35 protein-coding genes, 2 tRNA genes and 1 riboswitch are annotated in these 42,019 nt (G+C 29.8%); of the genes, 14 read left to right on the forward strand and 23 right to left on the reverse strand.

The window, feature by feature from the left end; translation table 11 throughout:
- The coding region (locus tag M3Z80_RS01880) for a 3-phosphoshikimate 1-carboxyvinyltransferase (protein ID WP_459251435.1) at positions 1 to 630 on the reverse strand (630 nt) is incomplete at its 3' end.
- The gene (locus tag M3Z80_RS01885; RefSeq protein ID WP_293916997.1) at positions 630 to 956 is read right to left on the reverse strand and encodes a nucleotide pyrophosphohydrolase; all 327 of its coding nucleotides are present in this window, start codon (positions 954 to 956) and stop codon (positions 630 to 632) included. The genes M3Z80_RS01880 and M3Z80_RS01885, both read right to left, overlap by 1 nt.
- Before the next feature lie 301 nt (positions 957 to 1,257).
- On the opposite strand from M3Z80_RS01885, the gene xerD reads away from it, so the two are divergent.
- Together xerD and M3Z80_RS01895 are read left to right on the forward strand one after the other, a co-directional pair.
- On the forward strand, positions 1,258 to 2,169 hold the full coding sequence (gene xerD, locus M3Z80_RS01890) for a site-specific tyrosine recombinase XerD (protein WP_293916999.1): 912 nt from the start codon (positions 1,258 to 1,260) through the stop codon (positions 2,167 to 2,169).
- A 26-nt stretch (positions 2,170 to 2,195) separates the two neighbouring features.
- A complete protein-coding gene (locus M3Z80_RS01895; protein ID WP_293917002.1) occupies positions 2,196 to 2,684 on the forward strand; it encodes a YkgJ family cysteine cluster protein in 489 nt (162 codons plus the stop codon).
- Positions 2,685 to 2,688: 4 nt separating this feature from the next.
- Here M3Z80_RS01895 and M3Z80_RS01900 read toward each other — a convergent pair whose 3' ends face one another.
- Genes M3Z80_RS01900 through M3Z80_RS01910 form a run of 3 tightly spaced genes read right to left on the reverse strand, consistent with a single transcriptional unit; the run spans position 2,689 to position 6,134 of the window.
- Positions 2,689 to 3,114 (reverse strand): hypothetical protein, encoded by a 426-nt coding sequence (locus tag M3Z80_RS01900; protein ID WP_293917004.1) that lies wholly within the window; start codon positions 3,112 to 3,114, stop codon positions 2,689 to 2,691.
- Positions 3,115 to 3,123: 9 nt separating this feature from the next.
- A complete protein-coding gene (locus M3Z80_RS01905) occupies positions 3,124 to 3,498 on the reverse strand; it encodes a RidA family protein (protein ID WP_293917064.1) in 375 nt (124 codons plus the stop codon).
- Positions 3,499 to 3,521: 23 nt separating this feature from the next.
- Positions 3,522 to 6,134: a putative LPS assembly protein LptD gene (locus M3Z80_RS01910; RefSeq protein ID WP_293917006.1), complete on the reverse strand. Its 2,613-nt coding sequence runs from the start codon at positions 6,132 to 6,134 to the stop codon at positions 3,522 to 3,524.
- A 22-nt stretch (positions 6,135 to 6,156) separates the two neighbouring features.
- Between M3Z80_RS01910 and M3Z80_RS01915 the strand changes: the two genes are divergently transcribed.
- Positions 6,157 to 7,440, forward strand: coding sequence for an N-acetylmuramoyl-L-alanine amidase family protein (locus M3Z80_RS01915; RefSeq protein ID WP_293917008.1), 1,284 nt, complete (start codon positions 6,157 to 6,159; stop codon positions 7,438 to 7,440).
- 14 nt (positions 7,441 to 7,454) lie between these two features.
- Here the strand turns inward: M3Z80_RS01915 and M3Z80_RS01920 are convergent, their stop codons facing one another.
- A complete protein-coding gene (locus tag M3Z80_RS01920; protein WP_293917010.1) occupies positions 7,455 to 8,225 on the reverse strand; it encodes a GNAT family N-acetyltransferase in 771 nt (256 codons plus the stop codon).
- A 153-nt stretch (positions 8,226 to 8,378) separates the two neighbouring features.
- Between M3Z80_RS01920 and M3Z80_RS01925 the strand changes: the two genes are divergently transcribed.
- Entirely contained in the window at positions 8,379 to 9,221 is an 843-nt protein-coding gene (locus M3Z80_RS01925) for a glycosyltransferase (RefSeq protein WP_293917012.1), read from the forward strand.
- Positions 9,222 to 9,262: 41 nt separating this feature from the next.
- Here M3Z80_RS01925 and asnB read toward each other — a convergent pair whose 3' ends face one another.
- The 5 genes from asnB to rlmH form a co-directional block, all read right to left on the reverse strand.
- Positions 9,263 to 10,927, reverse strand: a complete 1,665-nt coding sequence (gene asnB, locus M3Z80_RS01930; RefSeq protein WP_293917014.1) for an asparagine synthase B — start codon at positions 10,925 to 10,927, stop codon at positions 9,263 to 9,265.
- 336 nt (positions 10,928 to 11,263) lie between these two features.
- Complete coding sequence (locus tag M3Z80_RS01935) at positions 11,264 to 12,208, reverse strand: MBL fold metallo-hydrolase (protein ID WP_293917016.1); 945 nt, start codon at positions 12,206 to 12,208, stop codon at positions 11,264 to 11,266.
- 504 nt (positions 12,209 to 12,712) lie between these two features.
- Positions 12,713 to 13,294 (reverse strand): RdgB/HAM1 family non-canonical purine NTP pyrophosphatase, encoded by a 582-nt coding sequence (gene rdgB, locus M3Z80_RS01940; protein WP_293917018.1) that lies wholly within the window; start codon positions 13,292 to 13,294, stop codon positions 12,713 to 12,715.
- Complete coding sequence (locus M3Z80_RS01945) at positions 13,266 to 14,105, reverse strand: CPBP family intramembrane glutamic endopeptidase (protein WP_293917020.1); 840 nt, start codon at positions 14,103 to 14,105, stop codon at positions 13,266 to 13,268. The genes rdgB and M3Z80_RS01945 overlap by 29 nt, the downstream gene beginning before the upstream one ends.
- Positions 14,098 to 14,571: a 23S rRNA (pseudouridine(1915)-N(3))-methyltransferase RlmH gene (gene rlmH, locus M3Z80_RS01950; protein WP_293917022.1), complete on the reverse strand. Its 474-nt coding sequence runs from the start codon at positions 14,569 to 14,571 to the stop codon at positions 14,098 to 14,100. Before rlmH ends, M3Z80_RS01945 begins: the two co-directional genes overlap by 8 nt.
- A 282-nt stretch (positions 14,572 to 14,853) precedes the next feature.
- On the opposite strand from rlmH, the gene M3Z80_RS01955 reads away from it, so the two are divergent.
- Positions 14,854 to 16,884, forward strand: coding sequence for a dipeptidyl-peptidase 3 family protein (locus tag M3Z80_RS01955; protein WP_293917024.1), 2,031 nt, complete (start codon positions 14,854 to 14,856; stop codon positions 16,882 to 16,884).
- A 340-nt stretch (positions 16,885 to 17,224) separates the two neighbouring features.
- On the opposite strand, the gene M3Z80_RS01960 is transcribed toward M3Z80_RS01955, so the two are convergent.
- From M3Z80_RS01960 to M3Z80_RS01975, 4 genes are all read right to left on the reverse strand, one after another.
- Positions 17,225 to 17,298, reverse strand: a tRNA-Asp gene (locus tag M3Z80_RS01960).
- A 50-nt stretch (positions 17,299 to 17,348) separates the two neighbouring features.
- Positions 17,349 to 17,422, reverse strand: a tRNA-Asp gene (locus tag M3Z80_RS01965).
- Between the two features lie 414 nt (positions 17,423 to 17,836).
- Positions 17,837 to 18,475: a YceI family protein gene (locus M3Z80_RS01970; RefSeq protein WP_293917026.1), complete on the reverse strand. Its 639-nt coding sequence runs from the start codon at positions 18,473 to 18,475 to the stop codon at positions 17,837 to 17,839.
- 72 nt (positions 18,476 to 18,547) lie between these two features.
- The gene (locus M3Z80_RS01975) at positions 18,548 to 18,784 is read right to left on the reverse strand and encodes a hypothetical protein (protein WP_293917028.1); all 237 of its coding nucleotides are present in this window, start codon (positions 18,782 to 18,784) and stop codon (positions 18,548 to 18,550) included.
- Between the two features lie 216 nt (positions 18,785 to 19,000).
- Between M3Z80_RS01975 and M3Z80_RS01980 the strand changes: the two genes are divergently transcribed.
- From M3Z80_RS01980 to M3Z80_RS01995, 4 genes are all read left to right on the forward strand, one after another.
- Positions 19,001 to 19,522, forward strand: a complete 522-nt coding sequence (locus M3Z80_RS01980) for a TlpA family protein disulfide reductase (RefSeq protein ID WP_293917030.1) — start codon at positions 19,001 to 19,003, stop codon at positions 19,520 to 19,522.
- Positions 19,523 to 19,548: 26 nt separating this feature from the next.
- Complete coding sequence (gene glmM, locus M3Z80_RS01985; protein ID WP_293917032.1) at positions 19,549 to 20,931, forward strand: phosphoglucosamine mutase; 1,383 nt, start codon at positions 19,549 to 19,551, stop codon at positions 20,929 to 20,931.
- A gap of 279 nt (positions 20,932 to 21,210) precedes the next feature.
- Positions 21,211 to 22,230, forward strand: a complete 1,020-nt coding sequence (locus M3Z80_RS01990; RefSeq protein ID WP_293917034.1) for a metallophosphoesterase — start codon at positions 21,211 to 21,213, stop codon at positions 22,228 to 22,230.
- A 127-nt stretch (positions 22,231 to 22,357) separates the two neighbouring features.
- A complete protein-coding gene (locus M3Z80_RS01995) occupies positions 22,358 to 23,053 on the forward strand; it encodes a formyltransferase family protein (RefSeq protein ID WP_293917036.1) in 696 nt (231 codons plus the stop codon).
- 813 nt (positions 23,054 to 23,866) lie between these two features.
- On the opposite strand, the gene rpsJ is transcribed toward M3Z80_RS01995, so the two are convergent.
- Genes rpsJ through rpsL form a run of 4 tightly spaced genes read right to left on the reverse strand, consistent with a single transcriptional unit; the run spans position 23,867 to position 27,202 of the window.
- Positions 23,867 to 24,172: a 30S ribosomal protein S10 gene (gene rpsJ / locus M3Z80_RS02000; RefSeq protein WP_055425679.1), complete on the reverse strand. Its 306-nt coding sequence runs from the start codon at positions 24,170 to 24,172 to the stop codon at positions 23,867 to 23,869.
- A gap of 11 nt (positions 24,173 to 24,183) precedes the next feature.
- Positions 24,184 to 26,313 (reverse strand): elongation factor G, encoded by a 2,130-nt coding sequence (gene fusA / locus M3Z80_RS02005; protein ID WP_293917044.1) that lies wholly within the window; start codon positions 26,311 to 26,313, stop codon positions 24,184 to 24,186.
- Positions 26,314 to 26,320: 7 nt separating this feature from the next.
- Positions 26,321 to 26,797 (reverse strand): 30S ribosomal protein S7, encoded by a 477-nt coding sequence (gene rpsG, locus M3Z80_RS02010; protein ID WP_293917046.1) that lies wholly within the window; start codon positions 26,795 to 26,797, stop codon positions 26,321 to 26,323.
- A gap of 24 nt (positions 26,798 to 26,821) precedes the next feature.
- The gene (gene rpsL, locus M3Z80_RS02015) at positions 26,822 to 27,202 is read right to left on the reverse strand and encodes a 30S ribosomal protein S12 (protein ID WP_055425682.1); all 381 of its coding nucleotides are present in this window, start codon (positions 27,200 to 27,202) and stop codon (positions 26,822 to 26,824) included.
- A 236-nt stretch (positions 27,203 to 27,438) separates the two neighbouring features.
- Here rpsL and M3Z80_RS02020 point away from each other — a divergent pair, with 236 nt between their 5' ends.
- The 4 genes from M3Z80_RS02020 to bshA all read left to right on the forward strand — a co-directional run bounded on the left by M3Z80_RS02020 (position 27,439) and on the right by bshA (position 31,148).
- On the forward strand, positions 27,439 to 28,353 hold the full coding sequence (locus tag M3Z80_RS02020) for an EamA family transporter (RefSeq protein ID WP_293917049.1): 915 nt from the start codon (positions 27,439 to 27,441) through the stop codon (positions 28,351 to 28,353).
- Positions 28,354 to 28,494: 141 nt separating this feature from the next.
- Positions 28,495 to 29,145, forward strand: a complete 651-nt coding sequence (locus M3Z80_RS02025; protein WP_293917051.1) for a protein-L-isoaspartate(D-aspartate) O-methyltransferase — start codon at positions 28,495 to 28,497, stop codon at positions 29,143 to 29,145.
- Between the two features lie 242 nt (positions 29,146 to 29,387).
- Positions 29,388 to 30,017, forward strand: a complete 630-nt coding sequence (locus tag M3Z80_RS02030) for an alpha/beta hydrolase (protein WP_293917053.1) — start codon at positions 29,388 to 29,390, stop codon at positions 30,015 to 30,017.
- A gap of 9 nt (positions 30,018 to 30,026) precedes the next feature.
- Positions 30,027 to 31,148, forward strand: a complete 1,122-nt coding sequence (gene bshA, locus M3Z80_RS02035; protein ID WP_293917054.1) for an N-acetyl-alpha-D-glucosaminyl L-malate synthase BshA — start codon at positions 30,027 to 30,029, stop codon at positions 31,146 to 31,148.
- A gap of 43 nt (positions 31,149 to 31,191) precedes the next feature.
- Here the strand turns inward: bshA and M3Z80_RS02040 are convergent, their stop codons facing one another.
- From M3Z80_RS02040 to M3Z80_RS02055, 4 genes are all read right to left on the reverse strand, one after another.
- Positions 31,192 to 32,373, reverse strand: coding sequence for a homoserine dehydrogenase (locus M3Z80_RS02040; RefSeq protein ID WP_293917056.1), 1,182 nt, complete (start codon positions 32,371 to 32,373; stop codon positions 31,192 to 31,194).
- Positions 32,374 to 32,395: 22 nt separating this feature from the next.
- Entirely contained in the window at positions 32,396 to 33,532 is a 1,137-nt protein-coding gene (locus M3Z80_RS02045; protein WP_293917058.1) for a trans-sulfuration enzyme family protein, read from the reverse strand.
- 164 nt (positions 33,533 to 33,696) lie between these two features.
- A riboswitch (SAM riboswitch) is annotated at positions 33,697 to 33,794 on the reverse strand.
- Between the two features lie 1,057 nt (positions 33,795 to 34,851).
- A complete protein-coding gene (gene leuS, locus M3Z80_RS02050) occupies positions 34,852 to 37,707 on the reverse strand; it encodes a leucine--tRNA ligase (protein ID WP_293917059.1) in 2,856 nt (951 codons plus the stop codon).
- A 229-nt stretch (positions 37,708 to 37,936) separates the two neighbouring features.
- Complete coding sequence (locus tag M3Z80_RS02055; protein WP_293917060.1) at positions 37,937 to 38,572, reverse strand: DUF6348 family protein; 636 nt, start codon at positions 38,570 to 38,572, stop codon at positions 37,937 to 37,939.
- 298 nt (positions 38,573 to 38,870) lie between these two features.
- On the opposite strand from M3Z80_RS02055, the gene M3Z80_RS02060 reads away from it, so the two are divergent.
- The gene (locus tag M3Z80_RS02060; protein ID WP_293917062.1) at positions 38,871 to 41,930 is read left to right on the forward strand and encodes a T9SS type A sorting domain-containing protein; all 3,060 of its coding nucleotides are present in this window, start codon (positions 38,871 to 38,873) and stop codon (positions 41,928 to 41,930) included.
- Positions 41,931 to 42,019: the final 89 nt, after the last annotated feature.

Genomic DNA, 42,019 nt, shown 5'->3' on the forward strand with positions numbered 1-42,019 from the left:
AGAAGCAGACGACCAATCACTTTCAATAATAAAATCTTGCTTTTTTATTTCAGTTATTGGTAATATTAAAATTTTATTTTGATGAATAGATGCTGCGATGCCTATCTCGGTTAAAATTTTAAGTGTCATGGTAATATAAGGCAGTGAAGTAACTTTTCCTTCTAAGTTGATATGCAATCCATTTTCAAGCTTTGCGCCTATTAAGCATAATGCGGTAATATATTGACTACTAATATTAGCAGGTAAATTAATAGTATTACCCTTTATTTTCTTTCCTTTAAGTTCTAAGGGAGGGTATCCTTCATTTTCAAGATAAGAGATATTAGCACCTAGATGTTTTAATGAATCAACCAAAATCTTTATCGGGCGTTCTTTCATTCGGTGTGAGCCAGTAATTATAGTTTTTCTACCTTCCTGAATGGAAAAGAAAGCGGTTAAAAATCTCATAGCAGTACCTGCGTGATGGATATCTATTAATTCCTCTTTTGATTTTAAGGCTTCTTGCATTACATGACTATCTTGGCTTTTCGATAAGTTTTGTAAAGAAAGTGAATTATCAAATAAAGAATTTAATAACAATAACCGGTTAGTTATGCTTTTTGAGCCTGAAAGATTGATTGTTATACCCATTACTTTAGTTTTGTATTATTAATATGCCTATCACTATCCCGTTTTGATGTTGCATTTAATTTTTTTTGAAAAGCTGTTTCCAGATCAATTCCTGTTTGATTAGCTAAACAGGTTACCACAAAGATTACATCTGCTAATTCTTCACCTAAATCTTTATTTTTATCGGATTCTTTTTCTGATTGTTCGCCGTATCTTCTGGCTATAATTCTGGCAACTTCTCCTACCTCTTCAGTTAATTGTGCCATGTTAGTGAGTTCATTAAAATACCTAACGCCATACTGTTTTATCCATTGATCTACTTGAAGTTGAGTTTCTTTTAAGCTCATTTTTGTAAAAATATAATAATTTATAGCTAATATATTAATAATATACATAAAAACTTTAATTGTTATATATTATGTTTAAATACTTTTTACTTTTTCCTTAGTAAAAAATTAAGTATCAGCAGAATTTATGATATTATCTAGCTTGTTTCCTGATAATTTTTGTATAATTATTTATAAATAGTTTAGAAAAAATAAAATATAATAATATAAGATAAGGAAATAAATTTTCTCATGTGAAAAAAATATATGATTAGTATTTTCCTAATCATTCCTTTTTGAATAAAATCATACCTTTGCTGGTATGAGATGGGATTTAGTTATAAGTAATTTCCAAGAATACTTATGGTTGGAAAAAGGCCTTTCTGAGAACACACAAATGGCATATATAAGAGATGTAAAGAAACTTCAAAAATTTGTTTCAAATAATGAGTCTATAACACCCTATAATATTGATCGATTTTTGGTACAAGATTTTATTTATAATTTTGCTAAACAATCGACTTCAGTAAAATCTCAAGCAAGGTTAATATCCTCAATAAAATCTTTTTTCAAATTTTTACAGATAGACGAAAAAAGAGAAGATAATCCAGCAGAATTACTGGAAAGTCCTAAAATTGGCTTATATCTTCCCGATGTTTTAAGTCATGAAGAAGTCGTAACGTTAATAAAGTCTATAGATTTATCTAAACAGGAAGGAGAAAGAAATCGTTCCATAATAGAAACCTTATACGGTTGCGGTTTACGTGTATCAGAGTTAATTAATTTGAAATTATCTGATTTATATTTAAATGAAAATTTTATTAGAGTGACAGGTAAGGGAGATAAACAAAGACTAGTACCTGTTTCTGAACGTACTATTAATTTTATTACTATTTATAGAGATTCTATTCGAGTGCATCAAATACCTAAACCTAACTGTGAAGATATACTTTTTTTAAATAGGAGAGGAGGAAAGCTTACTCGAGAGATGATTTTTATTATAATTAAAAACATAGCAGAAAAAGCAGGGATTAAAAAGAAAGTTTCACCTCACACGTTTAGACATTCTTTTGCGACAATATTATTAAAAAATGGGGCAGATCTTCGTTCTATTCAACAGATGCTTGGACATGAAAGTATTACAACAACAGAAATTTATACACACCTAGACAATCAACAGCTTAGAGATACTATCGAAAAATATCACCCTTTTTCCATTTATAAGCCCGATTAAATGGAGTATACATAAATCAAAACGTAATGAATTTAGATAAATATAAAAATGAAGCAATAAAAAAAGCTTCGGAGCACAAAAAATATTTAGAAAAGTTAAAACAAAAAAAGCCCAAGAAATTAGATGAAGAAATGGAAGAAATACATCAAAATGTATTTTCTAAAATTGATTGCTTACAATGTGCCAATTGCTGTAAGACTACCGGTCCTTTAGTTTTAGATAAAGATATAGAAAGGATATCAAAGCATTTGCGAATGAAACCAATAGAATTTATAGATCAATATTTATATAAAGACGAAGACAATGATTGGGTTTTTAAACAATTGCCCTGTCCTTTTTTAGATCATTCTAACTATTGTATTATTTACGAAGTTCGTCCGAAAGCTTGCAAAGAGTATCCGCATACGAATCGAAAAAAATTTTATCAAATTAATAATTTAACTTTAAAGAATACGGTCATATGTCCAGCTGCCTTTGAAGTTGTAGAATTATTGATGAAAAGTAAAAGATTATGATTAGTTATCTTTTTGAATCAATAATTTTTTTATTTTGCAACCATTCAACAATTTTAGCACCCAACCATGAAAACGGGAAAAAAATAAAAAACATACTAATAATATACCAAGTAGGATGTCCTTTAATTGTTAAAACAGAAATTATAGCAGTTATTAAAAGGATAAATCCGATTAGCATGGCATAAGCTGTTTTTGCAGTCTTTACGATCAAAGCACAAACTATTCCTCCTAATAGAGAACCAACACCTGAAGAAATCAATAAAGCTATAAAAAATTCACCTTTAGCAGTATGAACTACAGATCTCCAATATTCAATAGGAAGTCCTTTATAATTGTACGGAATCCAATATGAATTGATCATAACTGATAGCGTAATAATTGTTAAAGCTACAAAAAGCCCAAATATAACCGCAATAGTGTTTCTAATCATATTGTTTATTTATTCTGTTGCTATAATTGAAATTTCTATTAAAACATTTTTAGGCAAGGCTGATACCTGTACACATTCTCTGGCAGGATAAACATCTGAAAAATAAGAGGCATAAATTTCATTAACTGTTGAAAAGTTATCTAAATTTTGAAGAAAGATTGAAGTTTTTACCAAATTATTCCAGTTTAAATTTGCTTCAGTAAGGATTGCTTCTATGTTTTTCATAACCTGATGCGTTTGTTCCTCAATAGTTGCAGGAATTTCAGCATTTAACGGATTAACAGGTATTTGTCCGGATACGAATAAAAGGTTACCAACCTTAATCGCTTGTGAATAAGGACCTATGGCTGCTGGAGCTTTATCGGTAGTAATAATTTTCTTAATCATGATTTAAATATACAAATTTTTTAAAAACTTGATTGGTCATTAAAATTTTTAGCTTCGTATTTGACAGCATCTTTCAATATTGCTGCTTTTACTCCAATATAAAAACTCCATGTCTTATTATAGCTAGATGAAATAGGAACCCAGTTAAAGTTGATATTGAAACTTCTTAAGTCTCTCATAAAGCCTAATCGTGTATATCCAAACTCTTTAGTCTCCATATCATAATTTGTTGAAGCTGTAATTTTCCAATATGGGGAAGGGGAAATTTCTCCGGTCAGATTTATAGTGGCAGATATATTGGTGTTTCTATTATACTCTTTTGTTGAAGCATAATTTAAACCTACATCCAATTTCCAAGGCATATCGAAATGGGCATAATTCTCGTCATCAAAATAGTATTTTTCATATCGTACAGTTCCTTGTTTCTTATATTTGGTAACTTTTTTCTCACCGAATAAAGACTCATCCAAAGAAAAATTTAGTCCCATTGTATAGCTGGCAATAGTCAAATGCCCAAACTTATCAATGGCATGGCCCACTGTAGATTCGGGAGTATCGAAGACTATTTTATAAGGATTTACTCTCATGGCATAGTTAACTCGTAATTTTGAATTAAATAAAGAAGAGGATCCAGAAGCATTTATTGGACTCCATTTTAAGGAATCAGCTGCAAAATTATAAGAGGTATTAATATTTAAGGATTCAAATATTTTTATCTTTTTAACGCCACTAGCTTCTTTCTTACTTCTTACTTTCATCTCAAGGTTATTTGCTAATGATATATTAAGAGAGCTATTTTCATAATTAGAAGGAGTTCCCATGATATTTCCTTCATAATAAGAATACTTTACTTTTTTTCCATCTTTATCTATATATGTCCCATAATATCCCCATGAATCTCTAGAAAAATCGGGCATAAAACCATAACTAACGGTCGGCGAAATCATATGACGAATAGCTTGTATCATGCTACCTTTTTTAAAGTTGGCGATACCATATAATGTTGTTGTCAGATTTAAAGAGCCGTCAAAAGTTCGAAAAGTTTTAAAGCCGTCTTTGTTTAGCGTTTCAATTTTATCTGTTAAAGGATTATACTCTTTTCTTATGCTTTTTGTAGTCCAAATTTCTCTGTAATTACCATTTATTCCGAATTGAAAATAATTAAAGAGAGTAGAAGTAGTTCCAAAACTGGTTGAATTTTTCATACCGTTCTTGGAATTTTTAAACATTTTAGACGTAAACATATCATCAGTGGTCGTATTTAATGAATTTTGAAGATTCATTTTATAATCCATATAGATGTTATGCAAAATTGTTTTTTTAGGTCCAGACTTAGGTTTGAAAGGATAAATTTGTGGCATGGTAACCGTTAAATTGGGAAGGACCATTGAAACTTCTCCGGTAGAGATATTTTGTGAGGCAGAAGTATTTAGAGAAATAGTCAACGGGTTATTATCAAATCTTTTAACTAATGATATGGATGAAGAAGTTTGGTTATTATTTACATTACCATGTAGAGCATTTTGATTGTAAATACTATTATTATAATAATTTTGACTCATATAATTAACCGAAGCATTGAATGATAAATTTGGATTAGCTTTCGAGTCCTGTAAATGAGACCAGGTAATTCTATAATTTTCAATTTCAGAATAATCATCTAAACCTTTAGTGCTATTTATATTTTTTTCATAAATAAAATTTAAATTTCCGGAATATCTATAACGATTTAAATATCTCAAGCGATTGTCGATCATCCAACTTCCTTTTGTATAGAAACCAAAACGGCTTTCTAAATCAAGATATTCTCCAATAGGTACATAAATACCCCATCGTTCTAAATAAAATCCTTTAGCCTGACGTTCGCCAAACGTACCAATTAAAATTCCAGCTTGACGATTACTACCTGTAGAAGGAAGATATAAAAACGGTAATATAAATGGAGTAGGAACTTGCTCAATATACATGGTAGTAGGCCCAGCAATAATTGTTTTTTGGTTTTTATCAGTTATTAATTTCAATTTATTCGTAGATAATCCATAATCGGGGATAGAATCTTTTTTTGCTTTAAAATATTCATCCGTTGTTAAAAAACCACGCCGCATGTAGTATTCACGATCATTCATTCTTTTGGCTTTTTGAGCTATAATAGCCATTTCGTCTTCTTCTGTTCGAATATTAAAAGCTGTACCTTGCTTGGTATTCATATTGAATTGAGCTTCTGTATATTCGTAACTTTTTCCTCCTTGAGTAAATGTTATGTTATCAATGATTCTTCCAAGACTATCTACTTTTCCACGAGCTAAAATATCCCCCGTATTCCAATCCATCACGATATAATCCGCCTTGATAGTCATATCTTGATAACTAACTTGAGCATTATGAATAAGATAAGTAAGTTTTTTCGAGAAAACGTTTCGAATTTCATCACCTTTAGTATCTACTATATTTTCAAGTCTTTCTTTAGTAGAGGATATAGAGTCGTTAGGAGTTTTTACTGTGTCAGCAAGGTTTTTAACACCTTTTTCCTGTGCTAAGATAATGTTAAAAATTAGAAAAAATAAATAAAGTATATTATATTTGAAACTTGAATTGATCAAAGCATATAAATTCAGAAAAATTTTTGCTGTCAAAATTAATCAAAAAAAAGAATTAATGAGAGTTTTAACAATATTTAACTTAAAAAATATACTACTATTAACCTTACTTTTCTTTATTAACTCTTTATATTCCCAAAAAAAAGATTTTATTTTAGTATTAGATGCCGGTCATGGTGGACATGATAATGGGGCCAAGGGATTATCTGCAAATGAAAAAGACGTGAATCTCTCATTGGTTTTAAAAGTAGGAGCATTGATAGAAAAAAAAAATAAAGATGTTAAAGTCATTTATACTCGTAAGACAGATGAATTTATTCCCTTAATGACACGTGCAGACATTGCAAATAAGGGTAAAGCTAATTTATTTATATCCATACATTGTAATTCAAGCCCTAAAAGCGCTCCATACGGTACAGAAACTTTTGTTTTAGGAGCACATAGAAATAGAGATAATTTCGACGTTGCCAAAAGGGAAAATGAGGTAATATATATGGAAAAAGATTACCAAACTACTTACGAAGGATTTAATCCTTCATCTCCAGAATCCGTTATAGGGTTAACATTAATGCAAAATATTTATTTAGAAAATAGCTTAAAAATAGCCAGTTATATTGAAAATAATTTTAAAAAAGAAAATCGATTTTCAAGAGGAGTTAAGCAGGCTGGATTTTTAGTATTGGTTCAAACGGCTATGCCTTCCGTATTAATTGAGACAGGTTTTATATCTAATCCTCAAGAAGGGCAATATCTAGCCTCTGAAGAAGGACAGAATACAATTGCAAAGAATATTTATGATGCTTTTTTAAGTTATAAAAAAGAATATGATAAAAAATCGGAAAAGAAAGAGGAAATAGATATTTCGCAAGCGGTTGAAAAACCTATTGATAATGGCAAAGTTTTAAAAGTTCAATTTTTAGCATCATTTAATAGATACGATCCTAATTCCGCACAACTTAGAGGAATGCAAAATGTTGAAATTATTAAAACAAATGGTAAGTATATATATTATGCAGGAAGTACAAACTTAAGATCTGAAAGTGAAGCAACTTTAAAAATTGCCAAAGAGGCAGGATTTAGAGATGCTTCCGTAGTAGAATTTAATGAAAAAGAAGTTTCAATTAATCAATATTATACAATAGAATTATTTATTTCACCTAAAAAATATAGAGAAAATGATTCCATCTTTAAAGGGTTGAATAATGTAATAAGAGAAAGGATTAATAACGTGTATATTTATACAAGTGGCAAAGTAAATAATTATGATTCAGCTAAAAAACTATTGGAAGTTTATAAAAATATTGGACTTAACGATGGTATAATATCTAAAATTTCATCATAAAAATAGATTGCCCCTTATTGTATAAGATTTAATTTTTTTAACAGCGTTGCAAACTTTTTTTCATTCATAAGTTCATGAGTAAATAGTTCTCCTTTATAATAAATACCTAAAGTTCCCCATGGGCATGCTGTACCTTGGGCCTCTTGATGATTTTTTAATTTTATTACTGTTGAGGGGATATTATATTCATTACAAACAAGAGAAATACGATAAATATATTCTTCCATAAACGGACATTGATTGGAAAAAATAAACGTAAAACCATTATTGTTTTCTACCTTGCCACTTCTTGATTTATCTGAAAATTTCGGGCTAATGCCTGTTTCATTAAGCTTTAGCTCCAATAATTCAAAATAAGGAAAAGCTGAATCTATAACTGAAAAACCTTGTTTTAAATAAAATTTTTTATCGGTTAAATAAGGTTTTATTTTAGAGCTGCTCACAACCACAATACCGTCTTTACCTTGTTCTAAAGAGTCTTTAATACATTCTTCTAATAGTTTTTTCGATATCCCTTTCCCCTTATATTGTCCGGACACCCATAGACAATTAATTACCATGTAATTGGAACCAATAATTGGTTTCCAAACAGTCTCAATAGGCATATATTCTATAAAAACTTTTCCTCTTACATCATATTTTTTAAATACAAGTCCATTGGAAAATTGTTCATTCATCCAATTTTTTTTGGTTAAAGACCTGTTTATGCTATCCTTATCATTTCCTAATGAACAACATATATGTTCTTCTTTAATATTTTTAGAATTTATTGAAACTATTTTCATAAAATGATTTTATATTACTAAGAGAAAGGCAAAAATAAATAAATTAGATTATATAAGAGTTACTTTATATATTTTTATGAAAACTTAGCAAAATTGGTATAGTTTATTTTACTAATATAAAATTTAATACCATAAAAAAATTATTTTTGTATTATGAAAGAAAATATTATTTTATCTATAGTTATACCGGTTTATAATTCGGGATCATATTTAGTAGAGACCGTTGAGAGTATCAAAGCGGTTAAATTTTCTTATCCTTATGAAATTATTTTGGTTAATGATGGATCAACTGATACCAATACCTTAGAAATATTAGATCAATATAAAGATATTTTTACTGTAATAAATCAAAAAAATGGAGGAGTTGCAATGGCTAGGAACAGAGGTATATCAGAAGCTAAAGGTAAATATATTTTGCCCTTTGATTCTGATGATTTAATGAATGAAAACTATTATGACTTAGCTTTGCATAAAATGGTAGCAGATAATACTATTGATATTCTATACGGAGATTATTTAGTTTTTGGGAGTGAAAAAAGATATAATCGATCAGGCAAATACAATCGTTTACGATTGATTCAGAGTGGATGCTTTCTGCCAAATGCGACGATTTACAAAAAAAGTGTATGGAAAAATAATGGGGGATATGATACCAATTTGTCTTATGCAGAAGATTGGGATTTTTGGTCTAGATCTGCAGTACAAAATTATAATTTCTTTTATTTCGATAAACCATTGTTTAGATATAGAAGAATATATGATGGTAAATCATTAAGCCAAACTAAAGGACATACCTCTACTGAAGCTGTAAAAATTTTAAAAAATAAAATTCCTTCATCAGTATTTACTCAAGAAAGTATAAGTGATTATGTGGTTGTATCAGTTAGAGAGAGTAGGAAATTAAAAATAAAATTGCTTTTACGCATTTTTTTTCCGCGCTTATTTATTTATCTCCAAAAAAAGAAAGTATTTCCCAATGGAATTGTTGTTGAATAGAAAAGGCTTTTATTAAAAAAAATAAAAGCCTTGAACGTAAATTAAATTGCATCTGTATGGACCGTTTTTACGGCTCTTCCTGAAGGATCAGGATTGTTTTTAAACGCTTCATCCCATTCCAAAGCTACCGCAGAGCTGCAAGCTACGGAAGGTACTGAAGGAACGGTCTGGGCTGCTGCTTGAGACGGAAAATGTTCTTCAAAAATGCTTCTAAACCAATATTCTTCTTTAGACATAGGAGGATTTATCGGAAATCTTTCGGCGGCTCTCTCCATTTGTTTATCTGATACTTTTTTATTGGCAGTTTCTTTTAAAGTGTCAATCCATGAATAACCAACTCCATCCGAAAATTGTTCTTTTTGTCTCCAGACAACCTCTTCAGGTAAATAATCTTCAAAAGCTTCCCTTAAAATATGTTTTTCAATTTTTCCATTGCCGCACATTTTATCTTTGGGATTCAAAGTCATTGCAATATCCATAAATTCCCTATCTAAAAATGGTACTCGTCCTTCAACCCCCCAAGCCATAAGAGATTTATTGGCACGTAAACAATCGTAAAGATGAAGCTTATCCAATTTTCTTACGGTTTCTTCATGAAACGCTTGTGCATCAGGAGCCTTATGGAAATATAGATAACCTCCGAAAAGCTCATCGGACCCTTCTCCCGAAAGAACCATTTTCACTCCCATAGATTTTATGTATCTAGCTAAAAGATACATAGGGGTGGAGGCACGTACAGTTGTTACATCGTATGTTTCTATATGATAAATTACATCACTAATTGCATCTAAAGCTTCTTCAATGGTAAAATGTATTTCATGATGAACCGTACCGATATGATCGGCAACCTTTCTGGCAGCTAATAAATCGGGAGCACCTTTCAATCCTACAGCAAAGGAATGAAGTTGAGGCCACCAAGCATCTGAATTATTATTATCTTCAACACGTTTACTTGCATATTTTTTAGCAATCGCTGAAATAATCGAAGAATCTAATCCTCCCGATAAAAGTACTCCATAGGGTACATCAGACATTAGTTGTCTATGTACAGAATCTTCTAATCCTTTTCTTAATTTATTAACATCGGATTCGTTATCTTTTACAGAGTTGAAGTCCATCCAATCTCTATGATACCATGTCTTAATTTCCCCATCTGGGCTATAAAAATATTTTCCAGGTTCAAACTCTTTAATATCCGGACAAACACCCTCCAAAGATTTTAGTTCACTCGCAACATAAAATTGGCCTTTTTCATCATATCCCATGTATAAGGGAATGATTCCCATATGATCTCTTCCCACTAAATAAACATCTTTTTCCTGATCATATAATACAAAAGCATAGATCCCTGTAATATCATTAAATAAATTGATCCCTTTTTCTTTGTATAAAGCTAAGATAACTTCACAGTCGGATAAAGTTTGGAAATCGTCTTTTCCTTCAAATTTTTTTCTAATTTCTTTATGATTATATATTTCACCGTTTACAGCTAATATTAATTTTTTATCACTACTATAAAGAGGTTGTCCTCCCGAAGCAATGTCTACAATTGATAATCTTTCATGAGCAAGGATTGCATTTTTTTCGCAATGAATTCCGGACCAATCTGGTCCTCTATGACGAATTTTTTTTGCCATTTTTAAAGCTTGAGGCCTTAGTATCTCATTAGCTTCTTTTAAATCAAAAATTCCTACAAATCCACACATACTTAATTGTTTTAAATTTTATGTAAAAGTAAAGTATTTTAGTTGATATTTAAAGTTATTGTATGTTATTTGTTTTTATAAATAACTTTTTTTAATATTTTGATTTATATTGTAAACTTTTTTTTTATAAAATAGTAAAATAAGTTTAGATTAAAAATTCGGTTACAATGAAAAACATTCTTAAGAACAATTTAATTTTTTTTGAACTTGTCTGTAATATTACATTTTCATTTATTTACTTATGAAAATAAAATAATATAATTATTGAACAATTTATTTCATTTATTTAGCTCATGTACTTATCTAAAATTTTTAATATAAGAATGAAATTTTAATCTATTTCAAAATTATAAGATCACCTTGTTTAGGAAAAATGTAATTGATGGAATATGGGTTAGTATTTAATAATTCATTTTTGATTATTTGTTCATTATCATCTTTTGGCTTAATATGAGTTACAATAATTGATAATTTTTTCATATTGTTTTTACCAACTAATTTAGCTAATTTTCCCATTTCTTCATTTAATAAATAAGGTGTTAAATGACCATATAATATTTTTTCTGATTGAGAATTTGGGAATGAAACTTCAATCATAATGGTTTTTAATTTCCCTGATTTAATTTTTGGAGCAATTTCTTTCCATATTTTGGCCAATTTATCAGATTTTTCAACTCTGTCAGCTCCGGTATCACCAAAATATAAAACAGCATGTTTATTATTTTCAACTAAAATTGCTGAACTTTTTAATGGATTTACATGGCTTAATTCAAAAACAGTTCCAGTAAAATTTGTGTTATATATGGAAAATACTTTTCCAATTTCTGCATAAATATATTGATATTTATTAAGAATCGGGCTTTCACCTTCATTAGCAAAATTGATCCATGCTGTGTTTGTAAAATATTTATTCTTTAAAACTTCAATCGTTTCTTTGATAGCATATATGGGTTTGGAAGAGTCTTCAGGTGAATTAATTAACATTCCAGATAAATGATCCAGATGTCCATGAGATATAAAATATCCTTTAATATTATTTTTTAAAATATTTTCGACGGTTGTATTCGTAAAACTTCCATTTTCAATGGCCTTATTTATTCCACTATATATTGTACCAGCATCTAATGCTATATAATCAGTTGTATTTTCTTCTGCTAATAAATAAGAAGAAAGATTACTTTCATCACTACCTCCATAAACACCTAAAGGAATAATTTTTAAATTTTGGGCAAATGTGAACATCGAAATAATAAAACATATATTGATTAGGTATTTTTTCATAAGTATATATTTTTTGTAAAAATACAATCAATTTAATTGCTAAAAATGTATAAGTAAGTTCTTTTTAAAATTTGTTTAAAGAATAAGTTTTAATTTAACAGAACATTCATTTTTTTAAACAATTAAAAATTATGATCATTTATTCATAATTAATGAATAGGTTCGGGAATAGGTATTATTTTTAGGTATAAAAAAAAAGATTTATATCATCTGTAATAACTAAATTCTTTATCTATTTATTGATTACGCATATAAATAAAGATTATTAGGTTGTATTTTTAATGGTAAAATAGAATTTAAGCTATTTCTAAATCTTCATTTAGATGAAATTATTAAATTAAAATATTTGTGTATTAAAGATGCCAAAAATCCAATCAAAGAAACTTTTAAAAAGCTTTTTATGTGGTTATCATACGAATATTAGTTTTTAAAATAAAATTATTTTTAAAAATATTAAACTAAAAAACATATTAATTTTAATATGTATAAAATTTGATTAATAAATTATTTTAAATAATTATTTTTTAATAAAGCTGTAAATTTTTTTAAAGCAATTGCTCTATGACTTATTATATTTTTTTCTTTAGGAGAAAACTCGGCAAAACTTTTAATATAACCATTAGGAATAAATATGGGGTCATACCCAAATCCTTGTGATCCACTAATTTCAGAAGAAATATTTCCAAAAATTTTACCTTCAAAGTATTTTACTTCCTGATCGTTAACCCAGCAAATAACACTAATGAAGTATGCATTTCTATTGGAACAATTTTCCATTTTTTTCAAGACTTTGGATATGTTATCATTAAAAGATCCTGTACCGGCATATCGAGACGAATAAATTCCGGGCTCTCCATCTAATGCTTCAATAACCAACCCACTGTCATCGGCGAAACAAGGAATATTAGTCAAATCATATCCAAATTTGGCTTTTATAAAAGCATTCTCATGAAAAGTTGTGCCTGTTTCTTCAATTTCTCCTTCGAAATTAAAATCATTAAAAGTTTTAAGTTGTAAATTTTCTGGTAAAATTTCAATTATTTCAGCTTTTTTATGCTCATTTTGAGTCGCTAATAGTATTTCCATATTTTGTTATTTCCATATTTTTGTTTTTAGTAAATTTGATATAAAAATGTCCAAATATAACTATTAATATAATTCCCACAATAAATAAGGCAAAACCACTAAACCCAAAATCAGGTGATTCCAATGATTTATAGCGTATAAATAGTAAATATGCAACAAAATTATTAATAAAATGTAGGGTTGTGCACGTAAGAAGAGATCCTGATTTGTAAAAAGTAATTCCTAAAATGGTTCCGGCTAAAATGCCTCCTACTGCTTGCCAAGGAAATATGTGAATACCTCCGAAAATTAAGGAAGAAATCAATATCGCCGCATAAGGTTTTACTCCATTGTTAAGCATGCCTTTTAATATAAATCCCCTAAAAAATATTTCTTCAAATATAGGAGCAACTATACATACAGATATAAAGGTTATGATAGGATAATTTTCGGTATTACCTAATAAAGCATAAGACATAGCTTTATACATTTTCTCTAAAATCCCCCCTTGCGTTGGTATTAATCCTGTTAAATATTCTGAAACAAAGTATTGACCTAAAAATAACAAAAAGGCTATAGGAAAAAATTTGATATTATTATAAGAATAACTGATTTTAAAGCTTTCATTTCTAGGTTTTAAACTGATGAAATGATAGACAGTATAAACCAGTATATAATTACCGATAGTAATTATTGGGGTAAATACATAAGGATTCAGATTTATTATTATAGCCAGATATAAAAAAAAAGTATTAATAATACAAATTCCCACAAAGAATAGTACAATTACTAAAATTATATCGTACCATTTTAATTTAAAATTATTATTCATTATGATAAGGTTTACCTTGTAATATACTAAAAGCACGGTATAATTGTTCAATAAAAAACAAGCGTACCATTTGATGAGTGAATGTCATTTTTGATAAAGCTATTTTTTGAGGATAAAGATTGTAAATTCTATCTGAAAAACCAAATGCACCTCCAATACAAAAGACAACATGCTTAACAGAATTATTCATTTGTTTTTCTAAAAAAGAAGAAAATTCTGTGGAAGAAAATTCTTTACCCTTTTCATCTAAAATTATTAAAGTATCTCCAGAAGTTATATGAGATAGTATATGTTGTGCCTCAGTATTTTTAAGTTCCGTTTCAGATAGATTTTTTGAATTTTTTACATCCGGCAACTCCTTTCTTTCAAATTTTATAAAAGGAGGTAAACGCTTTTCTAGATCTTCCATTAGATATAATAATTCTTTAGAATTAGTTTTTCCAACAGATAGTAAGGTAATTTTCATACAGCATTAATATATACAAAAATACAAGATTATTTATTAATAAATTAAATGATATAAGAAAATAATTATTTTTTAATAATAAATGCAAATTTAAGATAAATTAAAATGATTTTTACTTAAATTAAAGTTAAAAAATATAAATTATCAAAGGTTTAAAAATGTGTTATTTAATATTTTTATTATAATGATAGAACTATATATAATAAATATTAGAACCGTACACTCAGTTGCTCATAGTTTTTTATCTTTGTTAAAACATTTAATATATAAACATTTTTAAAGATGAAAATTAATATCGTTGCGGGTATGCTTGCCGCCTCAATAATCTTGGGGTCTTGTAATTCGAAACATCCGGACCAAGTCGAAAAAATTAGTCAAGATGACTTTAATTACAAAGTTGATCGTTTTGCAGATATAGAAGTTTTAAGATATCAAATACCCGGATGGGATAAGCTGTCTTTAAATGAAAAAAAATTGGTTTATTATCTTTCACAGGCAGGATTAGCCGGTAGAGATATTGTTTGGGACCAAAATTATAAGTATAACTTAAAAATAAGAAAAGCTTTAGAAAGTATTTACCAAAATTATAAAGGAGATAAAAATTCAAAAGATTGGAATAATTTTGAAACATATGTAAAAAGAGTGTGGTTCTCAAATGGAATTCACCATCATTATTCCAATGATAAAATAATGCCGGAATTTTCTCAAGAATACTTCGAAAAATTATTGAATGAAACTCAAACTTTATTAGATAAACGCATTGTTGACGTATTATTCGATCAAAATGATGCTAAAAAAGTAAATTTGGATGAATCAAAAGGGTTAATTACAGGGTCAGCGGTTAATTTTTATGGAGAAGGAATTACAGAAAAAGAAGTAGAAAAATATTATGCAGCTAAAAAAAGTCCGGATGCTTCCCGTCCATTATCTTTTGGTTTAAATTCTCAATTAGTAAAAGATAGTAAAGGAGAATTATTTGAAAAAACATGGAAAAGTGGAGAAATGTATGGAGCAGCTATAGATCAAATAATCTTTTGGCTTGATAAAGCAGTTACAGTGGCAGAGAATGAAGAACAAGCAAATGCTCTTAAGCTTCTAATTGAATATTATAAAACAGGTGATTTGAAGACTTGGGACGACTATAATATAGCCTGGTTAAAAGCAACTAAAGGAAATATTGATTATATAAACGGATTTGTGGAAGTATATAACGATCCGCTTGGACATAAAGGTTCTTATGAAAATATCGTTCAGATCAAAGATTTTGATATGTCGGCTAAGATGGAAGTTATATCCAAAAATGCTCAATGGTTCGAAGATCATTCTCCATTAATGGCAGAACATAAGAAAAAAAATGTTGTTGGTATTTCCTATAAAACTGTTATTGTAGCCTCAGAAGCCGGAGATTCTTCACCGAGTACGCCTATAGGTGTAAATTTGCCTAATGCTGATTGGATACGTGCTGAATTCGGGTCTAAATCAGTTTCCTTAGGTAATATAATTGATGCTTACAATCAAGCAGGTGGAAGTGAAAAGCTGAAAGAATTCGCTTATAATGAAAAAGAGATTGAATTATCTGAAAAATACGGAGAATTGGCAAGTAAACTCCATACCGCTTTACATGAAGTAATCGGTCATGCCTCAGGTCAAATTAATAAAGGAGTAGCTACACCAAAAGAGACATTAAAAAGTTATGCATCTACGATGGAAGAGGGAAGAGCGGATTTAGTGGGGCTATATTATTTATATGATCCCGAACTTCAAAATTTAGGCTTGGTTGATGATTGGAAAAAAGTGGGGATGACAGCCTATAATGATTATATACGTAACGGATTGATGACACAATTGATACGCATAGAGCCGGGCAGAGATATTGAAGAGGCACATATGCGAAATCGTCAATGGGTAAGTGCATGGGCTTATGAGAAAGGTAAAAAAGACAATGTTATTGAAAAAATTGTCAAGAATGGTAAAACCTATTTTAAAATCAATGATTATAAAAAATTACATGATTTATTTGGAGAGCTGTTAAAGGAAACTCAGAGAATTAAGTCTGAAGGAGATTATAATGCTGCAAAAAATTTAGTTGAAACCTATGGTGTAAAAGTAGATAAAGAATTACACCAAGAAGTATTAAAAAGAAATTCTAATTTTAAAACAGCTGCCTATAAAGGATTTATAAATCCAATATTAGTTCCTAAGATAAATGAACAGAAAGAAATTATCGATATTGAAGTTACTTATCCTAAATCATTTGCTGAAGAAATGCTCAACTATTCAAAAAATTATGGATTTCTTCCTATGGAAAATTAGAAAAAATTAACATTTGAGATATAAACGATTTTACTTTACAATTTGATTAAAATTTGTCAAGTAAATCGTTTTTTATTTTTATTGTGAAAAAAAAATAATGAATTATAAAAGTATTATCAAAATTTTCCAACGATTAAAATATAAAGTTAACATGGAAATGCTAACGTTAAGTAAAAAGATAATAGCATGTGTAATCCCTACTTTTTATTAATTCTGATATTAAAGGAATAGTATTGATCAATAAATCATTTTTTAATAAGTATTATATAACATATTTTTATTGAAGTAAAAATGGAGTAAATTTAAAAAAATATGAATGTATAATTGAGAAGTAATTTAGCGATCCGGACGGGACTCGAACCCGCGACCACCTGCGTGACAGGCAGGTATTCTAACCAACTGAACTACCGGATCAAAATAGATTGCTTGTATGCAATAATAAAAAAATAAACTTTATTTTTTAGCGATCCGGACGGGACTCGAACCCGCGACCACCTGCGTGACAGGCAGGTATTCTAACCAACTGAACTACCGGATCTTTTCTGAACGCTTGTTTTTAATAATTTCAGTGGTGCAAAGATAAACCCATTTTTCAATTTCACAAACTTTTTTAATTGAAAAAATCATATTTTTTGTAATAAATATTGAATTTTCATTAAACAAATCTTGTTCACAAATGCCAAAACTATGAATTTCAATGAAATATTATTTATGCTATCATTTTAATTTTTATTTTAAAAAAATAAATAATAACGAAAAGAAAATTCATTTGCATGAATATGATCATAGATACTAAACATAATTAGAACATAGATTCCTAAAAATATAATAACCTGATAATTTAAACAAAATAAATATAGTTCACTTATTTCATATATAATGGTTTAAGAATATCAAAATTTTACTAATATTACTTATAATGAAAAAACAATTATTAATTAGGAGCCAGATGCTATTTCGATATAATTGCAGTCAAATTAACTTCTGTCCATGTTTTCCCTTCATGTAAATCAAAACATGCATGATGCAAACTTGTAAATGCCCGTTGAGAATCAAAGTCTTTTAATAAGTCAACAGATCCTTGTATAGTGATTGTATTTTTTTTAAATATATAAGTAAATTCCTTAGTTATAGTTTTTTTATCTAATGTTATAGTAATCATAACCTTATTATTTTCAAATTTTCCAAATGATCCGTAAATATCGGGAGAAGCTAATCTTTTAAAAAAGAATAAAGTCAAAGTTCCATCTCTGGAAGAATCACCGGAAGTAACAGTTGTTCCATCACAATAAAATTTTGCTCCCTCTAGAGCCTCTTCTAAAGATTTATCATCCTTAGTATTAGTTAAAGAAATAGATTTAAAGCTCCCGTCTACCGCAATTTTATTGGGTGTTTTATATGCAGTCCATATCAATTCTTTTTTTAAACTTGATTCTTTTCCTTCAGTCTTATATCTTTTAATAGTATTTTCAATTCCTTGTTGAGATGTTTGATAAGAAGAATTCATAGAAGTTTTATCTTTATGATCAACACAAGAATGAGTAGTCATTAAAGCGGAAAAAATAATGTAATTGAACTTTTTTCGAATCATTATAAAGAATTTTTATGGTTTTGAAAATAAATGAATTTTATTAATAAAATATTTATCCTTAATTAACCTCGTTTAATGAGGTTTAATAGAGTCTGTAGAAGACTTGATACTTGTATTCGCGTGAGGGGGTATTTCACTTTTTATAGAATCAACTCCAGAAAGATTAGATAAAGAATCATGAGTGTTATTGTGAGATTCTATATTTTGCTCAGGATCAGTGGGGATAATATTTTTATTTCCACTGGAGGCATTTTCACAAGAAATTACTACGCACAAAAAGGATGTCAAGATAAAAATATATTTTTTCATAAATTTTTTATTTGATCAAATATAAAAAAAAACGTCGAGTTAGAAATTCTATATTTAAATTATCTATTATTTACAATTTGTGACTTCCAAAGATATTTTTAGACTATATTTTTTTGTTATAAATTCTTATTAATACAACTAAATTAAACTCTCATTAAAATTGCTAAAACATTCTATCTTTAAAATGTTTACTTTTGTAACTAAAATTTATACAAAATGAAAAAAATATATTTTTTAATGGTTTGTTTGGGAATGCTATTTTCATGTAAGCATAATAGTAAAGACAATAGGATCGAAGAAACAAATAATCAACAAACACAAGAGATAAAAGTTATACAATCGAATTTTTCTAAAATTCAAGATTTATTAGACACAAAAAGCGATACTATCTATATTACCAATTACTGGGCTACTTGGTGTCCTCCGTGCGTAAAAGAAATTCCCGATTTTGTTAAGCTACAAAATCAATATAAAAATAAAAAAGTTAAATTTATTTTTGTAAGTATAGATGAAACTGAAGATCAAGCAAAATTGCAATCTTTTGTAAAGGAAAATAAAATGAAAAATGTTTATAATATATCTAGAGAAGAATTGTTATCAAATATTGGTTCGATTAGTACAGACTTAGTAGGAGGTATTCCAGTAACTATAATTCAAAAAGGAGATAAAAGAGAAGGTTTTTTAGGTAATATTTCAAATGAATTCGTTATAGAAAAGATTCAACAATATTCAAAATAATAAAATAGGAGTAAAATAAATATTATATGCCATTAATAAAAAGTATATCTGGAATTCGTGGGACGATAGGGGGGAAAACAGGAGAAAATCTTACACCTGTAGATGTAGTAAAATTTGCAGCGGCTTATGGGACATGGTTAAAAAGAAAGCTTAATAAAGGAAACTTAAAAATTGTTATTGGAAGAGACGCTCGTATATCAGGGCAAATGATTTCTGATTTAGTTTCTTCAACCTTACAAGGAGTAGGAATAGATGTGATTGATTTAGGACTTTCTACCACGCCAACAGTAGAGATCATGGTTCCTTATTTATCTGCAGCAGGTGGAATTATTATTACGGCAAGTCATAATCCTAAACAATGGAATGCTTTAAAATTACTAAATTCTAAAGGAGAATTTATTTCCGACCAAGAAGGAAAAGAATTATTGACTATTGCAGAGAATGAAGATTTTGATTTTGTCGAAGTTGATAAATTAGGATGTTATGAAAAAGAAGAGAATGCTATAGAGCTTCATATAGATAAAATTTTACAACTATCTTTAGTTGATGTTGAATCCATTCAAAAGGCTCAATTTAAAATAGTGGTAGATGCTGTTAATTCTACAGGTGGTATATCGGTAGTACCTTTACTGAAAAAACTAGGCGTAGAAGTAATTGAGATGTATTGTACACCTACGGGTGACTTTCCGCATAATCCGGAGCCTTTAGAAGTTAATTTAGATGATATAATGAAAAGAGTTCCTAGTGAGAAGGCCAATCTAGGAATAGTAGTAGATCCCGACGTTGATCGTTTAGCTTTTATTTGCGAAGACGGTTCCATGTTTGGAGAAGAATATACACTAGTGGCAGTAGCAGATTATGTTTTAAGTGAAACACCTTCTACAACAGTTTCAAATTTATCATCGTCTCGAGCATTACATGATATTGCTAAAAAATACAATCAAGAATATCAAGCTTCTGCGGTTGGAGAAGTGAATGTTGTATCAAAAATGAAGGAGATCCATGCACTTATAGGAGGAGAAGGTAACGGAGGTATTATATATCCAGAATTACATTACGGTCGCGACTCTTTAGTAGGTATAGCTCTTTTTCTTTCATATCTTTCTAAGAAAAAAGCTTCGGTAAAAGAACTAAGAAATTTATATCCTACCTATTTCATGGGAAAGAAAAAAATAGATTTAAGTCCAGAAATTAATACTGATTTAATTCTTAAAAAACTTGAAGACCAATATAAAAATGAAGATATAAAAACTTATGATGGATTAAAAATTGATTTCTCAAATAGTTGGGTTCATTTGAGAAAATCAAATACAGAGCCGATTATCCGTATTTATACTGAAGCTTACACACAACAGGAAGCTGATCAATTAGCGGACAGATTTATTGAAGAAATTAAAAAAATTTCATAGTATAGATTTCTATCGTGTATTGAAAAAATAAAAAAGAAAATAATTATAATTAATTATAAGATAGTTTTGGGATAAATTATTTTATGAATAATATAATTATTGTATATATTATGAAGTATAAGATAAGTTTTTGTGATAAATGTTCAATTTTTTTTTGGAAATATAAAATAATACTTTATGAAAAAAATATTTTTACTATCACTGACAATTTTTTTATACTTTTTATCTAATTTCTATATATTCTATTATATATACTCATTAATATCCGGTGTATCAATAATGATAACCGGAATATTTTTCTTTTTAGTTTTATTTCTACCCTCATCATTTATTTTATTTTTATTATTTTCAAAAAATTTACCTCTTAGATCTGCTACTTTTTTATATAAAATATCAACCGGTTGGTTAGTAATACTTTTGTATACATTCTTACTGTTTCTTATTTATGATGGCGTTAAATTTCTGAATAAATTCTGGACATTTATACCGAGTGATATTCTTGCAAGCAACTATGTAATCCTTTTTATTATTTGTTTAGTGGCTATTCTATGTTTGTATGGATATATGAACTATTTAGATAAAAGAAGAATTCATCTAAAAATAATGACAAACAAAAGTTTGATTAAACCTCTGAAAATAGTTCTTATCAGCGATCTTCATCTAGGATATTCAATTAAAGGTCCAGAATTAAAAAGTTGGATAAAAAAAATTAATAATGAAAATCCTGATATAGTTTTAATTGCTGGAGATATTATAGATAGTAGTATCATACCGCTAAATTATTTTAATTTAGATAATTATTTTAAAGATATACAATCACGTTTGGGTGTTTATTGTTGCTTAGGTAATCACGAATATATAAGTGGTATTGCAGATAGCATAGATTTTATTAAAAAAACCAAAATTAATTTATTAAGAGATTCTTCGGTTTTAATTGATGATAGTTTTTATTTAGTGGGTAGAGATGATGGAACTAATATTAATAGAAAATCACTTAAAGAATTAATTGAAAACTTAGATAAAACTAAGCCTATATTAGTTTTAGATCATCAACCATATCATTTGGAAGAATCTGAAATTAATCAAGTTGATATTCAATTTTCGGGACATACACATCAGGGGCAAATTTGGCCGATTTCTTTACTTACAAATGCTCTTTTTGAAAAATCTCACGGATATCTTAAAAAAGGAAATACGCACTACTATGTAAGTTCCGGCATCGGAATCTGGGGAGGCAGATATAGAATAGGAACTTATTCAGAATACGTCGTTATAGATTTTACTCAAAATATTTTATAAACCTATTTATGTTTCATAATAAATGAAAAAACTTTTATAAATACAATTCTAGTAATAATAAGCTTTGCTATTCTTGATATAGCATATCCTAATTTTTACTTCATACACCTTACTAGATAGAATTATTATGTCAAAAAAAATTGCTGTTATATGTTATAATAAACCAACAAGAAAAACACAAGAAGTTTTGTTGCGTTTAAAAGGAAAAGGGTATAATGATGTAGATGTATATGCTATACCCTTTATACTAAGAAAAACTTTACATCCGCTTATTGCACATCGCCCCTCAGAATTATTAGTAAAAATAGATAACGAACAATTGGTAGCCAATTTAAATTTTACTTATATATCTAAGGAAATTGAAGAGCTTGATGAATGCTTTACCAAAAAGTCTTATCACTCGATTTTAATAGCAGGAGCAGGCTTATTGCCGGAAAGTTTAGTTTCCCGACATAAACTTATAAATTCACATCCGGGTTATCTTCCTTATGTACGAGGACTAGATGCCTTAAAATGGGCTGTATATAAAAATTTGCCCATTGGTGTTACTGTTCATTATGTGGATAAATATGCGGATGCCGGACTTTTAATAACTCAAGAAAAATTAGATATTCTATCTGAAGACACATTTCACTCAATGTGTTTTAAATTATGGAATTTAGAGATGCAATTGTTAGTTGATTCAATTGAAATCATAGATACTGATATTCAATTACTCCCATTATCTACAGAAGGAGGTGAGAGCCATCGAAGGATGCCTAAAGATAAAGAAAAAAATTTATTTCAAAAATTTGAAGAATATAAAAATAGAAATATAAAATAAGCAGGCTATAAAAGCCTGCATCACTAAATAGAGTTTAACACATGTTTTTGAAATTAAATTAAGATGAATTATAAATTATATTTGATTAAATTATTTTCTTGAAACTTTTCATTTAATTATTCATATTATTTTTATATAGTTTATATAAGTTTATTTATCATATTTTAAATTTATAACAATTATTCCTTTCAATTATTCTAAAAAATTATAGAATATAAGTTAAAATTATAATTCAATAGTATTATATATTTTCAAGAAGACTGAAAACATATAAATGTTTTGATTCTACTCATTTTTTTTCTAAAAATTATCTGGAGATCATGAATATTTTTTATTGGAAAATTACTTTTATACATTGAATAAGGATCGTTAATTTTATAGTTTAAAATTAAATTATCAATTGTATTGATCCATGTATTTATAAATTCTTTCCTATTAAAATTACTATGAATATTGATATTTATATCTGCTAATGTAAATAATAATTTAAACTGAACTTGTTTTATGAAATGTATTTGATTTTTATGACCAACATAATTTTCTCTTCTATTGATAGAGAATACATTTTCATAATAAGCTAAATTACTTTTCATAATAGATATATGTATTTATTTTTTTATAGCTAAATTCATGCCAATGTTTATATAATACTAAGGTAAATTGTTTAAAATATTTATTATATTTATTTTGTATTGTAATTAAATATATCATTTAATAAGTTATATAGATGATTAATTAAATATAAAAAATAAAAAACCTTCTGAATTCATTATTCAGAAGGTTTTTTTATTATAATGTAAGTAATTTATAAACTTATACTTTAATCTCTACCTCTACACCACTTGGAAGCTCTAATTTCATTAAAGCATCAACAGTTTTAGAAGAAGAACTATAAATATCCATTAATCTTTTGTGAGAATTTAATTGGAATTGTTCGCGAGATTTTTTGTTAACGTGTGGAGATCGCAATACGGTAAAAATTCTTTTATGAGTAGGTAATGGAATAGGTCCATTAACTACAGCACCGGTTGCTTTCACGGTTTTTACGATTTTTTCAGCAGACTTGTCAACCAAATTATAATCGTAAGATTTAAGTTTTATTCTTATTTTTTGACTCATTGTTTTTTTAATTAAACGTTTGTACCCTTAGCTTTAGCAATTACATCGTCAGCTATATTCTGAGGAGCTGCTTCATAGTGGTTAAATTCCATAGTTGAGGTAGCACGTCCGGAAGATAAGGTTCTTAAAGAGGTCACGTATCCGAACATTTCAGATAATGGGACAAATGCTTTAATTACTTTAGCATTATTTCTGTCATCCATTCCACTTACTGTAGCTCTACGACGATTTAAGTCCCCAACAATGTCTCCCATGTATTCTTCAGGAGTAAGTACTTCTAACTTCATGATAGGCTCCATAATAACCGGTTTAGCTTTCTTAGCTGCTTCTTTGAATCCAAGTTTAGCTGCCAATTCGAAAGATAACTGGTCAGAGTCTACTGCATGGTAAGAACCGTCTTTCAACGTTATTTTCATACCATCAATTTCATATCCGGCTAATGGTCCGTTTTTCATGGCTTCTTTGAAACCTTTTTCAACAGAAGGTATAAATTCTCTAGGAATATTACCACCTTTGATTTCGTTTACAAATTCCAATCCGGTTTTACCTTCATCAGCTGGCCCAATTTGAAATACAATGTCAGCAAATTTACCACGACCACCGGTTTGTTTTTTGTAAACTTCTCTGTGATCTGCAGTACCCATTAAAGCTTCTTTATACTCAACCTGAGGTTGACCTTGATTTACTTCAACTTTAAATTCTCTTCTTAAACGGTCTACAATGATGTCTAGGTGAAGCTCTCCCATTCCTGAAATTACAGTTTGTCCGGAAGCTTCATCAGTTTTTACCTGAAAAGTCGGATCTTCTTCAGCTAGCTTAGATAAAGCCATACCTAATTTATCAACATCTGCTTTAGTTTTAGGTTCTACAGCGATACCGATAACTGGATCAGGGAATACCATACTTTCCAATATAATTGGAGATTTTTCATCACAAAGCGTATCTCCGGTTTTAATATCTTTAAATCCAACAGCTGCACCAATATCTCCAGCTTCGATATATTCGATAGGGTTTTGTTTATTGGCATGCATCTGATAGATACGAGAAATTCTTTCTTTATCTCCAGATCGAGTGTTTAACACATAAGAACCGGCATCTAAGTGTCCTGAATAGGCTCTAAAGAATGCTAATCGACCTACATATGGATCGGTAGCAATTTTAAATGCTAGTGCAGAGAAAGGTTCTTTTGCATCAGGTTTTCTAGCGATAGGTTCATCAGTTTTAGGATCTGTACCTTCAATAGCTTCTTTATCTAATGGAGAAGGAAGATAACGACAAACCGCATCTAGCATGAATTGAACCCCTTTATTTTTAAAAGAGGAACCACAAACCATAGGTATAATGCTGATATCTATAGTTGCTTTACGAAGTGCTTCGTGGATTTCTTCTTCAGAGATCGAATCTGGATCTTCAAAGAATTTTTCCATTAAAGTTTCATCATATTCAGCTACTGCTTCGATTAGATTTTGACGATATTCCAATACTTCGTCTTTCATATCTTCAGGTATATCTACGATATCAAAAGTTGATCCGAAGTTTTCGTTATGCCATATAATTGCTCGGTTTTTCACCAAATCAACTACCCCTTTAAAATCTTCTTCTGATCCGATAGGTAATACGATAGGAACAGCATTGGATCCTAACATTTCTTTTACCTGACGACATACATTAAGAAAGTCTGAACCTTGCCTGTCCATTTTGTTTACAAATCCCATTCTTGGAACTTTGTAATTGTCTGCAAGTCTCCAGTTAGTTTCAGATTGGGGTTCTACACCGTCTACTGCACTAAATAAGAAAACTAATCCATCTAATACTCTCAAAGAACGGTTCACTTCAACAGTAAAGTCAACGTGCCCCGGAGTGTCGATGATATTAAAATGATAGGATTGAGTATCTGGTAATTTTTTGCCATCATCAGTTAATGGGAAATTCCAATTACAAGTAGTGGCAGCAGAGGTAATAGTGATTCCTCTTTCTGCTTCTTGAACCATCCAGTCCATCGTTGAAGCTCCATCGTGAACTTCTCCAATTTTATGGTTTACTCCGGTGTAAAATAAAATTCTTTCCGTTGTAGTTGTCTTTCCTGCATCAATATGAGCAGCAATACCTATATTACGTGTGTATTTTAAATCTCTAGACATATTTTCTTTAGAATTTGAAATGTGAGAATGCTTTATTAGCTTCAGCCATACGATGCGTATCGGTTTTCTTTTTAACTGCAGCACCTTCCTCTTTTGCAGCGGCGATAATTTCAGCTGCTAACTTTTGAGACATGGACTTTTCATTTCTATCTCTTGAATATTTAATTAACCATTTCATCGCCATAGAAATTTTTCTATCCGGACGAATAGGCATTGGGATTTGAAAGTTAGCTCCTCCAACTCTTCTGCTACGTACTTCAACGTGAGGCATTACGTTTTCTAAAGCATCTTTCCAAATTTCCAGAGATGTTTTTTCCTGATTTTCTTTTTTAGTTTCTACGATATCCAATGCATCGTAAAAAATTTTAAAAGCTATACTCTTTTTACCGTCTTTCATTAAGTTGTTAACGAAACGTGTTACTAATTGATCGTTAAACTTAGGATCTGGTAAAAGCGGACGTTTTTTTGCTTTCGTTTTTCTCATTTTACCTGAATAATTTCGTTAATACTATTTTTTCTCTTTTGGTCGTTTAGCTCCGTATTTACTTCTTCTTTGTAAACGTCCTTGTACACCAGCTGTGTCTAAAGCACCTCTGACAATGTGATAACGAACTCCCGGTAAATCTTTTACCCTTCCGCCTCTCACCAATACTATCGAGTGCTCTTGCAGATTATGTCCTTCTCCCGGGATGTAGGCATTTACCTCTTTACCGTTAGTTAAACGAACTCTGGCTACTTTTCTAAGTGCTGAATTCGGTTTCTTAGGTGTAGTGGTATATACACGAGTACATACTCCACGTCTTTGTGGACAAGAATCTAAAGCAGCCGATTTACTCTTCTTGGTAAGTGTGGCTCTTCCTTTTCTTACTAATTGTTGAATAGTTGGCATTTATGCTCTTTTATTTTTTAAAGTTTGCAAATATAGTCTTTTTTATTTATAAATACAAAAATAATGCGCTCATAATGTAGGGATTACTATTATTATGTATTTGCAAATTTAAAGGTAAAACTATCAATTTATTAACAAATATTTAAAAAATTGATTCGATTCATTAGTTTTTCAACAAGTATCTAAATTTAAGTTTTTAACTTTGAGCCTGCATAAATAGTAAAAAAATCAAGTAAATGAACGTAAACTACTTAAAATCGTTATTTTTAGTAGCTTTTGCAGCGGCTTCTTACGGTGTATTAGCAACTTTTGTCCGTTTATCCTATAACGATGGGTATACTACCGCTGAAGTTACTTTTTCTCAAGCTGTTTTGGGGCTTTTAGGACTTCTTATACTTCATTGTTTTAGCAAAAATAAAAATGAAAATAAAGAAAAAAAATATACTTCTAAAGATAAAATTTATTTAATTTTATGCGGTACATCTTTTGGATTAACCAGTACTTTTTATTATTTGGCAGTGCACTATGGAATTCCAGTATCTATATGTATTGTTTTGCTGATGCAAGCTGTTTGGATGGGAGCATTAGTCGATTTTATAGTTAACAAGAAAAAACCTTCAGTAGTTGAAATTATAGCCATTATATTTATTCTTCTCGGTACCTTATTAGCCACCAACCTAATCAATGAATCACAATTACATTTAAATTTTAATGGAGTGCTATTTGGAATATTGGCAGCGGTATCTTATACCTTTTCCATGTTTTCATCTAATAAAATAGCGTTAAATATGCCGCCTACCTTGCGATCCGTATATTTATTGGTTGGGGCAACCCTTATGGTTACGATAATTTGGGCACATGTTCTCATTACCCAACCTTTTCATTTTTCAATATTTTATAAATGGGGTATTATTTTAGCTATTTTCGGTACCATTTTGCCTCCTTTTTTATTTACTAAAGGAATGCCTGTTGTTGGTATAGGGGTAGGGAGCATTATCGCTTCTATGGAATTGCCGGTATCTGTTATGATGGCAAAATTTGTTCTTAATGAAAAAGTAACTTTTTTACAATGGTTGGGTATAGTACTTATTTTAATATCTATTGTTTTATTAAATTTAACTTTTATCCTTCCTAAACGATCTAAGAAGTAAAAAAATAACTATAAGATAAAAACAAGCAATTTTTTATGACACGAGAAGTGTCATGAAAAAAGTTATCTAATCATAAAATACATGCTTATCATCTGCTATGAGTATTGTTTTCCATTTATATTTTAAATAACTTGCAAAACAATGAAAGAGGATACATTAAAACATAAAGGAAAGAGAAATAAATTAATTAATTTACTTAAACAAAAAGGTATAACTGATGAGATCGTATTAAATGCTCTTAATAAAATACCTCGTCATTTATTTATTGATTCAATATTCGAGGATTTAGCTTATGAAGACCGTGCTTTTCCTATATTGTCAAATCAAACCATTTCTCATCCTTATACCGTAGCGTTTCAAACCCAATTATTACATATTCAGAAGGGAGAAAAAGTGTTAGAAATCGGTACCGGTTCAGGATATCAAACCGCTGTTTTAGTAGCTTTAGGCGCTCAAGTTTATACTATCGAGAGACAAAAAGAATTATTTGATTTCTCAAAGAAAATATTGAGGAAAATAAATTTCTTACCCAAACATCAGATTTTTGGAGATGGATATTTAGGATTACCTTCTTTTGCTCCTTTTGATAAAATTATTATAACAGCAGGAGTACCTACCATGCCTAAAAAATTATTGGAGCAACTAACTATTGGAGGAGTGATGGTTATTCCTATTGGTGAAAAAGAACAAAAAATGTATACGGTACTTAAATTAGATGAAAATACCTTTGAAACCATGGAATTTGGAGACTATCAATTTGTACCAATGTTAGAAAATAGGGTTATAGAATAATAATTCTAATGATGTGAATTTGTTTATAATCTTAAAATTATAAAATGAATTCGTTGTACTTTAAAAATAATCTTATATAATATAAATAGTTGGTTTTTAGTGTTTTATAAAACGAATACTTGCTTTTTAGAGTATTCATATTTGTGATATTTGCACTTATAAAGTTAAAAAAGGTATAAAGGAAATATACCAAAAGATTTTTTTAAAAAAGAGTATCTTTGTTTTAAGAAATTAAAAAGAAAATGGTCCATTATTTACTTAGAGAACCGAAGTCGGCTACAGATTCGCCATCATTAATACTTTTGCTACATGGATATGGAAGTAATGAGCAAGATTTGTTCAGCTTTGCAGAAGAATTACCAGATGACGCTTATGTAATAAGTTTGCGAGCCATAAGAGAAATAACCACGGGCGGTTATGCTTGGTATGATTTAGATTTTACATCCGGAGCTAAAATGATCAACTCCGAACAAGCAATTGAAGCACAACAGATTATCATGAAGTTTCTGGATCAAATCAAGAATAAATATTCCTTTGATGATACCTCGATAACCTTATTAGGATTCAGTCAAGGAGCTATTCTTTCATTTTCATTGGCTTTGCATTGTCCTGAAAAGTTTAAAAAAGTTGCTTGTTTAAGTGGATATCCAGACCCAGAATTACTAAAAGATGTCAATATGGGTGATGATTTTTCGCAATTGGAATTTTTCTTTTCACACGGAAAAGAAGACCCTATTATTCCAATAGTATGGTCTCGACAATTTAAATCCATTTGCGAAGAATTAGATTTAGATTACGAATATCATGAATATAATGAAGGTCATGGCATAAATTCTGAAAATTATTATGATCTTTTAAATTTTTTACAATAATATAATACGATGAAAATAGGAATTGTTTGTTATCCAACTTTTGGAGGAAGCGGTATTGTTGCCACTCAACTTGGTATGGAAATGGCAGCCTTAGGTAATGAAGCTCATTTTATAAGTTATAGTATGCCTGCTAAGCTTGATGTTACCTTGCCTAATATCTATTTTCATCAAGTATGCGTTAAACAATATCCATTATTTGAATATCAACCTTTTTCGTTAGCATTATCTACTATTATAGTAAACGTTGCAGAAACCTATGGTTTAGATTTATTGCATGTGCATTACGCTATACCTCATGCTTATGCTGCTTATTTTGCTAAACAAATTCTTCATGAGAAAGGTATAAAATTACCGGTAATAACAACTTTACATGGTACGGATATAACATTAGTGGGTAGTCATCCCATTTATAAGTCAGGAGTTGAATTTTCAATTAATAAATCCGATTATATAACTTCCGTTTCCCAAAGTTTGAAAGAAGATACATATAAAGTATTTGATATTAAAAAAGACATTGAAGTCATTCCCAATTTCATCGATAATTCGGTAAAAGTGTCCAGCCATTGCGCAAGAAAAAATTTTGTAGAAAATGATGAAAAGTTGATTATTCACGTTTCAAATTTAAGAAAAGTAAAACGGATTAATGATGTTATGTCTATTTTCAACCTGATACAAAAAGAAGTTAAATCAAAACTTTTGATTGTAGGAGAAGGCCCTGAAACGGAAACTATAGAACATTTAACCAAAGTCTACCAATTAGAGGATAAAGTAAAAACATTGGGAAAAATATTAGATGTTCACTCCATATTAAGTATAGCTGATCTTTTTCTTTTGCCATCTGAACAAGAAAGTTTTGGATTAGCAGCTTTAGAGGCTATGGCATGTGGTATTCCTGTTATTTCCAGTAATGCTGGTGGAATAATTGAAGTGAATAAGGATGGTTATTCCGGATTTGTATCTTCGGTTGGCGATGTTCAATCGATGGCTTCGAATGCTATAAAGCTATTAAAAGATGAAAATTTACTTTCACTTTTCAAGGAACAAGCCGAACAACAGGCATTACTTTTTGATAATTCTCTAGTGATTCCCATATATAAGGACTTATATGAGAGAGCAATTAAGATTTATTAGAATTTTAATCTAAAAAATTGTGCTCTCTACTATAAGATTGATTTTAGCTGAAAAAAATTACGTTTATTTTCGGATCTTTAATCCAAGAAGAATTAGCTAATTTATGTAAGCATATAAATCCTATAAAATAGTTTCCTAATGGGCTGCTGTATTGTTCTTCAATTGTATCAAAGTCAGTAAAGCCTGAAAATTTATCATGATATCTTACATATACCTTATATATCTTCGTATCTACTAATTTTAATTGCTTGTTCAGATGTATATATTTCTTATTTTCGTATCTATAGTCGTACGTTAAGGCAGATATATCTGAAAGTACAGCGGAGCCGGTAGGCTTATCTCCTGCACCTTTACCGATCATAAGTTGTTTTTCGGAGAAGGCACTTTCCAAAACAACGCCATTATATTCATAATTTACATGTGCTAATGTATTTTCTTTTTCAATGAAAGTGGGAGCGCAAAAACCGGTAATTTCATTATTATTTTTATTGCATTTGGCAATCAGTTTTATGCTGAAATTCCTTTGTCTCGCAAATTCCAGATCGAAATTGCTAATTCTTGAAATTCCAAAATTAAATACTGTATCAGGCTTGACGATGAGTCCGAAAGCATGAAAAAGGATGATACATAATTTATATTTGGGATCAATACCTTCAACGTCTAAGGTAGGATCAGATTCAGCAAATCCTTTCTCTTGAGCTTCTTTTAAAACTTCAGAGTAAGACATATTTTCATGGATCATTTTGGTAAGTATAAAATTAGTGGATCCATTAAAAATTCCTGATACTGAAGTGAGTAAGTCGTTATCGTAATATTCTTCTAAATTTCTAATGATAGGTATACTGGCACATACAGAGGCTTCATAGAGGAGGGGAGTGTGATATTTTTTTTCGAGCTTTAAAAGCTCAGGTAAACGCTCAGCAATCATTTTTTTATTGGCGGATACCACAGCTTTACCTTTTTTCATCGCTTCGCAAACAATATCAAAGGCCGCCTCCGCATCATCAATTAATTCAACGATCACTCCGATTTCTGGGTCCGATAACAATTCGTTTTTATCTGTTGTGAAATATTTTTTATCGATAGATCTGGGTTTATCAGGGTGCTTTATACAAATCTTTTTTATATTAGCATCAACACTTTCCGCTTCTTCCAAAACTTTGTATAATCCGGTTCCTACACAACCGAAACCAAAGATTCCCAATTTAAGTTTATTTCTTGCCATAGTGTTCAATTAGGGAGTTTCGTTAATCTAATGCTTGTTTAATATCATTAAGTAAATCATCTATATTTTCAATACCTACCGATAAACGAATGAGAGAATCTTGAATTCCTGTTTCCTTGCGTACTTCTATAGGGGTTGATTTGTGGGTCATTGTAGCCGGATGACTTCCCAAACTTCTGACATCACCTAAATTTTCAGCTAAAAGGAATATTTTTGTACGAGTTAAAAATCTTTTAGCAGCTTCTAAGGTATCCTCTTTTAAGCTAAAGGAAACCATTCCTCCGAAGTTTTTTTGTTGTTTTGCGGCTATATCATGATTATGGTGATACTTTAATCCCGGATAGTAAACTTTATCTACCTTAGGATGAGTAAGTAAATATTCGGCTATTTTTTTCGCATTTTCCGAATGCTTTTCTAAACGGAGATAAAGTGTTTGAATGCCTCGTAGAGTTAACCAGCTATCGAAAGGGGATAGCACGCCACCGGAAGTGTTTTGCAAATACTTTAATTCATCGGCGATATTTTGATCGTTTACAACGACAAATCCCGATAATACGTCTCCATGTCCGGAAAGATATTTTGTACCGCTATGTACTACAATATCAGCACCAAGAGAAATGGGTTGTTGCAAAGCAGGCGATAAAAAGGTATTATCTACAATTAATAAGGCCCCCGCTTGTTTGGCTATTTTAGCAATTTCTTCAATATCCGATATTTTTAAGGTAGGATTTGTAGGAGTTTCCAGCCAGATGAAACGTGTTTTTTTATTGATGGCATTTCTAACGTTTTCAAGGTTAGTTGTATCAATAAATTTTGAGATTATACCAAATTTATTGTAAACCGTTGTTAAAATACGATAGGTACCTCCATAAACATCATTTACAGCGATGACTTCATCACCTTGTTTTAATAATTTTAAAACACAATCTGTAGCTGCTAATCCTGATGAAAAAGCAAATCCGGCAATTCCTCCCTCTAAATCAGCTATGGCCTGTTCCACTACTTTACGTGTAGGGTTGGCTGTTCTTGTATAGGCAAATCCTTTATTAACATCGGGAGCTTCTTGTACATACGAAGAAGTTTGATAAATAGGAGTAGAAATAGCGCCAGTAAGTTCATCAGGTTCAGAGATATGCACTAATTTTGTTTCAAGTTTCATGATTTTGGTTGTTTTTTCTAATTAATAAATACATTAAAATTCATTAATCATCATAAAACAACTTATACAAGATTCCCATTAAATTTATAAAAAAACTTTATAAAGCTTCTTTATATAGGCCGAAAGAAGCTTGAATTATTTTCTTGGTGTATGTAAGCTGTTTCGACTTATCTTTCCTTTACGGTTGGATGCAGCACCTACTCTTAGAAGAGGGTTGCTAAGGTATCATAGGGCCAATTCCCTCCACCTTTCTTGATAAGTAATTTTATTAATGATCGTAAATTATTTTACAAAGATAAATTTTATTTTTAAAAGTCCAATAAAAAAACACTATATTATAAAGTTCGAAAATTAATTTGTCTACTGGGAATGACTGTAATTCGGGATACTTTTAAAATCTCTATAAATAATTATTGTAAAAATATCAGGATTGTCCATATTGTAAATTATTTGACAAATAAGTTTAATTTAAAAATCTTTTATGTTTACAGATAAAAATGAAACTATAAACGGGGTAACTGATGGAATAGGATTGGGAATTGCTCACGCATTTGCTCATCAGAAAGCTCATATTATTTTAATAACTAAAGATTAAAAAAACTACAAAAAGTTAAATAAGAATTCACCTCTTCTCAAATACCCATTACTATTTTTTTTGTAGATTTATCCATCATTTGGCAATTACCTAAACTAAGTAAATCTATTTTAGAGGACATCAATCATGTGGATGTATTAATTAATAATGCAGGAATCGGTCGTTTTATTTCGTTTGAAAATACAAGTGAGTTTTTTAATTATGCATATCAATCTTAATTTCAAAACCCTTATGTATAGACTCAAAATTTTTATGAATCTTTGAAAAAAGTAAAGGAGACGGAATTAATATTTCTTCGTATTTTTTTTCACAGAATGTTATCTGGTAGAAATTCAACTGTCTACTCAATGACAAAGGGGGCTAGAGATTCATTTACCAAATCATTACCTTTTTAGATAGTAAAAAATGAGTAAGAGTAAATGCCATTGTGCCTGGACGTATTAATAGACCGATGTTAAGGTATAATATAAATCAGCTTATAAAATAAGGCCTGAAACATTTTCAAATTAGGGATTCAAGTGTTTTTTCGACGGGTAAAATTGTTTCTTTTGATGACATACGGACTACAGCTGTTCTTTTAGTTTACGATCAAGCTAAAAAGACAACAAGAACCCTATTATCTGTAGATAGAAGAACCTACCACTAATTTGCATTGGTAAGAATAAAAATTATTCGATAAAAATTAAAACCCAATCCATAAGTTGGATTGGGTTTTCAAACACATTTATATAACAATGTTAATAATTCGTTTAGGCACTACAATAACTTTCTTAGGAGTTTTACCTTCTAAATAATTCGGAGCTTTCTCGTGAGCCAATACAGCTTCCTCTATTTCTTGAGCAGTGGCAGAAATTGGCATTTCAATTTTAAAACGTACTTTTCCATTAAAGCTAACCGGGTATTCAAAGGTATCTGAAACAAGATATTCTGCTTTAAATTCAGGGAAGGGCTGAAATTCAATACTATTAGAATGGCCCAATTTTTCCCATAATTCTTCGGAAATATGAGGTGCATAAGGAGAAATTAAAATACATAAAGATTCTAAAATTTCTCTTTTATGACATTTTATTTTGAATAAATCATTGGTTGCAATCATAAAAGAGCTAATAGAGGTATTGAATGAAAAATTATCCAAATCATCTTTAACTTTTTTAATCAATTGATGCAAAATACGTTGCTCTTCTTTATTAGGATTTTCTTCCGATACAAAAAAAGTTTCATTTTCTCCGGAGTGATAAAGTTTCCAAAATTTCTTTAAAAATCCGTGAACTCCACTCAATCCTTGTGTATTCCAAGGTTTAGCTTGCTCAATTGGTCCTAAAAACATTTCATACATACGCAAACTATCTGCGCCGTATTCATCGCAAACATCGTCCGGATTTATGACATTATAATATGATTTAGACATTTTTTCAACTTCCCTGGCACAAATAAATTTACCTTCCTCAAGAATAAATTCAGCATCTTTAAATTCGTCTCTCCAATCTCTTAATCGATCTAAATCAACCTCATCCGTAGTTCCTTTAAGAAGATTGACATCAATACGTAGAGGAGTTACGTCATGTTCTTCCTTTAATAAATGGTGAGAAATGAAATTATTGGTTCCGTTAATTCGGTAAATATAAGCACTTTGGCCTAAAATCATTCCTTGATTAATTAGTTTTTGAAAAGGTTCTTCCTGAGTTACAAATCCATAATCTTTTAAGAATTTATTCCAAAAACGAGAATATAATAAATGTCCTGTTGCATGCTCACTACCTCCAATATATAAATCTACATTTTCCCAATAATTCATGAGAGTTTTGTCGGCGAAGCAAGTATTATTAGTAGGATCTGTATATCTCAAATAATACCAGGAACTTCCCGCCCATCCGGGCATCGTATTTAAATCTAAAGGAAATATAGTAGTGTTATTAATAAGGTCATTACTTACAACTTGTTCTTTTTCAACATCCCAAGCCCACTGGGTGGCACGACCTAAAGGCGGATCGCCGTCTTCAGTAGGTAAATATTTTTCAACTTCCGGAAGAATTAAAGGTAATGCAGATTCCGGTAAGGAGTAAGGGATATCATCTTTATAGTAAACTGGAATCGGCTCACCCCAATATCGTTGACGTGAAAAAACAGCATCACGTAATCTATAATTAGTGGTTCCGTGCCCGATTTTCATTCGTTCTATTTCTGTAATAATCTTAGCTTGCGCTTCTTGTACAGAAAGACCGTCAAGTATTCCTGAATTTACGCAAGCACCCTCTTTGGAAGAAAACGCTTCTTCCTGAACATTTGCCCCTCCTTTAATCACTTCAATAATAGGAAGGTCAAAATGCTTCGCAAACCTATGGTCTCTTTCATCATGGGCCGGAACCGCCATGATAGCTCCCGTTCCATATCCTACTAATACGTAATCTGCTATATATATAGGAATATTTTTTTTGGTAAAAGGATTAACTGCATAAGCTCCTGTAAATTGACCTGATACAGTTTTAGCATCAGCAATTCTTTCTCTTTCAGAACGTTTGATGCTCTCATCTTTATATTGGTTTACTTTTTCGTAGTAGTTACCAGTGGTAATTTGATCAACCAAAGGATGTTCGGGAGCCATAACCATATACGTTGCTCCATAAATAGTATCCGGACGAGTGGTAAAAATTTTTACTTTTACTTCAGAGTCGACAACTGAAAAGATAACCTCTGCTCCTAAAGATTTACCGATCCAATTACGTTGGCTTTCCTTAATAGATTCGCTCCAATCTATGATTTCTAATCCAGTAAGAAGCCTTTCGGCATAGGCGGTAATTCGCATAGACCATTGCATCATTTTTTTCTGGTACACAGGATATCCTCCTCGCTCTGAAAGTCCGTTAACCACTTCATCATTTGCTAAAACTGTTCCTAATGCAGGGCACCAGTTGACTGTTGTTTCGGCACGATATGCTAATCGATAATTTAATATAATTTTCTGTTTGGTTTCTTCTGAAAAACTATTCCAGTTTTCAGAAGTAAATAGTTCTTCCTGAGAAGTGCAAGCTTGTATATGAATATTTCCCTCTTTTGTGAAAATATCTACTAATTCTTTAATAGGTCGGGCTTGTTTTCTCTCTTTGCAGTAATATGAATTGAATAGTTGGATAAATATCCATTGTGTCCATTTATAATAATTGGGATCAGAAGTACGAACTTCTCGGTTCCAGTCAAAAGAAAATCCCAACTTTCTTAATTGATTATTATAGCCGGTGATTTTATTATTTTTATTGTCAACTCCACCATTGATATTTACTTCGGTAGTTATAGCCGGATGTTGACCTGTTTGTATAGCATACTGCTCGGCCGGGAGTCCGAAACTATCATATCCGATAGGGTGCAGCACATTAAAGCCTTGATGACGTTTAAATCTTGCATAAATATCTGAGGCAATATAACCTAAGGGATGGCCCACATGTAAACCTGCTCCTGATGGATATGGAAACATATCTAATACATAAAATTTAGGTTTATCTGTACCGTTAGAAGCTGCAAAAGTTTGTTGCTCCTTCCATTTTTTTTGCCATTTTTTTTCGATTTCCTGAAAATTATATTGCATGGGTAATAGTTGAATTAGATTTTTGCAAAGGTAATGATTTATTCAGTTTTTAAAATGTCATTATAGTTCATTTTAAAAATGTCTGATATGATATAATTATTATAGAATTAAAATAAAACTTATGGTTGGTATTTTCTGCTTACTTATAATATTAACATTCTTTTAAAAAGGTAAAGTTTATTTTATTTAGGTAAGAAAAAATTAAGAATAAAAAATGAGGTTAAGATATTTACTTACGTTTAAGAATAATAAAATTTCTAAGGCTATAAAATTTATCTGAAGGTACCCATGATACAGATCTTAATTTTTTTTCCATTTCGGGCCAAACTTCATTATTTTTTAAAGTCTCAATCATAATCTCTTTATCATTTATATTCGCATAATAAATACGCAGCCAGTAAATATCTTCTTCTAAATTTTCTTCTTGTATTTGTTCTTCGATAGTTTTAAATAAATTTTCCGGGATGTTGAAATCTCCTTTACATCCAAAATTACCAATATATACGTTCCATAAATCTCCATTTATATTCCACTCTTCAATACCAATCTGTTCATCATTATTTATTTGCCAGAAAGCAGCCAAAAAAACATGGAAAGAATTTGCGACAAAATTTTGAAAAGCGTTTTGAATAGCAGAATATTTATCCTTACCTATACCTAAAAAACTCTCAGAAATAGCTTTTTTATTTTGCAAAAGCAAAGTTATGTCTAAGCGTATGCTTACTCCGTTCTCATATTCCTTATAGTCAAAAGTATCTGCGCGCATAGCAGGAAGCTGTTCATCAACGAGAAGCCAATCTTTATATTCAATACATGTGAGATCTTGTGCATATAACATTTTTGCGAGAATTTCTTGAGGCGACATAGATTATTTTTTAATCAAAAATACACAAAATCTTTATTAAAAAAAGTATACAAATAGGTTACTCTTAGAGATAGATCGTTAAATAGTTTAATAACCTAATTAGAACAAAAGACGAAAAAATGTACAATTGTTAGTATGTTTTTACTTATATTAATAAATAATTACAAATTTATTTTAATAATAATATTGATATAATTATAGGGTTAAATAAATAATAATTTATTTATAAATTTAATTTACTATATTTTTTAAAAATAAAATAAATTATTATATTTGGTCGATAAAAATTAACTTAACTATGAGGAAATTATACTTGATATTATTTATTGGAGCAAATTCTTTATTTACCTCAGCACAAAATAATAAAATTGTAGGTCCTGGTGGAGTGCCAGGCGCTGTCCTATGGATGAAAACCGTCCCTGAATCAAAAAATCTTAACGCAAGATATTTATGGAAAGATTTCTCGGGAGACTCGTTACGTCTTACTTATAACGATAACCAAACTGAATATAGAGTAGAATGGAATGTATTTGGGAGATCAATTAATTTTAATCCGTCCTTACTCTTGACTAACCCAAGTTCAAGTAAGGAAATACAGATAAAAAGTGCAAATTTATCTACGGCTACTATTTTAGGAACGTATCTAGAGGGCAGTATGATTGGGAATAAATTTGAAAATCCCGATTATATTTTTACCTTAAACGGGGTGCAGGGAAAAGGATTTGTCTTAAATAAAGATAAAATTATCCATAGTAATGAAAGTCATAAAGGAGTTCTAGATTATGGTTCAAAAGAGGGAAGAGATTTGATGTATCATCCCGATGGTAAGTCCGATGTAGATTTATTAGAATACCAAGAAAAAACTGTACAATTATTTACTTATTTCCGTACGAATAAGCCAGTTACTAATATATGGGGTGAAAAGAAAAGTTCAAATTTATCATTAGGTGAAAAATTTTACACATCTAACGAACATAACAATTCAACCTATGATACGGATTTGTTTAATCCGAATACCATATATAGAGCATATATGCCAGAATTAATTATGTATGATCGTTTGTTGACTCCTTTTGAGAAAATAAAGTCAGAGACCTATTTGGCATTGAAATATGGTTTCATGCTGGAAAGCTCATTTATCGGAAGTAGTAATACTCTACTTTGGGATAAAGATATGAATAAAAAATATCATCATAGAGTAACAGGAATCTATAGAGATGATAAAAGCGGATTATATCAAAGAAAAAGTTCTACTTCTTATGAAGAAAGTCCATATTTTGCCTATTCATTAGCGGGTGATTCTTATGATGCTTCCAACAATTATAATCTTTCCAATAGAAATAAATTGTTGGTTATTGAAAAATTTCCTGCTAATTCAATGTTAGATAATGAGTTTTTTATTTGGGGAGATGACAATCAGAATCTGAAAACAGATCAGATTGAAAGCATTGCGGGAATGAATATTATGAATCGTCGTTGGCTAATGCTAACAAATTCATATTTAAATGAAAATGAAAATGACGTAACTTGGTATATACAAAATAATTTAGAAACCGTTAAAGAAAAATATAAATTTTCGCAGGTAAAAATGATTAATGATCGTAGTAAAGATTCCGAAACTGCGATTATGTATAGTGAAAAACCTCTATCAGGATACGAAGGGCATGCTTCTTTAACCTTAGTAAATTATGGAGGAATAATGCTTAAGTTCGGTACGAAAAATGTTACAGATCAAGATAATCCTAGTGCTGATTATGGTGTTTTCATAGACCATCAAGGAAATATATACACTGTTGTTAAAGGTATGATAACTCATGCTATTAACCTTAAAGTGAAAGCAGGAGATCGTTTACAAATTGATAAGACAAAAGATGATTTTATCATACGATTTAACGGATATGCTCCCCCAGTTTCGGGGTTAGATTCACCTAATATACCGTTGGATGAAGAGGATATAGATAAAGATTTTTATGTAAGTCTTGTCATGTACCGAGGATATTTCGAATCAGTTATAAAAGATTTTAGAACTGGAGGTTTTATTAATAGCGGTAACAGAATAGAATTAGGTTATATAGAACACCGAGCAGAAGAGTTTGCACCTTATAATGACAATAAAACTTATTTATTAGTAGATCGTTCCGGAAAAGGAGATTTTAAATTGGAGGATACAGTGTTCTATTTATCTGACGAATATGATCCATATAGAAAAAAAATTGTATTCAACAATGTATTTTTTCCTAAAGAAAGTGTATTTACTTTTGGATACAGACCCTCCAATATTATAGCTAAAATAAAGAAAACCAATCCAACCTGTGATGTTTCCCCAAACTCAAAAGATGACGGAGCCATTCAGATTAACATATTAAGAGGGGATGATGGTTTTGAATACCAGCTGATAGATCAAAAAGATCAGGAAATAAAAAGATCAGGAGTATTTTTTGGTAAAGATTTAAATTTAACTGAACTTTCCTCCGGCCAATATACCTTAAAATTAAAAGAATTGGGAGGATTTAATATTCTTTCAGATTCTACTAACGTTGAAGCTAAAGCATACAGTAAACAATCTATAGATTGGGATAGAGGAGGTTTTTTCCAAACCACAATAAAAGGTAATGATCAGAATTTTCAGATGGGATTGTCTATTAATCCAACATTAGATAATGCCTTACATTTAGGATTTGAAATAAACAATGGACGAGTTTATATAATTAATGATTATGTGAAAAATAAAACTCCTTTAGAAAATATATATGTTAAAGAAGGAGATTTAGTGCAGATTTATAAAGATTTCAATGAAAGACAATCTCCATATAAGGTTTATTATAAAATAAATGGAGTTACTTTTTATACTCAATATACTACACTATATCATTATTTTATTGTAAAACTAAACAATAATGTAGGAGGTATATATAATATAAAAAATACTGATACTAGTATTATCACAGGATCCAACCCTACAGTTTGGAATTATCAGGGAACTCATCCTTATCCGGAAAAGGAAAATTTTTCTGAAAGTACTCTTGAACAAACCATTATTCTTAAAGATGATTGCGTTAAAAAACAAGAAATAGATGTAGATGAAGAAGCAATTTTAGCGAAATCTAATAATAACGTTCAATTTTACTATAAGGACTTCAAAGATAAATCGGTGATTACAGGAAATGTTAAATTAAACCGGCCATCTACAATCATGGTTTCTGTGTTTGATTTTTCAGGAAATATGGTTTATAATAAACATATTAACAAAAGCGATAAAGAACACACTTTTGATATTACAGGTCTTCTAAAGGGGGTATATATTGTCAAAATATTTACCGATGAAGGAGAATTTACTAAGAAGATTTCTATAAACTAATTACTAAATAAAAGTACTTAACTATGAAATTAAAAACCAACCAAGCCCGGTTTACATCAATAGTTCTGCTTTCAACTATGATTTTACTG

It is taken from the genome of Apibacter sp. (assembly GCF_025291155.1).
Taxonomy (GTDB): domain Bacteria; phylum Bacteroidota; class Bacteroidia; order Flavobacteriales; family Weeksellaceae; genus Apibacter.

Bases quoted from the DNA above. Each gene is read 5' to 3' on its own strand.
- M3Z80_RS01885 (WP_293916997.1), bottom strand. From the start codon at position 956: ATGAGCTTAAAAGAAACTCAACTTCAAGTAGATCAATGGATAAAACAG.
- xerD (WP_293916999.1), top strand. From the start codon at position 1,258: ATGAGATGGGATTTAGTTATAAGTAATTTCCAAGAATACTTATGGTTG.
- M3Z80_RS01895 (WP_293917002.1), top strand. From the start codon at position 2,196: ATGAATTTAGATAAATATAAAAATGAAGCAATAAAAAAAGCTTCGGAG.
- M3Z80_RS01900 (WP_293917004.1), bottom strand. From the start codon at position 3,114: ATGATTAGAAACACTATTGCGGTTATATTTGGGCTTTTTGTAGCTTTA.
- M3Z80_RS01915 (WP_293917008.1), top strand. From the start codon at position 6,157: ATGAGAGTTTTAACAATATTTAACTTAAAAAATATACTACTATTAACC.
- M3Z80_RS01920 (WP_293917010.1), bottom strand. From the start codon at position 8,225: ATGAAAATAGTTTCAATAAATTCTAAAAATATTAAAGAAGAACATATA.
- M3Z80_RS01925 (WP_293917012.1), top strand. From the start codon at position 8,379: ATGAAAGAAAATATTATTTTATCTATAGTTATACCGGTTTATAATTCG.
- asnB (WP_293917014.1), bottom strand. From the start codon at position 10,927: ATGTGTGGATTTGTAGGAATTTTTGATTTAAAAGAAGCTAATGAGATA.
- M3Z80_RS01935 (WP_293917016.1), bottom strand. From the start codon at position 12,208: ATGAAAAAATACCTAATCAATATATGTTTTATTATTTCGATGTTCACA.
- rdgB (WP_293917018.1), bottom strand. From the start codon at position 13,294: ATGGAAATACTATTAGCGACTCAAAATGAGCATAAAAAAGCTGAAATA.
- M3Z80_RS01945 (WP_293917020.1), bottom strand. From the start codon at position 14,105: ATGAATAATAATTTTAAATTAAAATGGTACGATATAATTTTAGTAATT.
- rlmH (WP_293917022.1), bottom strand. From the start codon at position 14,571: ATGAAAATTACCTTACTATCTGTTGGAAAAACTAATTCTAAAGAATTA.
- M3Z80_RS01955 (WP_293917024.1), top strand. From the start codon at position 14,854: ATGAAAATTAATATCGTTGCGGGTATGCTTGCCGCCTCAATAATCTTG.
- M3Z80_RS01970 (WP_293917026.1), bottom strand. From the start codon at position 18,475: ATGATTCGAAAAAAGTTCAATTACATTATTTTTTCCGCTTTAATGACT.
- M3Z80_RS01975 (WP_293917028.1), bottom strand. From the start codon at position 18,784: ATGAAAAAATATATTTTTATCTTGACATCCTTTTTGTGCGTAGTAATT.
- M3Z80_RS01980 (WP_293917030.1), top strand. From the start codon at position 19,001: ATGAAAAAAATATATTTTTTAATGGTTTGTTTGGGAATGCTATTTTCA.
- glmM (WP_293917032.1), top strand. From the start codon at position 19,549: ATGCCATTAATAAAAAGTATATCTGGAATTCGTGGGACGATAGGGGGG.
- M3Z80_RS01990 (WP_293917034.1), top strand. From the start codon at position 21,211: ATGATAACCGGAATATTTTTCTTTTTAGTTTTATTTCTACCCTCATCA.
- M3Z80_RS01995 (WP_293917036.1), top strand. From the start codon at position 22,358: ATGTCAAAAAAAATTGCTGTTATATGTTATAATAAACCAACAAGAAAA.
- rpsJ (WP_055425679.1), bottom strand. From the start codon at position 24,172: ATGAGTCAAAAAATAAGAATAAAACTTAAATCTTACGATTATAATTTG.
- fusA (WP_293917044.1), bottom strand. From the start codon at position 26,313: ATGTCTAGAGATTTAAAATACACACGTAATATAGGTATTGCTGCTCAT.
- rpsG (WP_293917046.1), bottom strand. From the start codon at position 26,797: ATGAGAAAAACGAAAGCAAAAAAACGTCCGCTTTTACCAGATCCTAAG.
- rpsL (WP_055425682.1), bottom strand. From the start codon at position 27,202: ATGCCAACTATTCAACAATTAGTAAGAAAAGGAAGAGCCACACTTACC.
- M3Z80_RS02020 (WP_293917049.1), top strand. From the start codon at position 27,439: ATGAACGTAAACTACTTAAAATCGTTATTTTTAGTAGCTTTTGCAGCG.
- M3Z80_RS02025 (WP_293917051.1), top strand. From the start codon at position 28,495: ATGAAAGAGGATACATTAAAACATAAAGGAAAGAGAAATAAATTAATT.
- M3Z80_RS02030 (WP_293917053.1), top strand. From the start codon at position 29,388: ATGGTCCATTATTTACTTAGAGAACCGAAGTCGGCTACAGATTCGCCA.
- bshA (WP_293917054.1), top strand. From the start codon at position 30,027: ATGAAAATAGGAATTGTTTGTTATCCAACTTTTGGAGGAAGCGGTATT.
- M3Z80_RS02040 (WP_293917056.1), bottom strand. From the start codon at position 32,373: ATGGCAAGAAATAAACTTAAATTGGGAATCTTTGGTTTCGGTTGTGTA.
- M3Z80_RS02045 (WP_293917058.1), bottom strand. From the start codon at position 33,532: ATGAAACTTGAAACAAAATTAGTGCATATCTCTGAACCTGATGAACTT.
- leuS (WP_293917059.1), bottom strand. From the start codon at position 37,707: ATGCAATATAATTTTCAGGAAATCGAAAAAAAATGGCAAAAAAAATGG.
- M3Z80_RS02055 (WP_293917060.1), bottom strand. From the start codon at position 38,572: ATGTCGCCTCAAGAAATTCTCGCAAAAATGTTATATGCACAAGATCTC.
- M3Z80_RS02060 (WP_293917062.1), top strand. From the start codon at position 38,871: ATGAGGAAATTATACTTGATATTATTTATTGGAGCAAATTCTTTATTT.